Source organism: Haloquadratum walsbyi J07HQW2 (assembly GCF_000415985.1).
Taxonomy (GTDB): domain Archaea; phylum Halobacteriota; class Halobacteria; order Halobacteriales; family Haloferacaceae; genus Haloquadratum; species Haloquadratum walsbyi_B.
In genome coordinates this window covers 1,716,172-1,773,842 of sequence record NZ_KE356561.1, presented here as the reverse complement: position 1 = coordinate 1,773,842, position 57,671 = coordinate 1,716,172, and the positions used below count along the sequence as shown (strand labels likewise).

Annotated in this window: 56 protein-coding genes and 1 pseudogene (2 of these 57 only partly in view); 22 read left to right on the top strand and 35 right to left on the bottom strand. The window is 46.7% G+C overall.

Annotated features, from left to right (window positions below; genetic code table 11):
• From J07HQW2_RS18150 to J07HQW2_RS08240, 3 genes are all read right to left on the bottom strand, one after another.
• Positions 1 to 66: the start of a hypothetical protein gene (locus J07HQW2_RS18150; protein ID WP_303704028.1), read on the bottom strand. 135 nt of this gene lie to the left of the window's left edge; only the first 66 of its 201 coding nucleotides appear in the window; its start codon is at positions 64 to 66; the stop codon falls past the left edge of the window.
• 122 nt (positions 67 to 188) lie between these two features.
• Positions 189 to 518, bottom strand: coding sequence for a hypothetical protein (locus J07HQW2_RS18145; RefSeq protein ID WP_021054989.1), 330 nt, complete (start codon positions 516 to 518; stop codon positions 189 to 191).
• Positions 519 to 702: 184 nt separating this feature from the next.
• Entirely contained in the window at positions 703 to 1,062 is a 360-nt protein-coding gene (locus J07HQW2_RS08240) for a DUF7113 family protein (RefSeq protein ID WP_021054988.1), read from the bottom strand.
• Positions 1,063 to 1,159: 97 nt separating this feature from the next.
• Here J07HQW2_RS08240 and J07HQW2_RS08235 point away from each other — a divergent pair, with 97 nt between their 5' ends.
• The 6 genes from J07HQW2_RS08235 to J07HQW2_RS08215 all read left to right on the top strand — a co-directional run bounded on the left by J07HQW2_RS08235 (position 1,160) and on the right by J07HQW2_RS08215 (position 8,595).
• A complete protein-coding gene (locus J07HQW2_RS08235; protein WP_021054987.1) occupies positions 1,160 to 3,124 on the top strand; it encodes an ATP-binding protein in 1,965 nt (654 codons plus the stop codon).
• A gap of 384 nt (positions 3,125 to 3,508) precedes the next feature.
• Entirely contained in the window at positions 3,509 to 3,748 is a 240-nt protein-coding gene (locus J07HQW2_RS19580) for a hypothetical protein (protein ID WP_021054986.1), read from the top strand.
• A 17-nt stretch (positions 3,749 to 3,765) separates the two neighbouring features.
• Positions 3,766 to 4,110 (top strand): nitroreductase family protein, encoded by a 345-nt coding sequence (locus tag J07HQW2_RS19575; RefSeq protein WP_343122436.1) that lies wholly within the window; start codon positions 3,766 to 3,768, stop codon positions 4,108 to 4,110.
• A gap of 166 nt (positions 4,111 to 4,276) precedes the next feature.
• Positions 4,277 to 4,624, top strand: a complete 348-nt coding sequence (gene sepF / locus J07HQW2_RS08225) for a cell division protein SepF (RefSeq protein ID WP_048075203.1) — start codon at positions 4,277 to 4,279, stop codon at positions 4,622 to 4,624.
• A 240-nt stretch (positions 4,625 to 4,864) separates the two neighbouring features.
• Positions 4,865 to 7,894 (top strand): excinuclease ABC subunit UvrA, encoded by a 3,030-nt coding sequence (uvrA, locus tag J07HQW2_RS08220; protein WP_021054983.1) that lies wholly within the window; start codon positions 4,865 to 4,867, stop codon positions 7,892 to 7,894.
• Between the two features lie 320 nt (positions 7,895 to 8,214).
• Positions 8,215 to 8,595, top strand: a complete 381-nt coding sequence (locus J07HQW2_RS08215; RefSeq protein ID WP_021054982.1) for a DUF5811 family protein — start codon at positions 8,215 to 8,217, stop codon at positions 8,593 to 8,595.
• A gap of 417 nt (positions 8,596 to 9,012) precedes the next feature.
• On the opposite strand, the gene infB is transcribed toward J07HQW2_RS08215, so the two are convergent.
• On the bottom strand, positions 9,013 to 10,818 hold the full coding sequence (infB, locus tag J07HQW2_RS08210; RefSeq protein ID WP_048075561.1) for a translation initiation factor IF-2: 1,806 nt from the start codon (positions 10,816 to 10,818) through the stop codon (positions 9,013 to 9,015).
• A gap of 197 nt (positions 10,819 to 11,015) precedes the next feature.
• On the opposite strand from infB, the gene J07HQW2_RS08205 reads away from it, so the two are divergent.
• Positions 11,016 to 11,261: a PRC-barrel domain-containing protein gene (locus tag J07HQW2_RS08205; protein WP_021054980.1), complete on the top strand. Its 246-nt coding sequence runs from the start codon at positions 11,016 to 11,018 to the stop codon at positions 11,259 to 11,261.
• Positions 11,262 to 11,281: 20 nt separating this feature from the next.
• Entirely contained in the window at positions 11,282 to 11,740 is a 459-nt protein-coding gene (locus J07HQW2_RS08200; protein ID WP_021054979.1) for an NOB1 family endonuclease, read from the top strand.
• Between the two features lie 309 nt (positions 11,741 to 12,049).
• Here J07HQW2_RS08200 and J07HQW2_RS08195 read toward each other — a convergent pair whose 3' ends face one another.
• From J07HQW2_RS08195 to J07HQW2_RS08150, 9 genes are all read right to left on the bottom strand, one after another.
• Positions 12,050 to 12,799: a CPBP family intramembrane glutamic endopeptidase gene (locus J07HQW2_RS08195; RefSeq protein WP_021054978.1), complete on the bottom strand. Its 750-nt coding sequence runs from the start codon at positions 12,797 to 12,799 to the stop codon at positions 12,050 to 12,052.
• 109 nt (positions 12,800 to 12,908) lie between these two features.
• Positions 12,909 to 13,211, bottom strand: coding sequence for an AzlD domain-containing protein (locus J07HQW2_RS08190; RefSeq protein WP_394324637.1), 303 nt, complete (start codon positions 13,209 to 13,211; stop codon positions 12,909 to 12,911).
• Positions 13,212 to 13,243: 32 nt separating this feature from the next.
• The gene (locus J07HQW2_RS08185) at positions 13,244 to 13,978 is read right to left on the bottom strand and encodes an AzlC family ABC transporter permease (protein ID WP_048075560.1); all 735 of its coding nucleotides are present in this window, start codon (positions 13,976 to 13,978) and stop codon (positions 13,244 to 13,246) included.
• Between the two features lie 151 nt (positions 13,979 to 14,129).
• Positions 14,130 to 15,935, bottom strand: coding sequence for an archaeosine synthase subunit alpha (arcS, locus tag J07HQW2_RS08180; RefSeq protein WP_021054975.1), 1,806 nt, complete (start codon positions 15,933 to 15,935; stop codon positions 14,130 to 14,132).
• 204 nt (positions 15,936 to 16,139) lie between these two features.
• Positions 16,140 to 16,448 (bottom strand): hypothetical protein, encoded by a 309-nt coding sequence (locus J07HQW2_RS08175; protein ID WP_021054974.1) that lies wholly within the window; start codon positions 16,446 to 16,448, stop codon positions 16,140 to 16,142.
• A gap of 47 nt (positions 16,449 to 16,495) precedes the next feature.
• Positions 16,496 to 17,311, bottom strand: coding sequence for a CPBP family intramembrane glutamic endopeptidase (locus J07HQW2_RS08170; RefSeq protein WP_021054973.1), 816 nt, complete (start codon positions 17,309 to 17,311; stop codon positions 16,496 to 16,498).
• A 644-nt stretch (positions 17,312 to 17,955) separates the two neighbouring features.
• Positions 17,956 to 18,516 (bottom strand): NUDIX hydrolase, encoded by a 561-nt coding sequence (locus tag J07HQW2_RS08160; RefSeq protein ID WP_021054971.1) that lies wholly within the window; start codon positions 18,514 to 18,516, stop codon positions 17,956 to 17,958.
• A 114-nt stretch (positions 18,517 to 18,630) separates the two neighbouring features.
• The gene (locus J07HQW2_RS08155; RefSeq protein ID WP_021054970.1) at positions 18,631 to 19,947 is read right to left on the bottom strand and encodes an NHL repeat-containing protein; all 1,317 of its coding nucleotides are present in this window, start codon (positions 19,945 to 19,947) and stop codon (positions 18,631 to 18,633) included.
• Between the two features lie 97 nt (positions 19,948 to 20,044).
• Positions 20,045 to 20,446: a VOC family protein gene (locus J07HQW2_RS08150; RefSeq protein ID WP_021054969.1), complete on the bottom strand. Its 402-nt coding sequence runs from the start codon at positions 20,444 to 20,446 to the stop codon at positions 20,045 to 20,047.
• A 210-nt stretch (positions 20,447 to 20,656) separates the two neighbouring features.
• Between J07HQW2_RS08150 and J07HQW2_RS08145 the strand changes: the two genes are divergently transcribed.
• The gene (locus J07HQW2_RS08145; protein WP_021054968.1) at positions 20,657 to 21,781 is read left to right on the top strand and encodes a metal-dependent hydrolase; all 1,125 of its coding nucleotides are present in this window, start codon (positions 20,657 to 20,659) and stop codon (positions 21,779 to 21,781) included.
• Positions 21,782 to 21,871: 90 nt separating this feature from the next.
• Here the strand turns inward: J07HQW2_RS08145 and J07HQW2_RS18140 are convergent, their stop codons facing one another.
• From J07HQW2_RS18140 to J07HQW2_RS08115, 6 genes are all read right to left on the bottom strand, one after another.
• Positions 21,872 to 22,084 (bottom strand): CHY zinc finger protein, encoded by a 213-nt coding sequence (locus J07HQW2_RS18140; RefSeq protein ID WP_021054967.1) that lies wholly within the window; start codon positions 22,082 to 22,084, stop codon positions 21,872 to 21,874.
• Positions 22,085 to 22,325: 241 nt separating this feature from the next.
• The gene (gene trmY / locus J07HQW2_RS08135; RefSeq protein ID WP_021054966.1) at positions 22,326 to 22,922 is read right to left on the bottom strand and encodes a tRNA (pseudouridine(54)-N(1))-methyltransferase TrmY; all 597 of its coding nucleotides are present in this window, start codon (positions 22,920 to 22,922) and stop codon (positions 22,326 to 22,328) included.
• 174 nt (positions 22,923 to 23,096) lie between these two features.
• Complete coding sequence (locus J07HQW2_RS08130; RefSeq protein WP_021054965.1) at positions 23,097 to 24,179, bottom strand: ABC transporter; 1,083 nt, start codon at positions 24,177 to 24,179, stop codon at positions 23,097 to 23,099.
• Positions 24,166 to 25,083 carry a S49 family peptidase gene (locus J07HQW2_RS08125; protein ID WP_021054964.1) on the bottom strand — a complete coding sequence of 306 codons (918 nt, stop codon included), beginning with the start codon at positions 25,081 to 25,083 and terminating at the stop codon, positions 24,166 to 24,168. The genes J07HQW2_RS08130 and J07HQW2_RS08125 overlap by 14 nt, the downstream gene beginning before the upstream one ends.
• A gap of 220 nt (positions 25,084 to 25,303) precedes the next feature.
• Positions 25,304 to 26,083, bottom strand: a complete 780-nt coding sequence (locus J07HQW2_RS08120) for an ABC transporter permease (RefSeq protein WP_021054963.1) — start codon at positions 26,081 to 26,083, stop codon at positions 25,304 to 25,306.
• Complete coding sequence (locus J07HQW2_RS08115; protein ID WP_021054962.1) at positions 26,080 to 27,030, bottom strand: ABC transporter ATP-binding protein; 951 nt, start codon at positions 27,028 to 27,030, stop codon at positions 26,080 to 26,082. Before J07HQW2_RS08115 ends, J07HQW2_RS08120 begins: the two co-directional genes overlap by 4 nt.
• Positions 27,031 to 27,299: 269 nt before the next feature.
• Between J07HQW2_RS08115 and J07HQW2_RS08110 the strand changes: the two genes are divergently transcribed.
• Positions 27,300 to 28,637: a tRNA pseudouridine(54/55) synthase Pus10 gene (locus J07HQW2_RS08110; RefSeq protein WP_021054961.1), complete on the top strand. Its 1,338-nt coding sequence runs from the start codon at positions 27,300 to 27,302 to the stop codon at positions 28,635 to 28,637.
• Between the two features lie 179 nt (positions 28,638 to 28,816).
• Complete coding sequence (gene rnhB, locus J07HQW2_RS08105; RefSeq protein ID WP_048075559.1) at positions 28,817 to 29,503, top strand: ribonuclease HII; 687 nt, start codon at positions 28,817 to 28,819, stop codon at positions 29,501 to 29,503.
• A gap of 110 nt (positions 29,504 to 29,613) precedes the next feature.
• Here rnhB and J07HQW2_RS08100 read toward each other — a convergent pair whose 3' ends face one another.
• From J07HQW2_RS08100 to J07HQW2_RS08085, 4 genes are all read right to left on the bottom strand, one after another.
• Positions 29,614 to 31,176 carry a preprotein translocase subunit SecD gene (locus J07HQW2_RS08100; RefSeq protein ID WP_021054959.1) on the bottom strand — a complete coding sequence of 521 codons (1,563 nt, stop codon included), beginning with the start codon at positions 31,174 to 31,176 and terminating at the stop codon, positions 29,614 to 29,616.
• Positions 31,173 to 32,048: a protein translocase subunit SecF gene (gene secF / locus J07HQW2_RS08095; RefSeq protein WP_048075558.1), complete on the bottom strand. Its 876-nt coding sequence runs from the start codon at positions 32,046 to 32,048 to the stop codon at positions 31,173 to 31,175. Before secF ends, J07HQW2_RS08100 begins: the two co-directional genes overlap by 4 nt.
• Positions 32,049 to 32,285: 237 nt before the next feature.
• A complete protein-coding gene (locus J07HQW2_RS08090) occupies positions 32,286 to 32,777 on the bottom strand; it encodes a DUF5812 family protein (RefSeq protein WP_021054957.1) in 492 nt (163 codons plus the stop codon).
• Positions 32,778 to 33,048: 271 nt separating this feature from the next.
• Entirely contained in the window at positions 33,049 to 33,588 is a 540-nt protein-coding gene (locus J07HQW2_RS08085) for a DUF8056 family protein (protein ID WP_021054956.1), read from the bottom strand.
• 340 nt (positions 33,589 to 33,928) lie between these two features.
• On the opposite strand from J07HQW2_RS08085, the gene J07HQW2_RS08080 reads away from it, so the two are divergent.
• Complete coding sequence (locus J07HQW2_RS08080; protein WP_021054955.1) at positions 33,929 to 35,221, top strand: glucose-6-phosphate isomerase; 1,293 nt, start codon at positions 33,929 to 33,931, stop codon at positions 35,219 to 35,221.
• Between the two features lie 132 nt (positions 35,222 to 35,353).
• Positions 35,354 to 37,219, top strand: a complete 1,866-nt coding sequence (locus J07HQW2_RS08075) for a cation:proton antiporter domain-containing protein (protein WP_048075557.1) — start codon at positions 35,354 to 35,356, stop codon at positions 37,217 to 37,219.
• A 173-nt stretch (positions 37,220 to 37,392) separates the two neighbouring features.
• On the opposite strand, the gene J07HQW2_RS08070 is transcribed toward J07HQW2_RS08075, so the two are convergent.
• On the bottom strand, positions 37,393 to 37,776 hold the full coding sequence (locus tag J07HQW2_RS08070) for a hypothetical protein (protein WP_021054953.1): 384 nt from the start codon (positions 37,774 to 37,776) through the stop codon (positions 37,393 to 37,395).
• An 88-nt stretch (positions 37,777 to 37,864) separates the two neighbouring features.
• Here J07HQW2_RS08070 and J07HQW2_RS08065 point away from each other — a divergent pair.
• A pseudogene (locus tag J07HQW2_RS08065) lies at positions 37,865 to 39,348 on the top strand (ATP-binding protein).
• Between the two features lie 11 nt (positions 39,349 to 39,359).
• Entirely contained in the window at positions 39,360 to 40,184 is an 825-nt protein-coding gene (locus J07HQW2_RS08060) for an MBL fold metallo-hydrolase (protein ID WP_021054950.1), read from the top strand.
• 14 nt (positions 40,185 to 40,198) lie between these two features.
• On the opposite strand, the gene J07HQW2_RS08055 is transcribed toward J07HQW2_RS08060, so the two are convergent.
• From J07HQW2_RS08055 to J07HQW2_RS08035, 5 genes are all read right to left on the bottom strand, one after another.
• On the bottom strand, positions 40,199 to 41,185 hold the full coding sequence (locus J07HQW2_RS08055) for a DUF5787 family protein (RefSeq protein WP_048075202.1): 987 nt from the start codon (positions 41,183 to 41,185) through the stop codon (positions 40,199 to 40,201).
• Between the two features lie 392 nt (positions 41,186 to 41,577).
• Positions 41,578 to 41,928 carry a NifU family protein gene (locus J07HQW2_RS08050; protein ID WP_021054947.1) on the bottom strand — a complete coding sequence of 117 codons (351 nt, stop codon included), beginning with the start codon at positions 41,926 to 41,928 and terminating at the stop codon, positions 41,578 to 41,580.
• A gap of 305 nt (positions 41,929 to 42,233) precedes the next feature.
• The gene (locus J07HQW2_RS08045; protein ID WP_048075201.1) at positions 42,234 to 43,202 is read right to left on the bottom strand and encodes an ROK family protein; all 969 of its coding nucleotides are present in this window, start codon (positions 43,200 to 43,202) and stop codon (positions 42,234 to 42,236) included.
• Between the two features lie 271 nt (positions 43,203 to 43,473).
• Positions 43,474 to 43,854 carry a DUF5611 family protein gene (locus J07HQW2_RS08040; protein ID WP_021054945.1) on the bottom strand — a complete coding sequence of 127 codons (381 nt, stop codon included), beginning with the start codon at positions 43,852 to 43,854 and terminating at the stop codon, positions 43,474 to 43,476.
• A 44-nt stretch (positions 43,855 to 43,898) separates the two neighbouring features.
• The gene (locus J07HQW2_RS08035) at positions 43,899 to 44,885 is read right to left on the bottom strand and encodes a DUF7093 family protein (RefSeq protein ID WP_021054944.1); all 987 of its coding nucleotides are present in this window, start codon (positions 44,883 to 44,885) and stop codon (positions 43,899 to 43,901) included.
• Positions 44,886 to 45,041: 156 nt separating this feature from the next.
• On the opposite strand from J07HQW2_RS08035, the gene J07HQW2_RS08030 reads away from it, so the two are divergent.
• Together J07HQW2_RS08030 and J07HQW2_RS08025 are read left to right on the top strand one after the other, a co-directional pair.
• Positions 45,042 to 45,341, top strand: a complete 300-nt coding sequence (locus J07HQW2_RS08030; protein WP_021054943.1) for a DUF6432 family protein — start codon at positions 45,042 to 45,044, stop codon at positions 45,339 to 45,341.
• A 139-nt stretch (positions 45,342 to 45,480) separates the two neighbouring features.
• Positions 45,481 to 46,602, top strand: a complete 1,122-nt coding sequence (locus tag J07HQW2_RS08025) for a CAF17-like 4Fe-4S cluster assembly/insertion protein YgfZ (protein WP_021054942.1) — start codon at positions 45,481 to 45,483, stop codon at positions 46,600 to 46,602.
• Positions 46,603 to 46,737: 135 nt separating this feature from the next.
• Here the strand turns inward: J07HQW2_RS08025 and J07HQW2_RS08020 are convergent, their stop codons facing one another.
• From J07HQW2_RS08020 to J07HQW2_RS08005, 4 genes are all read right to left on the bottom strand, one after another.
• Positions 46,738 to 47,820, bottom strand: coding sequence for a geranylgeranyl reductase family protein (locus J07HQW2_RS08020; protein WP_021054941.1), 1,083 nt, complete (start codon positions 47,818 to 47,820; stop codon positions 46,738 to 46,740).
• 62 nt (positions 47,821 to 47,882) lie between these two features.
• Positions 47,883 to 48,359 (bottom strand): pyruvoyl-dependent arginine decarboxylase, encoded by a 477-nt coding sequence (locus J07HQW2_RS08015; protein ID WP_021054940.1) that lies wholly within the window; start codon positions 48,357 to 48,359, stop codon positions 47,883 to 47,885.
• A gap of 367 nt (positions 48,360 to 48,726) precedes the next feature.
• Positions 48,727 to 49,959, bottom strand: a complete 1,233-nt coding sequence (locus tag J07HQW2_RS08010; protein WP_021054939.1) for a proteasome-activating nucleotidase Pan2 — start codon at positions 49,957 to 49,959, stop codon at positions 48,727 to 48,729.
• Positions 49,960 to 50,033: 74 nt separating this feature from the next.
• On the bottom strand, positions 50,034 to 50,507 hold the full coding sequence (locus J07HQW2_RS08005) for a deoxyuridine 5'-triphosphate nucleotidohydrolase (protein ID WP_021054938.1): 474 nt from the start codon (positions 50,505 to 50,507) through the stop codon (positions 50,034 to 50,036).
• Positions 50,508 to 50,926: 419 nt separating this feature from the next.
• Here J07HQW2_RS08005 and J07HQW2_RS08000 point away from each other — a divergent pair, with 419 nt between their 5' ends.
• The 5 genes from J07HQW2_RS08000 (at position 50,927) to J07HQW2_RS07975 (ending at position 55,586) form a co-directional block, all read left to right on the top strand.
• Positions 50,927 to 52,903, top strand: a complete 1,977-nt coding sequence (locus tag J07HQW2_RS08000) for an aconitate hydratase (RefSeq protein ID WP_021054937.1) — start codon at positions 50,927 to 50,929, stop codon at positions 52,901 to 52,903.
• A gap of 69 nt (positions 52,904 to 52,972) precedes the next feature.
• Positions 52,973 to 53,464: a ribosomal protein S18-alanine N-acetyltransferase gene (gene rimI, locus J07HQW2_RS07995; protein ID WP_021054936.1), complete on the top strand. Its 492-nt coding sequence runs from the start codon at positions 52,973 to 52,975 to the stop codon at positions 53,462 to 53,464.
• Between the two features lie 263 nt (positions 53,465 to 53,727).
• Positions 53,728 to 54,204, top strand: coding sequence for a DUF5810 domain-containing protein (locus tag J07HQW2_RS07985; protein ID WP_021054934.1), 477 nt, complete (start codon positions 53,728 to 53,730; stop codon positions 54,202 to 54,204).
• 100 nt (positions 54,205 to 54,304) lie between these two features.
• Complete coding sequence (locus J07HQW2_RS07980; RefSeq protein ID WP_021054933.1) at positions 54,305 to 54,799, top strand: DUF5809 family protein; 495 nt, start codon at positions 54,305 to 54,307, stop codon at positions 54,797 to 54,799.
• Positions 54,800 to 55,022: 223 nt separating this feature from the next.
• Positions 55,023 to 55,586, top strand: a complete 564-nt coding sequence (locus J07HQW2_RS07975; protein ID WP_021054932.1) for an NUDIX hydrolase — start codon at positions 55,023 to 55,025, stop codon at positions 55,584 to 55,586.
• Between the two features lie 183 nt (positions 55,587 to 55,769).
• Here J07HQW2_RS07975 and J07HQW2_RS07970 read toward each other — a convergent pair whose 3' ends face one another.
• The gene (locus tag J07HQW2_RS07970) at positions 55,770 to 56,066 is read right to left on the bottom strand and encodes a translation initiation factor (RefSeq protein WP_021054931.1); all 297 of its coding nucleotides are present in this window, start codon (positions 56,064 to 56,066) and stop codon (positions 55,770 to 55,772) included.
• A 209-nt stretch (positions 56,067 to 56,275) separates the two neighbouring features.
• A protein-coding gene (locus tag J07HQW2_RS07965) for a transglutaminase TgpA family protein (RefSeq protein WP_021054930.1) crosses the window boundary here: on the bottom strand, positions 56,276 to 57,671 show its 3' portion. The gene runs 929 nt beyond the window's last position; the window shows 1,396 of its 2,325 coding nt (coding positions 930–2,325); its start codon lies beyond the right edge, outside the window; the stop codon is at positions 56,276 to 56,278.

The window sequence follows — 57,671 nt, the reverse complement described above, 5'->3', positions numbered from 1 at the left end:
CGGGTACCACTCGCCGTCTCGGTACTGAAGCGTGCTTTCGGTGTACTTCCAGTCCTCGTCGTTCAAGCACTAGTACTGGTAACCGTCTTCGTTGCTTGGAAGTGCGAGGTCTGCCCCCACTCGTGAGTGGTCCATGCACGGTGAGCGACACCTGTTCTTTCTCAGAAAACACCGAGAGTGTCCGTCTATCATAGGTTATAGAATATGATATAAAGTGTGGTTGCGTTGCCCTCTTGTTTTCTTTCGTTTTTCAATACAGGATTGGGTGCTGCGGCGACTTCGTGGCAGGCAAGAATCGAGTGCTGACTACCCAGATTTGTTTCTCCTTGGACTGTGTCTTTCGCTGTGTTTCTGACACCAGACCGAGTGTGTTCATTCTCCCACGCAAGACTGGACGCAGTATTGCATCTGTCGAGCCATCCCTGCGTGGTAGCACGGAGTAGCTCGTGGTCGTGTTGGGAGAGCCCGTCGAGTCGTGTGATAGCGGTTCGACGGTAGTACTCGGTATCTGATGCCATCGTATCTTCATAAAAACACTACTGATTATGAAAAGTTAGGCTGTTTTCGTATTATACAACTTCTGTTCTTATACTGATAAACGGTTTCGTCCCCTCCCTACTCGCTCAGTTCAGTTTCGTTCCGTTCACTCTTTGGGGAAGGGACTCCATCTTGAATACGTTGAATTTGTGCTCGTGACTATCTTTATTCCAATTCTGTTTCATGTCCCGTATCAGAATCAGATCTAGATACTTTAATTCGGACATTAGACTCTGGAACGCCGATTCGAGCCAGTTGTGTGCGGACGTGTGCTTTTGCGGCTTCGACCGCCTGCTCACGGGTTTCAAACCCGCGTGGCATCGGTGACTCAAACGCAATTCGGATTGGTTCATCATTAATGATCGTTTCAGTCCCACCACTTTCGACTTCATAGAATTCATCACACACCCACACATATGATGCGTCGCCATCAGGTGCGCCCTTGTATGATGGCGCATCTTCGCCGCGTTCAAAGACTGTACCAGTGAGCCCCGTTCCCCCGCCAAGTCCACGAACGAATATCATCTTTCTACCTGTTCTTAGAGGCTGAAGGCAAAAGAACCGCGGAGTAACTCGTAATGGCGAGATGCTTTAGTCGTCCGCCACATTGAGATACAATAGAATGGATCTCGGTGATTTTGACCCGTCGGACGCAGATGCGGACACGGACGCCGATGGAGAGAGCACAAACTCACATGCCGATGAACACATAATCAGTGAAACAACGGAGTCATCGGCATCAAAACCGGGGACCGAAACTGATAGACATGCCGAATCAAACGCTGATACTGGCACTGATGCCGAATCCGCAAACCGAAACACAGCCGACGATACGAATTCACCCACATTTGAGTCATATGGCATAACACCAACCGGACAGGACGCAGGTCTTGGAACAATCGCTGTTTCACAGGGACTTCGGATTGCGGAAGATGATGATGAAACACGACTTCGGGCGTATGTCACCGCTGACAATCGTGACCGCATTCGGATCGGGACGTATCTGTTAGTCCCATATCCTGATCAGGAAATGCTTTTTTGTCGGATTGCTGCGGTTGAATACGCACAGGAGTTTCATACAGATGATGCGACAGAGATTCATGCTCGACGAGCGATGCGTCGTGATGAGTTTACAGAGCGTGATTACAAATTTGTCGCCACACTTCGACCGCTGGCAATCTTATTCAATGATTCTACCACTGTCGCATACACTCACGACGATTCAACCGGTGAGGCAACTCTCACTCGACGCATGGTTGACCGTGTTCCAAAACCTGGTGCGATTGTGCGAGCAGCAACAGATCCTGAGCAGATAAAAACAGGATTGAATATTCCAAGTGATGGCGTCTTCCTTGGTCACCTATCAGTGGGTGGTGAACGTGTTGAAACGGCTGCAAGTCCTCCAACAATTGATTATCGTCTCAATGATAATTACACCAGTGGTGACCCACTAATATTTAGACATACACTTATTGCAGGTGGAACTGGGTCAGGGAAAACACATGCAAGTAAGAACGTATTGCGGCAACTTCTGTCTGAGGATCGCACATACGAGATGGATGATGGTCGATTATCCCGGCTTGCAGTGGTGCAGTTTGACCCACAAGACGAGTATGCTCAGATGCATGATAATAATCCAGTAATGGACTCTGAAACCGCCCGACGATATGAACGCGAGGGCATTACCCATGGTGGGCATGATGATACCATTGCGCTTGTACCGAAAGAAGAGGGAGTGACATATAGCGGTGATACCCATCGTGCTGAGCAGCTCCGATTTACAATTCCATTCTCTATGGTTCGGAGCCGTCCATGGCTTGTCGCCGGTAGTCAACTTAATGAAAACCAGTATCCTGCTCTCCGACATTTATTAACCCGCTTTTTTAATGAATACGGTAATTCTGGAACATACTCCGGATTCAAGACATTTCTCGAAAATCCGACACTTCGTGAAGAACTTGATGAATCAGGACGTGTTCATGAAGCAACGTTTGATGCAGTCAAACGGCGTGTCTGGGGTGTTCCTGATACTGTCTTTGACCAATCAGCACGACCGATCACTGAACTGGATCATCAACTCGTCCGTCCTGGCGGACTCTCTGTGATCCCCACGTACCATCTCTCAAGCACACGTGTGAAAGAGATGATTGTCCTTGCAGTATCTAGCCTTCTGGTCGATGACAAACTATCGAATGACCCATATTCTGACCGCATCAATAGAACGCCACTGCTGGTTGGGATGGATGAAGCACATAATTTCTTGACTGATGCAGATACCGTTCAAGCGCGGAAAGTAATCGGTAAGTTTACTGAAGCAGCAAAACAGGGTCGAAAAGAGCGTCTTGGACTATTCTTAATCACACAGGATCCACAGGATATTGCCGAGTCAGTATTCAAACAAGTAAACACAAAATTAATTCTCAATCTTGGCGATGAAGATGCAATTAAAAGCGTCAATATTCCCGCGGCACTGGAAAATAAGGTCCCATACATGAAGAAGGGTCAACAAGTTGTTTACTCCCCAGATAATTCTGAGCCGGTCGAAATCCAAGGGTTAAGACACTGTTTGACACGTCACGGTGAATGACACTGACCAATGTATACAATCCGTTATCAAAGTCTCCCGCTTCGAATATATACTGAAGCAAAGGGCACTGTTTCCGGATAATTGATATATAATCAGTCTAAATGTTAGTGTTCATTCCTGTCGTACAGTATAGATCATCTAGGTTGAGGGATCATAACTCTGGTTGACCCATATCTCAGTGCCTGAATATTACGTACTCAACTTATATGATTGATACGAACTGTACAGATGATCAAAAGGCGGAACGAGTTAGCGTGTTCGAACGAGCAATATCTCTGTAGGATAGCCATACATCGATGCAATTTGATGACGTAATCGCAGGTCGTCGGTCCGTTCACCAGTAGGCTTCAAGAAATCTTAGTCGCGAGATGATTGAGTCAATCTTTGAGCAAGTGCGACTTGCATCCTCGAGTTACAATCTTCAACCGTGGGGAGTTTGTCGTTCTCACCGATGATAATGAACGCGTTGCCCTCCGTAAGGCTGCACATGATAAAGAACATGTCACTGAGGCTCCGGTTGATATTGTTGTCCCTGAGAATAAAGATCCTAGCGTACATGCTGAGACTGTTCTTGATGACTGGGTCAATAAGGATTGCCGAGTCAGGATGCTCGCGATGCCGTAGTTGAGAACGTTATGAATATGTCTGAACTTCCTGAGACAGAGCGCCGTGTTTGGACTGTGACATCATCAACGATTGCTGCGACGATGTTGATGGCGACGGCTTGGAATAAACAAGTATCTTCGTGTCCGATAGGTGGCTACGACGATGAGGCTGTACTTGATTTAATCGACGCTGATAGTGACCAATACGAACCGATCATGCTCATAACACTTGGTTACCCTGCTGAAAATTCCGCTGATCAGACAAACGCGCGAAAGCACTGCCATCCAGTCGATGAGATTGTTCATTTCAACGAGTTTGACCCTGTTAGTTCGACAGCATTACGATCTGACAGTACGGCACCATCAGTCGCTGACGACTGAATAGCGTAATCAAAGCTTCAATCCGTTTTGACGACTGTTCATAATCCCTAGTTAAGCAGATTTCTTCTGAGTTATTCGATCATACTAAAATTGATAAGAATACTTGCAAGCCAGTTGAAATGTGTCTGACGCAAGAACTAACAGCATTGTTTTGTTTGTGTCATATATGGGAATTATGAACAAAATCATCGGTGGAGAGGCCGACACACCGAATGAATACGTTGAGCTTGATCTTGATGACTTCGAGACAGTCCGGGGCGACGCCGATGTCCGAGTTCGATTCGCAGAAATTGGTGGGCAACAGGATATTATAGATATCAAGGACGCTGTATACGATGGCGATCTCGTCGTTGCAGACATCATTCGACATACAACGACTGATAATACAATGGAACGTATTGTCGACGATTTAGGTCGCGTAATCGAAGAGGTCGACGGCGACATGGTTCAGAAAGGAGATGACCAACTAATTATTGCACCGACTGGTGTTGCTATCTCTCGAGAAAAAATATAATCTGTCTACATATCGATATATCAGAACATCTCCGACCTGTGAGTGGTAAGATCGCAAATATTATTTCTGGCATGATGATGCAATACTTAGATATTACTAATATTCTCATTCATCGATATGAACGGCTATCCATGTGTCACAAGACCTTATTTCAGAGTTTATATAACCGTGCTTTCACATCGTCTTTACCTCGACATCACCCGACACGCTTTCCCCTCCGCTCATCATATCGGCGCGTAGATGAGCACGGAATTTATCGAGGTCCGCGGGGCTGAGGAACATAATCTTGACGACCTCGACGTCCAGATTCCGCGGGAATCATTTACTGTCGTTACTGGTCTTTCCGGTTCAGGGAAGTCATCTCTTGCATTTGAGACAATATATGCAGAAGGTCAACGACGATATATTGAGTCATTATCCGCATATGCACGGAACTTCCTCGGACAAATGGACAAACCACAGGTCGAATCTGTCGAGGGATTATCACCAGCAATTTCGATTGATCAAAAAAACGCAGCAAATAATCCACGCTCGACTGTCGGGACAGTCACTGAACTCCATGACTATCTTCGATTACTGTACGCCCGCGTAGGGACACAATATGACCCTCTCACCGGTGAAGTAGTCGGTGAGCAATCTGCACAGGAAATGGTTGAACAACTCATGTCCTTGCCAGCCGACACGCGTGCAAAAGTTGCTGCACCAATTGCCCGTGATGACAAGGGGACATTTGCAGATCGATTTGATGAACTCGTTGCTGATGGATATGCCCGCGTCGAAGTCGACGGTGAAACATACGACCTCACGAGAGAAACACCATCACTTGATAAGAACTATGATCATACGATTGATGTTATCGTTGACCGAATAAAAATCGATCCGGAGGCGACAGCTCGAATCACGGATTCAGTCGAAACAGCACTTACGGAGGCTGATGGCGTCCTGAAAGTGATTATTCCTGATCCCCCTGCCGATGTGTCGTTTGCTTCGAATGCGCGCTCAACAGGAGCACTTGGTGGTAGCAGTGATGACCGGCTTATTATCGAGTTCTCTGAGGAATTAGGAAATCCGAACTCTGATGTCCAATTTTCCGAAATTGAAACACGGTCATTCTCATTTAATAGTCCATACGGGGCATGTCCGGAATGTGAGGGACTGGGTCAGACAAAAGAGGTTGATGAGGCCCTTGTTGTTCGTGATACCTCAAAACCGCTTACAGATGTTTTTGAAGCGTGGTCTTATGACCGCTCATACTATCGGACCCGAATTGACGCTGTTGCCGCTCACTTTGATGTCAGTGCTAAGACACCATTCGCTGAACTCGACTCAGATATACAACGCCAATTCCTCTACGGTACTGATGAAGAGGTAGTATTCGAAAGTCGGACACGGAATGGAACCCGTCGAAAAACAAAACGTTTCGAGGGTGTTATTCCGAATCTTGAACGCAGACACGTTGAGACGGACTCTGATTCAACACGAGAACATATTGAGGACTACATGGCAGTAACAACATGTCCCGCTTGCGATGGGACACGTCTCAAAAAACAGTCACGGCATGTTCTTGTTGGTGGGACAGCAATCACTGAGGTTAATCAAATGAGTATTGCCGACGCGCTTACTCATTTTGAGGGGCTTGAATCAGAACTCAATGCCCGCGAGGAAACAATCGCCTCAGAGATTCTCAAGGAAATCCGTGCGCGATTAGGATTTATGCAAGAGGTTGGACTGGAATATCTCACCCTTGATCGTGAGGCATCGACGCTCTCAGGTGGAGAGAGCCAGCGGATCCGTCTTGCGACACAGGTTGGATCTGGGCTCGTCGGTGTATTATATGTGCTTGATGAGCCATCGATTGGGCTTCATCAGCGCGATAACGATCGGCTTTTAGATACGCTTGAGGGACTTCGTGATCTCGGAAACACACTTCTTGTCGTTGAGCATGATGAAGAGACAATGCGACGTGCGGACTCAATTATTGATATGGGTCCTGGTCCTGGCAAACGCGGTGGTGAGGTTGTTGCCCACGGTGATTTTGACACGATATGTGAGGCTGAAGACTCAATCACTGGTAGTTATCTTTCTGGTCAACGCCAAATCCCTGTTCCGGAGCAACGGCGTGAGTCAGATACTGCATTGACAATCCGCGGTGCCCGTCAACATAATCTTAGCAATCTTGATGTGCGTCTTCCAATCGGGCAGTTCACAGCAATCACTGGTGTTTCAGGGTCAGGCAAATCAACACTTATGCATGATATCTTATACAAGGGTCTTGCCCGAGAAATGAATAATAATACCTCAGTTGACCCTGGAGAGCATGATGCAATTGAGGGGACAGAGCAAATCGAAACAGTGCGACTTATTGACCAATCACCAATTGGGCGGACACCACGGTCGAATCCAGCAACGTACACTGGAGTCTTTGATTATGTCCGTGAACTATTTGCGGAAACGAAATTATCAAAACAACGAGGATATGCGAAGGGTCGATTCTCATTCAATGTTAAGGGCGGTCGGTGTGAGACCTGTGGTGGACAAGGAACAGTGAAGATTGATATGAACTTCCTTTCAGACGTGTACGTTCCTTGTGAAACGTGTGATGGTGCACGATACAATGACAAAACGCTTGATATTACATATAAAGAGAAAACGATCGCTGATATTCTTGAGATGGAAGTTTCTGAAGCACTTGAGTTCTTTTCAGCAAATAATCAACTCCGTCGCCGACTCCAACTGCTTGAGGACGTCGGGCTCGGATATATGACACTTGGACAGCCATCGACGACGCTTTCAGGCGGTGAGGCACAGCGAGTCAAGCTTGCAGAAGAACTCGGAAAGAGACAAACAGGCGATACGCTATATTTACTTGACGAACCAACAACCGGGCTTCATAAAGAGGATGAACGAAAACTGATTTCAGTATTACAGCGATTGACAGATAACGGCAACACTGTTGTTGTGGTTGAACATGAACTTGATCTGATCAAAAATGCTGATACTATTGTTGATCTGGGTCCTGAAGGTGGCGAAAATGGCGGCGATATCGTCGCAGTTGGAACACCTGAATCCGTTGCACGGACTGATGCATCATACACTGGACAGTATCTTCGAGATCACCTTCCGGATGTAGATATTGCAGGTCCACGAGCAGACCGTGATAATGCTGCAGTCACTGATTCAGTTACTGAGATGGACACAGACCAGGATACCACTAGATCTAATGCTGATGCTAGTAAAAAAGAGCCGACTCCAACTACGAACGACGACTAGTGACCGCATATCAACACAAGTTCAATTTCGTTTCTCTCATTCGACTGAATGAGCTAAGACGTTAGTCCCCTTCCACAGTGAGCACCGATTGAGTAATAGCTGCATGTTCAATGGGAATATAATGGTGCACAATTCTCAGGCACAATATGATTAAAGACTCACACAATCACCACATTTTTTACTCAACTACCGAGTGGCTGTAGCTACGGATGAATAAAGTGGTTGATACGTAACTACACTACATTTATATTCTTGCTGACAATGATTAGCCATGGCGACGACTTTATGAATTGGCTCTCCATATATTGATCACTATATCGATGAATGGAAATAACCCGTATGCCGGTGCGCCAGGTGTTGTTGACGCGGGTCAACCCACAGATTTTGACGTTTCAATGTCACAGGTACGAACCCTTCGGCATGCTGTTGCGGGAATCGTTGCTCAAACCGAGATGTATCTTCCAGAAGGCTACGCTGTTGGGTCGGAGTTGTCATATGGAACAGACGGTCCACAGGCAACGGTTGCTGTCCAGCCACCTGCAGGTCGCCCAGTCAGCGCCGGTTTTACCCCTGATGAAGATGATCTTGAGTCCGGACTCACAGATGAAGATTGTGATGAAGTTGCTCGTGGACTAGCCGCTTCAGCTGCATTTCAGGTCATGAATACTGTTGGCGACGACATCACACCGACTGCTAGATAAAAGTCCCGAATTCCAACTTGTGTTGATGTAATGCATTGATAGAATTCCGCAGACTCAGTCTATCTATAAATTTCCCCGTAATATATTGAGAGTTATTTCTACTCAACTGGGTATTGTAATCATGATCACGGGGAAGTCCCAGTCCCGATCGTGTTATTATATTGTCTTCAGATAAATACCACATCGTATCGTAGCAGAGATTGATTAATAATATATGTCACTCACCAGTACTCCAGCAAAGTGAACCGGAGACAACTATTGAAGTAAATATACACTACACGCTTCAGAAATCTCTCATCTGATAACGAGCAACTAGTATCATAATAAAATGAATGAAGCGGTATCTACACTATCATGCGACATCCAATCTTCTCAGTGTCGTCTGAGATCAAATCAACACGATAGCATCAAGATAGTTCACTTCCCCCAGAAAGGATCGCGCTTGCGGTGAGAGTCAAGATAGCTAGTCAGTGCCTCAAGCTCATCCGCTGGAATCTCATCGGTCAGCTCTTGTTCAAGAATCTTAGCGTGCTTCTCGGGCAATTCAATCCACAGTTCATCACCTTCTTCAATCTGACGACCAACAGTTGGTCCATCCATAGCAACAGAAACACGCGTACCTACTCGCGCTGAGGAGACATCTTCGCCTTGCTCTTGAATCCCGGAAAGTTCACCAACACGTGTTGTCTCGTTCCCATTCCATTTAACAATATATTGATTGTTCTTCAACGTACCAGAGAGAACTTCAACCCCAACAACAGCAGGACTTGACTGTCTGAATACGTGGTCTTCGAGAATTCGAAATCGACACGGACGGACGATGTTATCTAAAACAGTCTCTTGTTGTGCACGCTCTCGTTCATCAATGTATGACTCATAATCTTCGACAAGCTGATATATGACATCATCAGCAAATAGACGAACATTGCTTTCTTCAAGTTCATCGCTCGCATTTGAGAGGATATCAACGCTGAATCCAAGAATTGCCTGATGTTCCTCCTCATTTGCTGTCGACGCAACAGCAATGTCTCGAGGAGCAACGTCACCGACCTCTGCACGAAGAATTGGAACATCAGCCTCTTTTAATGCATTTGCCATTGCTTCAAGACTTCCAAGCGTGTCGGCTTTCACAACCACACCTTCATCAGCAGTTTCTACCGCAATATCAGCAAGTTCAGCCTCAACCTCACTAACCACACTTGCCCGGTCTCGGTCACGGACAACACGGAGAGGAGCCCCCGCCATTGCATTATCAAGATCCGGAGCTGCAATTTTGACTCCTGCTGCAGCTTGTGCGATATCAACACGGTCAAATCGGTCTTCAGTGCGAATTTCAGCGTTTGGTCGTGGCTGTAATAACGCACGAACATCGGTTATAATCGGTCCCTCAGTCCCACCAACAGCAATGATGTCGTCTGGTCGAACACTCCCATCATATAGAACAACATCAACAGTCGCTCCAAATCCACGCTCATCTTTCACTTCAAGAATGGTCCCCGCACCAGGTCCAGTGATATCAATAGCCATCTGCTTGCGCATGTATCGCTGTGAAAGACCCATTAACACCGCAAGCAGATCTGGGACTCCTTCGCTTGTGATTGCTGATAATGGCACGACACCAACGTTTTTCGTAAAGTTTTGCACGCGCCAATAGAGATCGCCTGAGAACCCCTCATCAGAAAGATCACCAATAAGTTCATACAGTTGCTCATCAAGCCGGTCGCGGGCAGCACTCGGCTGTGATTCATATGTAGGCTGAATTGGTGATCCATCTGTCGGAGTCCATCCTGGGGTCGTATCAACCTTGTTCGCCGCGACAACGAATGGGGTGCCAGTTCGCTGAAGAATGTTTAGCGCCTCAACCGTCTGTGGCTGGAATCCATCATTCACATCAACAACAACGACTGCAATATCCGCAAGTGCGCCTCCACGTGATCGAAGCGTGGTAAATGAGTGATGTCCAGGCGTATCAATAAATAACAATCCAGGAAGATCAAAGTCAGTCGGATCGACGAGTTCACCAGCCATCTCTGAGACCGTTTCAAGTGGGACGGCTGTTGCTCCGATATGCTGCGTGATTGCCCCCGCTTCACCGTCACTTACTGCAGACCCACGGACCGTATCAAGAAGCGTTGTCTTACCGTGATCAACATGCCCAAGCACAGCGACGATTGGCGTCCGAAGCGTGTCTCCATTTGCACTAGTATTTGCATCCACATTCATATTTGTTTCAGCCGTTGAGACAGCATCCGTATCGGCGTCAGCGTCGGTATCAGACATAATCAATCATCCCGAAAAATGGTATATGAATCATACTGCTGGATTATAATTAAGTCCATCGTCATCGAATTCGGATTTAATTCATTCATTGCTATTATCAACCCCTGAGATTTATATAATGCGGTGCGATACGTGAGAGCATGAGCGAGCAATTAGCTAAAAATCTCTCAGGAAAGGCTGTGATGGGTTCCGATGGGACTCAGCTTGGATCGCTGTATAATGTCGAGATGGATGTAAAATCAGGCGAATTAAATGATCTATTAGTATCACCACACAGTGAAATCCTCACTGATCAGCTTCAATTCGACGAGGATGAACAAGGACGAATCCGAGTCCCGGTTAATCTTGTTCAATCCGTCGAAGATTACATCGTTGTCCAGCGGTAACTTATCATAGGCGCTTTCCGATGCAGGTTCTTGATTCTTCGGCGTTCATCCACGAGTATCATACGACAGACGACACCGCATCAATCCCGATGGTTCGCGAGGAGCTTGAAGGCGAAGCATCTTATAGGTTTGACGCTGACGAGGGATCCGGGATGCATATCCATATCCCTGCAGGTGGTACTGTCGACACTATCAAACGCGCAGCACGTGAAACAGGAGATGCTGAGACCCTTTCAGAGACCGATGTCCGACTCCTTGCGACCGCGTTCGAACTTGACGCTGTTCTTGTCACCGATGACTATGCGATGCAGAATGTTGCTGACCACGTTGATGTCACAGTGAATATTATTGCACGAGATGGCATCAAGGAAGCTCGTAACTGGACGTATCAGTGTCAGGGATGCGGGCGAGAGTTCGAAGAAAATCGTGAGCGTTGTCCAGTCTGCGGTTCTGAACTCGCACGAAAGAATCCAGCGTGATTGTGATCTTACAGTACAGAGATACATAGTACCGTTGTGTCATCACAAATAACCAGCAGCCAATACTAGCACAGTATAGTATATCGGACCTGAGATTATGACTACTCTTATGCGACAATTCTCATGTTTAACAAATCAGTTATTATTGTCAGAGTAGGCTAGCCCATCGAGTATAAATACGTGGTAGCGTCTACAACTGTATTTGATCTGTTGGTCTCGCTGAACAGATGCTTCCTGTCTTCCTATTAATCGTTGCTCGCTAAAACGACTACATAGCAGATATGCTATTATTATATCGTCTGTGAATTCTCAGAGACCACCATTAACGATCGAAACATAGGCTAATACGAATTGAACCGTATTGAATAACCCATGGACAACAGCGGGGACTAGAAGTGTCCGCGTTCGCTCATACAGCATTCCGAGCGTCGCACCAAGTACAAGAATGGTCATGAGCGTTGCGAGCAGTTCGAAAATGTCACCACCACTATATGAACTGAAATGAACCGCCGCAAAGACGCTGCTTGCCGCAACAACAGCAAATATCGATCCATATGCGTCGCGGAACTGAGTCTGAATAAGCCCTCGAAAAATAAGTTCCTCTGCAGGTCCCACTAAAAAAATGGTTACCGGGATCAAATAGAGGAAGTACACTGGATTGTTTTGACCCTGATCAATAATTGCACTGTCAGCACTTTCAATCCCAAGCAGACCAAAGAGTGCATTAATTCCAGCAAATAATCCAATTAGTACAACAAGCCCACCAACTATCCATACCAGATCCCGACTAGTTGGTCGCGTTAATCCAATTCGATTGAGTTGATCTGTAAGATATGCATATCCAACCCCGACGACACCAAAGCCAACGAACTGAAATGCACTCATCAGTGCAAGCCCAAGTGCAGTATCACGTCCAATACCCACGGCGCTGACCGCAACACCGCCAAGAGAAATGGCAACCGCAGCGGCGACAAAAATGAGTGCAATAATGACGAACGCGCCGCCAAATGCTTTGAGATGGACGTATGGGTTATCAAGCGACGACGAGACAGATGACATCTAATTATGAATGATTATGTATCGACTCGAATATCAGTTGCCATCTGGTGATGTTAACATAAGTATCACAGTGGTGTAATATCTTACTTATCAAAGCCATATCCTGAACTCAAATCATAAATCTGAGGACCCACAACGCCAGCATCCCCGCAATAATTGTCGCAAACACATCGTCAATATACCATGCAACAGCTGTTGCGATAATACCAGCAACAAGCTGCTCATTGCCGATGAATTCAACACCTCCGTTTGGTGCAATGAATGCAGGGACCGTCAACGCAGCGAATACAGCTGGTGGGACGAATTGCAATGCATGAGTGACTCGATCAGGAACATTCTCAACGAACCCAAACAATGAGATGAATGAAACACGGATTGTGAATGTCATTATACCTAATGTGACGATAACCATCCAAATCGCAATGGAGCCATACTCACTCGTCATTAATGATTTGACCCCGAAGTTGATTGCTCTGTTGTTTCCGTGTAGTTATCAACAACAACGCCAGCAACCACGCCTGCAGCACCACCACTGATAAGCCCTAAATTAAGTGGAAAGTTGTATACGGTTCCGACGGTTGCGACAGTCCCACCGACAGCCGCTGCTGCGATTGCTGGACGAGAGGTTACAGCAGGAACAAGTAATGAGAGAAACACGAGTGGGACAGCAAACCCAAGCCCCCATGCATCAGGGACTCGAGCACCAATGAGAACACCAGCAATGGTGCAAATTTGCCAGACAATCCACAACGTCAGCGCAACAGTGAGGTAATACCGACGTCGTTCTACTTTTGAAAGTCCTTCTTCAGCATATCGCGAGATTGAGAGCGCATATGCCTGATCAGTCAAGACATATGCAGTGATCGCTTTCCAACGGGGACGAAATGACTGAAATGACGGTGCAATTGATGCTGAATACATGAGGATTCGGAAATTGATCACAACTCCGGTGATAACAGCAATACTGAGAGCAGCATTCTGCCCAAGTAAATCAATCACAGCAAGTTGAGAGGCACCGGCAAAAACAACAACTGAGAGTCCAACCGCTTGTATCGGGCGCAACCCAGCTTCCACTGCGGCAGCCCCAGCAACAAGTCCAAACGGAATAATACCGATTAACAGTGGAGCAACATCTCGTAACCCATGAGTAATCTCAGCTGGGAGGCGACGAGTAAGCACGAACACATAATTCGTGTGGCGATGGTATACCGGTACCGATATGTACACACATGATCCGACGTTGTCACTCAAATTATATCTCTAATTTTAGTTAAATATGGTCTTCAAAAGATATTATTCATAAAGCAATCTAAAATTAGTTTGAAGACATTCACTTCTGTCTCATATGGCGGATCTTCACTCCCTCTCCACGCGTTGATTCGATCATTTCAGCGCCAAACATCTGCGCTCGACCAACACCATACGCCTGTGATCCCTCGACAATCACCTCATCACCAACTCGAATCTCTGTATCGGCGTCGACAATCCCCGGTGCAAGTACATTTCCATGTGGCACGAATTGATCAATTTCCACGCGCTTTGTTGCTACATCAGAATTATCCCACATTCGTGCGCCAGCAAGTGTGAATGCAAGTACGCCATACTGTGACACTATTGCTGCTAACTGTTGACCCTCTCCAGTTTCAACCGTAGCCGCATCACGAACCCGTAGTTTCGGGTATTGGCTCGTCGTTTGCAGATCAGCATCCGCAAACAGCGTTTCCCCAGCATTGTTACCGAACTGATAATCAGTCATCGCTTTGATGATATTGTGTTGTCGCTCGCGTTTACTATATCTTGATTCACCCTCAAGTGTCGACATCAGATTCGTAAGTGACTCTGTTGTTGTTGGATTATCAACAACAGTATATTCAAATGAGACCGTCGTGGCGCTATCAACACGTTCACAAATTTCACCATACCCCCTATCGGGCACATGTGCAATCACACGAGAGTATTCATTACGCATCAAATATCGTTCCAAGATTTGCGCAGCAAATGATATTTCATCCTTACTCCATCGCCCGGTGGGAACCGTACTGTACTGCTGGGCGGGATAAGTCAATTCTAATTCCATCGGCACGACACCGACCTGTGAGCTTATCGAAACAAGGTGTCCACGATACCGTATGGCATCCCGAAACTGTAAATAATTTTGTGATTCACTGTATGGTTTTACTGTAGAAGACGGCACTAACACCAATGGGCTTGAGAATCGATTCTGATACTGTGTCGTCACACGATTAGCGAATCGCTGGACTTCTGGGCGATATCGTGTGTCTTCACTCGCCGCCGTAAATTCAGTGTCACGAACGATTGGAGTCCGTTTTTCACTGTATTTATACTGCTGATCAAATGTTCTGAGTGTTGCTATCAGCCACTGGTCATGACGACTCTGCGCTTCAAGATAATCACGAAGGCGTCCATGACGAATGCGCTGTCGAACTGTCGTGAGTGCTGCTTGAAGCGCAGCGGCGTTGTGATCAGCGCAATCTTTACGATTGAAATTTGCTCGTCCTTCCTTGCATGCAGGGCACGAACATGAGAGCTCAGTGAGATCCTCAAGAAAATACTCATTATCAGTCGTGAGATAGAATCCTTGAAGTCCACGAGCGCGAGCACGTTTCGTATCAACAAGATCAACGCCGGCATATGCAAGCGTCGCAACATTCCGCGGTGTTGCAACCCCTGTGAGGTACAATGCTGTATCCGTCGGGATTGAGTTTCTTGTCTTGATGATGCTCTCACAGAACTCGGATGCATGTCCAATGAACCCCTGTGCATTTGAGAGCACGTAAGCGTCTGCATCATAACTGTCTGCAGTCTCTGGGGTGACAACAACAGCGACCGGCACATCCATGTCGAAATCATCAGCAACCTCATCCGATGCTTCGGTAAGGTCAAAGGAGTGTTGTATCCGCTCGCTTGCTCCCGCTGGAAATGCACGATGTGGGAGAATCGTGATTGAATTGGTATCGACATCAACATCAGAGATTGACCGCTCACGTGTCCAGAGACTCCCAGCGTCGAGCATAATATCATCCGCACAGGTCGGTGTTGAGATAGACTCGGTAAGACGAAGTTCACCATACCGAGCGGGTCCATCTCGGTTATGAATCTCAAAATATTCGGTCATGATGTATCCACATGATATGAGAGATGAAAACTTACTTCTTTTAGAGATAAGCAAAGCTGGCGGCAGGAGACCCATGATAAAATAAATTAAAATCGATATGGCATTATCGATCGGGCAGTCGAGCATATCGCGTGTTTTTATTGGATATCTCATCAGCTGACAGGCAACTTGTACGCCCGTTGATCACATTCAAACTAGATACGCTTAGTAATACTTCCACTCATCGTCATCATCATCGCTACGAGAGACTCCTTCCGTTGTATCTCCATTTTCCATGCTTTCCTCTGCGGTTATCTCAGTATCTTCTCGAGAGTATGCTTCAGTGTCTTGACTGGTAGGTACACTTCCGTCTGTGGTGTCACTTGGCCATTGTATCCCATCACCGCGAACGCTCTTATACACAAATCCAGCTACAGCAATGAATAATCCGAGCAGTATGATTGTGCTCACAGCACTTATCACATCAGCGAACGCCTCGAAGGGAAACTGCAGCGGAGTTAGATTAATATTCATTATGAATACGGTACTTCTTACTTCTATATCTATTCATTTTCCATTTGTTACAGTATTCCTGGTGTCTGTGCGAGGCGACTGCTGAATTTAATACTGACATAGAGAAGCGAAAATAGCGTTGCATTGTATGCGCCATGAATTAACACTGGGACAACAAGATTATCTGTTAACTCATACACCGTCCCGAAGACAAGCGTTGGAAGAACAAGAACTGAGATACTCACAAGCCGGGCTTGTGGTGCACCAGCTAGTGAGAAATAATGAATTGAGGCGAAAATAAGACTTGCAAGCACAATCGCAATTGATACTGGCAGCGTCTCACAAAGTCGGTTTTGCACAATCCCTCGGTACAGTAGTTCCTCACCAGGAGCGATAAGAAGAAACGAAGCTGGAATAAGTAACAAGAGAATCTCTGGATTTTCCATACCAGCTTGGGCGGCGGTATTTGGAGCCGTTTCGGCACCAATCGTTGAGATGATTGTGACCGCGATGATTAATAATATCAGCGAAGCAACATATCCACCAAATGAAAATGCAATATCTCGAAGCGATGGAATCCGGAATCCAATATATCGGATACCAGACCCTCGGTACCACAGATATGCAAGAGCCACACCACCAAAGCCAACGCCAGTTGCAAGTGCAAGTGAGAGAATAATCTGCAATAGTGGTGTGATTGTGATTGCAGCTGTCTGCAGACTGAAAACTGCAGCAGCAACAAGCACAGCGCCAGTGACAATACCGATAATAGCAACACTACCTGCAACGATGAGAGACCAGAGTATCCCGAATGCCACAGAAGCGCCGGATGGGTCGGTCAGCCTATCGGCATCGGCTGGGCTTGGATCAGACGATGAAGTCACAATATATATTATACTGCTGGCATCAAAACATTTCCCCGGTATTGCTCCTTAGCTGACATTCACTTGATAAAAAAGCAGTACCCAACTGCTTGATGTGAATCTGCCTCGGGGTCACATTCAAGCCCCAAGCCGAGGCTTCGTGTGTCTCTGACAGAACTTCCAAACCCAACCCAACCCAACCCACTCTCACCGAAATCGAAAGAGTCGGGTCACAGCGGGTCCGGTCCCCACAGGTCCAGGTCGAGGTCGGTCGACAATCGAAGATTTGCGTGATCACGAGAGACTTCGTCTCTCGGACGACGGTGATTTGGACCGTCCCATCCCTACCCTCTCTCTGTTGGACAGTGCAGTGCATGGTGCCTGACCGCCCGTGTGATTGGACTCTCAGCCAAAAACACTAACCAGACCATCCCAATTCGATATTTATCGACCTGCTCGGTTATCCATTGCGTTTGGATGAGGGGAGGCGGAGGGGTGTCGGCTTCACCCTCGGGGGCAGCCCCCGAGGCAGTCATCTTGTACCGCCTGGCACTAACCCAAGTATGGCAATATGCTGCACACTCAGAATCAAATGGAAAAACTCTAAAATATCTCTTCTCTATTAACAAATACTGTAGAACATCGTCATTCAGTGGCTACATGTATCAGGATTTAAGTTCATACTGAGCAACCGCTGTGACAGCACGACCGTCTTGAATCTCTCCCTGGCGAACAGCAGCCCGGAACGCTTCGTATGCAGTAACATTGACATAAATACTCTCATTATAATCAAGCTGTTGACTTGCTGTTTGCTCACAATCATATGCAACAAAATAATGATGAACAGTGTCAAGAAGTCCATTCGCTGGTTCGGTCTGAAATAACTTTTTCATCGACCCAGCTTCATATCCGGTCTCCTCGATCAGCTCACGTTTAGCGGCATCTAATAATGCTGTATCTCCGTCTTCAACTGTCCCTGCCGGAAGTCCTTGATTCACTCGTCCAACAGCCTGCCGCCATTCCTTAATGAACACAATATCATCAGTAGGAGTAAATGGGAGAATAATCACTGCTGGTGGTTCTTCAACAGAATGGAAATCTGTAGATGTTCCATCAGGAAGCACAACATCATCTCGACGAACATCAAATCCCGGGCAGCTATATTCAATATCGCTGTTATCTGTCTGCCATGCTAAATCATCTGATGGAGAATCCTCAGTTGCCATGGGAGTATTCAGTTATGAAGACTCAAGAATTTTGATTCGAGCTTGGAATTAGAATCAATACTTATTATCGGTGATATTTAGAATTCTCCTCAGATCTGTTTAAGATTGATATAATCATCGATTTTTTATTATCAAGCCACTACCGAATATGACACTTATGACCGCCATCACTCCTGTTGCAACATGAATCTCAGTAAACCAGAATGGGGTTTGGATACCAGTCTGAACGCCAGTAAGTAGTAATGATAAAATCGGGATATTCTGACCTGTTGTTGTATTTGCTGTGGTCTCAATAGTATCGATATCAGTGTATGCAACCCCACCGACGCGCTCACCACCTGGTAGCCGATCAGCCTCATATGGAACTTTTTGTGTTTGATAGCTCCAGACAGCAGCACCGCTGCTATTAATCTCCACAATCCGCTTGTTCAATGAATCAGTGATCAATGTATTGCCGTTCGATAGTCGGTCTGCATCTCGTGGCCAACTAAACGGAACGCCCTCAGCCGCAGTAATTGACCATGTTACCTCCCAGTGATTATCAGCTCCACGATGGAGTTCAACAATCCGATCATTATGACTGTCAGCGACAAGGACGGTTCCATTCCCTAGCCATTGTGGATTATGTTGTTGACGGAGTATCGATGGGTCGCCCTTTCCATTTCCGGATTGGTCTTTGTTGATTACCTCAACGACGCCTTGACCGCGCTCAATAATAACGAGTTGATGCGCGTTCCTGACAGAAACTAGAAACCGATCTGAATCGATGACATCAATATCGTTAATATGTAACCAATCTGTCTGCGTCGGATCTGATGGCTCATCATATGTTGTGTTTGCATACCATTCCCATGTTACTCTTCCATTGTCGACAATAGCGACTCGCTCAGCATCCATGTCTGTAAAGATATATTTCTTAGGTCCAAGTTGTTCGACATCGTGTACTTCACTGTTTACGCGAGTCCGGACCGGAAATGAATACTCATCAGTGACAGTCGGTGTCTCATCTACATTCATACCTGCTGAATTGATGACTCGAAAGCCTGTGCGTGCACATGGCTCATCATACGGTCCACACTGAGTTGTCTCGCCGTTCATATATCCTGCGAGAATGGTACCATCAGACAATTTTGTGACATCAAAGTAACTATCAGCATCAGCGAGTTGCCAGGCAATTGATTGTCCAGTAAGCTGATATACTGATCCACCATCGTGAAGTCCCGGACCACCTCCCTGTGACCCGACAATTGTCACGCGGCGATCATCCGCTGCAACGCCAACATTGGGAGCCACTGCAGCAGCAAGAACAACTGAGAGTATGAAAATACTGATCCCCGCTATTATGACTGCGATCCCACCACGACGTCCAGAAATAAGACGTATGTATGAAATCAATCCTGACAAAGGCGAGTGTGAGCGTTCGGAGGGCATTGGATAATTACAGGACGGATGAACGAAGTAAAAAATAGTTCGATGCGGACGCAGGTTTATGAGTATATATCAATGCATTTACAAAAGCAAGTATCATTTAATCCGATTGTTGCTCAGATTTAATCTCAACCCGATATCCGAACGGATCAGTTACATAGACTGCAGGTGCAATCCCAGTTGCTCCTCGTGGAGTCAACCGTCGATCAATTTCAATATCTCCGTCTATCAGCGTTGTTTCAATGACTTCCATCGACTCTGCAACACGAATTGCGATGTGGTCAGCAGCTGTCCGATCTGGTTTAATGAATTTTGGGTCAGGCTCAAGATGTAATACCGATCCGGAACTGATTCGAATTGAAAAAAACGGTTTCTCACCCGATTCATATGCAGTCATACCTTCGATGCTAAATCCAAGTGTATCGGAATAAAACTCGATTGCATCGGCTTGTCCGTCTATTGGAATGTAGTGTTTTATATGATCTATGCCAGTTCCATGCATACCCTTAGTTTGAGCCCGATATGCAAAAACATCAGCCGCTCATAATCAAATAATAGCTACACATACGTTCGAAAATGCAGCATATGAGCCCGGTGCATAACGCTTAGTCGCGACTCTGAGATCTATTCTGTGCTTTCGCGGTGTATATCATCTCTAGGAAAAATAAGAAGACATATTTTCACCGCAGGCACATCTCGCGCTAGTCGATCAATGTTTGTGGGTCATGAGTTCCTCGCATTTGTGCTTGCCGTCAGTCTCTCATCTCAAGTGGGAGCTACAAACGCGCAGATCCGATCAGTTGGATTTCTTGCGGCGACCGCGGCGTTTCTTCCTGATCTTGATATTGGATATGCTATCATAACATATTGTTTTGCTGTCGCTTCAGGCGTACCAGTCGGGTGGGATGCATTCTGGGAAGTCGCAAATGGTGTTCATCGGACCGTCACTCACTCATTACCGGTCGGTATTAGTGCAGCATTGATTGCATGGGGCGGGGCCAATTTCATCTGTTACATCACGCGCTCTCGCTCTGATACCCAAGCATGCATAAGTAATATCGATGACGTCAATATCACATTTATCCAATATATACTATTATTATACAGGGAACGATCGTTGCTGGTAGCTAGCGCAGTTGGAGGGAGCATAATTATTGGATTCTATATGACGACTGACATGAGTGCAGGCGCCGTTGCTGGTATATTTATGATCATTACTGGATTTCTCGGAATAATCGCTTTTCAACAAACGGCATTAACAACGAGCCAGATTGGAGTCGCAACCGCGATTGGGACAACAACACATCCATTTGGAGACATATTCATGGCTGCACCTCCACCACTGTTTGCTCCGATTACATCACTCATTGGATGGCAAATTGAATTCACGCGTTTCACGTTCGCATCTAACCCAACGCTCAATCTTCTCGGTGTACTTCTTATTGAAATTATGATTATTTGGCTTGGCGTTGGTGCGTTTGCCCGAGTGACACACCGGTCAGTCCGTACATATATTGATCGACGAGCGATAATTGCAGCAGGCTATGCACTTGCGGTATTCTCTTTTCCACCACCAACGATGGTTGATGCACATCGACTCGGCTTCACTATCGTCCCATTGGCTCTCAGTATCGGCGCATGGAGTGGATGGAGTGGATTGAATATTACAACAAGGCTGTCTAATAGGGGCATACATGCGTCGTTGAAAACCATTGACCACCAATATGTTCTGACTACCCTCACCAGCGATCGTTCTCTTAGGACCATCATAACAACGCTGAGTGCACTGACTGTTGCCGCAGTCACATACACTGCTGTGGTATCCTTTACACTGTGAGAGAGCATAGTAATCTACCGTATGACTCATGACACTGATATCCACTTCTCGATAAATACGGAGCAATCCTGAGTACTGAGAATTAAACACTCACTCATATGTATCAAGATATGTCCGTGCAGATAATGTTGTCCGATAAACACCACACAATACCGCCGGGTCGTTGAGTCGCTCTGCCGGCCAAGGGTCAACCTGTGATTGTATCTTCTGTTCACCTGTTGGCTGACACTCAGTGCTATATGTATGGACAGAGCTATCTTCAGTATCAGGTGAGTCTACTGGGCATGATTGCGCCGTCTGCACATAAGCAACGACTGCGAGATGACACCAATAGCATGGTGAAAAGACCTCATAACATCCAAATCGTAGTGCAATGATATCTTTTGAACCCCTCCAGTGCGCACATCGTGTTTTTATGTCAACACCAATACCATAGAGTGTAACCCCAACCCGACTATCTGGATGTTATAACCAGCCTGTCTGTTTATTTCCTGTTATCGTATGTACTGTAGGTAGATACTGTGACAACGATGCTGCATTCATCTCAGTATGTTTCATAGCCATTCGTATCTAAATAATTATGAGTAACTGTGATTGCATGATCAGCATGTAGTATCATCGGTCCGAGTCGGATCTGGTATTCGGTAACATCACTGAGTCGCTCAATCTCGTCATCAGTAAACGAGTGGTGATCCGAGAGCACAAACAAAGGGTCATCTGGTGGGTCAATATCAACAACTGGCGTGCCCGCTTCATCCAGTCGGATTGGTGTTGTCTCGGTTTTGAGTCGATCAACCGTCTCAGCAAAGCCCATCCGTCGGATTGAGACCCCAGGTGTGCTCTCAGCAGGCATATGCCCAATTGCGTTATCACGGTGCTCAAGCGCGGTGCGTATCAACGCTGCTGTGGTTCGTTCATCCGGATTAAGCCGTTTAAGCTCAGGGCCATCAAACTGAATGGTAAATTGATCATTGAGGACAAGATGGACTTGAACATCCTCACGAATACCGTGTGATCGAACAAATGCACTCGTAACGCATCGACAAAGGATATCCAGCCGTCCTGCGTCGCCAGCAAGGTCGTCCAAAGAAAATGATGGCGTCGTTGGTGCCTCGTGACCAATAATGAGGAACTGTCGCATATTGTACTCTCATCAGCACTAGATAATATTCTATTTGTTCATATCATATGCTCTCGAAAATAACCAAACGCCCAGCCGTTCATATGTGTTCAAAAATGCCGATACGATTTTAACACCGTTGGTAGTGAATACAGTGGTATTCAGATGCTCCGGATACGACGTATATATCTCATTTTACTCCACCGGAGTTGGTGTTGATTCTGGCTCTGGCTCCGGCTCCGGTTCCGGTGATGGACCCGGACTCCCACCAGGTGCAGTGGGTGTCGTTGGGATAGCACCACCAGGTATCGGTCCGGTGGCTTGAGTCTCCGTTGCATCCGGTGCTGCAGGAGCGCCGGGTCGTTTATTACCACTTACGAGAAATGTTGCAAGATTACCGAGTAATATCTCATTATCTGCGACGTAGACATTCTTCGGCTTCATAAAGTCAGTGTCACCAACGATAGCGACACTTCCTGTTGTTGCTGCAACCGTGTAGGTCGCCTCACGTCGTGTTGGTTCCCGAACTGTCTGGTCTACTGTATTGAGTGCAGGTTCTGCAGAAGCTGTTGAAATTGCCACTGCTTCCCGGAGAACGACACGGTCAATCCCTTCAGAGAGAGAACTCCTGGTTTCACTCGGGGTAGTAGCGTAAATACTTTTGAAATTATTCTGATAGTTATGCATATTATAAAGATATCCAGACTGTGCAGCGAATCCAAAGCTGGATGCAAGACCAGTGTACTGCGCAGATGACTCCTGAATAGAGAGTCCTAGCAACCCACCGCCAGCACTAATGGCTGCAGGATCTGCAAGTAACGTCACACGACCACCAGCGTTTGCGAACTTTTCAAGACCAGCTAGTTGTCCCGAGTTGTATGGCTGCGTCGGATTCGCAATAACGAGTGCATCTGCACTTCGGAGTGATTCATTCCATGCTGGTTCACGAGCCTGTTCACGAGACAATACGCGCACCATGTGACCATTCCTGACAAGAGCATTTGTTAACGTTGAGAGTTTTTCATCAGAAAGACGATTTGAGTGTGCCTTATCGATAAGAACTGTTTTTGACCCACCCGGTCCATCGACGGTGATATCCCCCTCTTCAGCAGTTGGTGTAATCTGAACAGTATCTGTATTCGTCTGCTCTGCAGCGAGATTCGTCACCTGTGGAGTTGTCCCACCACCAATAAATGGAATCACTAATGCGCCGATAAGAACCACTGTGATAATTACCGCAAAGACTGCGGCTGGGGCAGTGAGTTCACGCACTTGCATTGACACTCACCCCCACGTGTGGATCATGATATGGAATTTCATCGATCGCTAATGGCTGTGTAACTGGAACTGGTATTTCATCACCTGATGTCTGTTGTTTGTATATCATTTTTTGCCCATCAACGGTTGTAGTAAAGAAAATAACTTCACGACGTGGTGGTTCCTTTCGCGCGATATCATATTCTTCCATACCAGCCATCTCAGCAGCATGGTCAATCGCAACTGAAAGCTCCCCAAGTTGGTCTACAAACCCATTTTTGGCGGCACGAGGACCAAGGTATGTTTTCGCGTTTGCTACCTCTTCGCGTGATAGTGTGATATTTTCACCACGATGCTCAATCACACGACTGACGAACTGTCGTTTGAGTGATTCAATTTGCTGACGTCGTTGTTCGGTTGTTGGTTGTGCTTTGTCGGGACCCGTCCGGATAACTCGATCCGGCACAGGAATTGTCCCACCAACACCAATCACGCCCACGCTACCAACCTGCCCGGATGAAAGCATAAATGTTTCATTGGCGGGTAATACCCCATAGTACGCTCCAGAAGCGCCAATTCCTTGAATAGAAGCAACGACAGGCATCTGCTTTGCGGTGCGAAGTACCTCAAGATATAATCGTTCGCTCGGGGCAACTGCGCCACCACCGCTGTTGACTTTCAACACGACTGAGTTGACAGAGTCGTTCATCCGCGCCTCTCGGAGATCCCTAGAGAGACTATCGACTTTTGATCCAGTAATCACGCCGGATACTGTGATTACAGAAACGGTCCCCTCAGATTGGGCGGACTGCGAATAGTCATATGCGACGGGGGCAAGAACTGCACTTACCAAAACGGCTGCAACGACGGCAATAATGTAGAATGTATTTGCCGGCCCTGCAGACGAGTCATCATTACGGCTCATGCTACATCAATTCCTCACCAGTGATTGGTTTAAATTGTCCCAGGCAATGATAATGAGTCTGCAACAGTCGTTGAGATACAACGTGATGTTATCCAAACGAGAGTTGTGGTCAGTTGATATGAGTCATCTTGAAGTCGTGCACTGATTTTGCGGTACTTACCGCTGCTATCTATATATCGCTGTCAGATACTAACTACGAGTATTCGAAAAACTACAGTACTCACTCGGTGAGACCGTATCCACGACGGAATAAAACAATATCTCCAATGATAACTAAAGCGGTCAACCCGACAAGAACAACTAACGACTGCGTTGGGTCAACTTCACTTACACCGAGAAACCCAAACCGAACACCATTGACCATATAGATCATTGGATTCAGCAACGATACCTGTTGCAGTATCACTGGCAGTTCATTGAGTGAGTAAAAAACGCCACCAAAGAACACCAATGGGCGAAGAATAAACTGATTCATCATCGTGAGATCATCGAAATCATCAGCCCATAGTCCTCCAGCGACGCCTAACGCAGCGAATAACAGTGATATGACGATACCGAATGCAACGAGATATGCCGGCTGTGCAACGCCAACAGCAGTAAAGAATGCACCAATAAGTGCAACAAGTATGCCAACAATCACTCCACGGAAAGCAGAAGAGAGGACATACGCAACCACCATCGTTCGGTATGATAATGGAGATGTAACCGCCTCCTCGATATATCGATTCCATCGACCATGGAAAATAGAAAATGATGCATTCTCGAATGCATTCGAAATTGCACCGAGAACAACCAATCCAGGAAGAATAAATAGAATATAGGGAACACCAGCAATCAGATTAATTCGCTCACCAAGGACGACCCCAAAAACAGAGAAATACAACACATTTGTAATGAAGGGCGGAACGAATGTATTTCGTGGTCGACGAATGAATCGGAGTGTTTCTCGACGAAGTAATGTAATAAATCCAGTGAGATCAACCTCCGTGGATGTGCTCACGGAGCGGTCACCTCTGTTGATTCACGCTCATCACTGCGTGTCATCTCGACAAATACTTCCTCAAGTGAAGTGCGTTTGATTTCAAGATCGACAATCTCATGCCCACTTGCATCGAGTTTTCTGACAATCTCAGGAGCAACAAGACCTCCCTGGTGCGCTGTAATCACTATCTGACGTCCATCAAGTTCGACGGCAACGATGCGATCATCCTCATTGGTGAAATCTGGGATGGCTGTTGGTTTATTACGAAGTTTGACAATAATATTATCTGTCCCTCGATTCATCAGTGTCTCTGGGCTGGCGACATCGACGACACGTCCAGAATCAAGAATCGCGACCTCATTACAGAGACGCTCGGCTTCCTCAATATAGTGTGTTGTTAACAGAATCGTCGTTCCACCCTCATTCAGTTTGGTGATTGTTTCCCAGAGTTCGCGCCGGAGCTGCACATCGACACCAGCAGTTGGCTCATCGAGAATAAGCAGATCTGGGTCAGTAATAAGTGCGCGAGCGAGGACAAATCGTCGCTTCATACCACCTGAAAGCCAATCAAATCGTGTATCACGCTTTTCATAAATACCCACACGTTTGAGCACTTCTGCAGCTCGATTGCGAGCACGCTCTCTGGGTATTCCATGATATCCCGCTTTGTGCTCGAGTACCTCTCGAATTGGAAAGAATCGGTCGACATTGAACTCCTGTGGAGCGAGCCCAATGCAGTCACGAGCCGCTTGGTATTCAGACTGAACGTCATGTCCAAACACTTCTGCGGTGCCACCTGTAGCGCGGACAAGACCAACTAAGATATTAATAAACGTTGTTTTACCAGCCCCATTCGGACCAAGCAGCCCGAAAAACGACCCCTCTGGGACGGTTAGATCAACGCCAGACAGAGCTTTGACGTCTCCGTATGACTTCTCAAGGGCGTCAATCTCAATCGCAGACATATATATAATCCATCTCTGCGTTGATTAATGCCTGTTGAAACCGGTTTCAGTAGTAAATTGAGACATATAGTGTATGATATTTGATGCTCAAAATACTGCCTTCGTGACCGCTGAGATGTCATCTCGCCACAGTCGTATAGCTTAGCTGGTAGTAATATATTCACCACCGGCTAGTGTCAGAGATTTTCTCCATATTTCTGCATTACTCGTCAATCAGCATTAGACAACAGAATAGAAAAGCACCTCCAACTGGAGGGATATATACAGTCATGAGCATCCTCGAAAATGCCCGCGCACTTGCCGCACAGGAACCACTCTGTGATGCATGCCTTGGGCGAGTCTTCGCAGATCAGAGCTTTGGGCTAACAAATGCAGAGCGTGGGAAGAGCCTCCGCATTGCAGCTTCACTCGAAGATGACACACCATATGAACCAGTGGATACAACAGCTTGTTGGGTCTGTGAGGGTGCCTGTGCGGAAGAACAGTTCAATTCGTGGGGACAACGTTGTGCATCTGTGGTAACTGATACTGAATTCAATACATACCAAGTTGGTACAAAGACACCTCCGCTCATCGAAGAAAATGAGATACTTCTTCGAGAGAGTATCGGATTCCAAAGCGACGCTGGTGAATTATTTAAATCGGAGTATAATCGTGAAGTTGGCAAACGCGTTGGTCAGATCACGGATACGACGGTTGATTTCGGTCGTCCGGATATTCAATTTACAATCGATCTTGAGGCTGATACCCTCGATGTCGATATTCACTCTACGTTTGTTTATGGTCGGTATCGCAAACTTGAACGTGGCATCCCACAGACGGAATGGCCCTGCAGCGCCTGTAATGGCTCCGGATATCAAGGAAGTCTTACCTGTGAGACATGTGACGGATCCGGATATCTATATGAAGATAGCGTTGAAGAGCTGACCGCACCTGTTGCTTGTGATGTGATGGATGGGACCGATTCAACGTTTCATGGTGCTGGTCGTGAAGATGTTGATGCGTTAATGCTCGGAACTGGTCGTCCATTTGTCATTGAGGTATTTGAACCACGACGCCGGAATATTGATACTGACCGACTCGAGGGTGATATCAACGTATTTGCAGACGGTGCGGTCGAAGTTGAGGCACTTCGACTTGCAAATTATGAGATGGTCGAGCGAGTGAAAGGACTTGATGCATCAAAACGCTACCGTGCACACGTTGTCTTTGATTCACCAGTCGATGTCACTGATTTCGATGCAGCACTGACAACCCTCACGGACGCGACAATCGAACAGTATACTCCAACTCGTGTCGACCACCGTCGTGCGGAAATAACTCGGACACGAACAGTATACGACGCTGATGGAACAATCGAAGATCCAACACATGCAGTCGTTGAGATACACGGCGCTGGCGGACTTTATGTTAAAGAACTTATATCTGGGGACGATGGCCGGACCGAACCAAGTCTCGCAGGATTACTTGATACTAAGGCGGTGGTAGCTGATCTCGACGTGCTTGGTGTCTATGCTGAGTCTGAGTCAGAGTCATTTGAGGATGATGCATACTTCCGAACTATAGACGCATTATCAAATCCAGCATCTAATCCGACATCAGAGTAAGTGTCCACATGCCGCCTGCAGGTCCAATAAGTGATTATTTGCTCACGTTTCATCTGAAACATAAAGAAGCAGGGAGTGAGTAATGTGTGACGACGTCGGGAATATGTGTACTCATATATACATATACAATACCGTGTCTATATGTATGCATGACTGACCCGACAAATGTCACAGGTCAAATGCATTCCCGAATTGGATCTGATGAGGCGGGAAAAGGACCAGTGCTTGGACCAATGGTCTGTGCAGCGGTTCGTGCACCACCATCTGTTATTCCAGACGACATTGACGACTCAAAACGTCTTGATGTTTCAACCCGCAGACAACTTCAAGAAACACTTAGATCACACACTGCAGTCGATATTGGGACAGTAGTCATCCCCGTCACCCGGATCGATGATCCGCGGACAAATATGAACACAATAACGGTTAATGGACATATTGAAGCCATTATAGATATCGGTGAGGTTGCTGAATCTACTGACACAATCATCGCTGATGCGAGTGATGTCTCAGAATCACGTTTTGCGAGACGTATTAAGACGGGACTCACTGAAGCTACTGACGCTGCTCAGTACAGTCAATGTACCGTTGAAGCCCGACATGGTGCAGATGAGGATGACCCGCTCGTTGCTGCTGCTTCTGTTATTGCGAAAGTTCGCCGTGATGAGGAGATTACAACACTTGCAAAAGAATATGAAACATACGGACCCATTGGAAGCGGGTATCCAAGCGACCAGACAACACGAGAATTTCTTCAACGATACACTCGTGCGACTGGGGAACTACCAGATTGTGCAAGACGCTCGTGGGCAACAGCGGATCAGATCCTCGAAACAGTTGAGCAGTCGTCGCTATCTGATATCTAAGCAAAATAATGCGGATTAGATGCGTTTAATCGGGCCTCTACTCTGGTTTTAATAATCGTTGAGTTAATTATATTCTGTCTTGACCGTGTCTTAACAAATTCACGTGAGTATTATACATCACCCGTGGTGAGTGCTCGAAGAATATCACCATATGCAGGTCGAGTTATGAGCACTCCGACAAGTACCCCCAAGATGGTGAAGATAGCAAACCCTTGCAGATCACCAAGTGATAAGATTGCAAGCGGTGACATAGCAATTATTGTCGTTGCTGCAGCCGCACCGATCACCCAGAAAGCGCGTCGGAATCGCGATTGGAAAACACGACGAGAGGATACCCCACCCTCTGCGAGCACCTCATCAGCGATGATCACGAGGTCGTCAACACCCGTTCCGATGACTGTAATAAATCCAGCAATCACAGAAAGATCTAGTGGATACCCGATTCCAGCGGCAAATCCAAGCAGGATTAATACCTCAGAAAGGGCAGTCACGATCATTGGCAATGCCACACGAGCGTCACGATAACGAACAAAAATGACCCCACTTACAGCAAAGACAGCAACGAGACCAGCTAACAGCGAATCACTCCGAAAGTTCTCTCCCTGACTCGGTGAAATGAATGACGTCGTTCCGCCGTCATTCCCGGTAAAATCGAGCTTTGCTGGTAGTGCACCGGCGCGAAGATTAATCGCGACATCCTGTGCTTCTGATACATTTGCTGTTTGAAGCTGGAAAACTGGATCTTGCGCCCACGATCCACTTCGAAGACTATCAGCGAGCCTTGGAGCCATTCCAAAGGAGTTTGTGACATCACCATTCACAACGAGCAGTAAACATGGTTCAGTGCTATTTTGATCTCGGCTGTATGTACAGCGTGTCCCACCAGGTCGTGCAAGGCTCGTATCGACAGTTGCTTGCTGAAATTCACCAGCAGCCGATTCACGGACTGTGACAGGCACATATGCGCCTCCGGACTGTCCCTCCTGTGCGGACCCGATACTCTGGAAGTTGTCCTGTTGTAGCACAGTCTGTTGCGTGTACGTATTATCCTGCGGATAGTGTGCTTGAACAACGACAGTTCCTCGCTCACTGACAAGACTCCGGACAGATGCAGCATCTTCATTTGGAACTTCAATGAGTATGAAATGACCACCGCCAGCGGTTGTGACCTCCTGAACTGTACCGCCGGAAAGTCCTGCTTCGTTAATTTTGTTTTCAAGAATGCGAACTACTTCTTGTCGTGTCGTTTCCGTAACCCCTGTTCTGACCGTCTCTGTGGAGTATCCTGCCGACTCAACTGCAGATTGAACTTCTGTGGTGCTCACACCCTCGATAGTTACTTCAACGGTCCCTGTTGTCTCTGTGACTGGTCGAGCGATAACGTCTGCTGGTCCTGCGCCCTCAATTGCGGTGGCAACCCGTTGCTCGACTTCACGTGCGTTTGCTGGTTCAAACTCAACCTCCTCAGCGGTCACTCCGACGAGTGGCGCACGGACTCGTGTTCCGCCGGCAAGTTCAAGTCCATACTGCAGATTTGTTTGTGAGGATTGTTGCACGACGGCATTACTACTATCCGAACCGCTCGCAAGCGTTGGCGACACAAGGGTAAAAAGTGAGGCTATGACCACAATCATTAGCAGAATAATACGCCAGTTTTCTCGAAAGTCGATCATCGAACAACCCCCTTGAATTTATACCAGCGAAGCAGACTCAGATTCAATAGATATGTATTCATTAAGTCGGCGACTAGTCCAAAAACGAGAACAGTACCAATAGCAGCAAGAAGCTGAATACCGAACGCTGTTGCAACCGCTGCCATGACTGACATGGCAATAATCGAAGTAAGGGTCATCGTCACTCCAGTCCGCATCGCACGATATGTTGATTCATAAAAATCACCAGACCGTCGGAGAATATGATTATTTAATAGAATATCAGAATCGACAGAGTATCCAATTATCATCAACAGCGCGGCGACAGTTCCAAGCGAAAGCTCAATTCCGAGGACATTCATCAGTGCGACTGAAATAACAATATCTGAAAACGCAGAGACAACAATAGCAATTGATGGAACAAACACACGGAACATCAAAAAGACAAGTATACTCATTCCAAGGAAAGCAACGCCAACACCACCGAGTGCAAGCGTCTGTGTTGTTGTACCGAAACTCGGTGACACCTCATATGCAGACTGGATCTCAAATCCTGCTTGCTCTGCTTGCTGTGTTAATTCTGTAACTTCCACCTCATTGCTCCCGTCGGATTGGAATGTAACGATATATGTACCTGCTGCTGGGACTGCCTGCACAGATTCTGGCTTAACACTGAATGCTTCAACAATCTGCGTTGTCGTTGCTCCGTCTGTCGCGACTGTGATTTCTGTACCACCAGTGAACGCAATACCTTGTGCTACTGGTGATCCGGTCATCAAATACCAGCCAGCAATGATGAGCAGTGCCACCAGTAAGATTGCAAGTGGCACAGTTGCAAGCTGGTAGTTTGAGTACCGGGTATAATCAACCTCCGGTACAGTGAATTCAGCCATATCTGTCGTGGAGAGCCGCATCGAATAAACCTTTTTATAAAGACTAGAGAGACATCTATTATTTTGAGGTCGGGATTTAATCGAGCAGTATCAACTTGACGGCACGAATTGACATTCCATATCGACGACGTACTAAGAACCCCGAATTTATGTCAGGATACGATGCGAGTATGTGAACTAGGTCAATGTGTATGCACGATACTATTGGGCTCTAGCGTCTCAAAGTAGCAGAGAATATTATGGCATATATCGGACCGCAACAACACCAGGAGCCGAACGAATCTCAATACGTTCAATTCCCAGCCGTCCTGCTCGCTCGCACAGCGTTACTTTATCATCAAGAATATCAGCAACCATCTCAGTTGGATCTCCATCGGGAATCGTGATAATATGAATTTCCCCAGAGCCAGCGCGAGGCTTGCGTGTAATTTCTCCAATCGACTGATTCGCGGCAACCTGTTTTGCATTTGCTGTTGGAGGCTCTACGCTTCTCTCAATGCCAATAGTTCGCGTCGCTGTTGTTTCTGTAAGTTCATACACCACATGTAGCGGTGGCTCAGATTCAACAGTTCCCTCAATAATAGTCAATCGACTATGATCAATAGTATCTTTAAGCGAGTATACCTGTCCAGATTCGACGTCTCTAAGTACAGTTGATGATCCGTCTGCTGCTGTCACAACAAATGTTGAGCTATATCGTGTTGAATTTGAATCAGTTGATTCAGACATACTAACGTATACACTGGGAGGGGTTTTGTGGTTTTGTGAAGCTATCGAGATTGGTGAGCAGTAGATGATTAGATAAAATGAAGACTACATCTGTGTTTCAGCTCGTTTGATGATGATAGTGAGTCAGCGAAATCATGTCTAATAAATTTTGGTCCCGGATTGATTGATGTTACCGCCGTTTAGCATCTGAATCCACAGTATGTGAGTACTTCAGAGTATACACATAACATAGGAAATCACCTGACGACGCCGGGCACGTCCTCTAATAGAGTTAGCGAAATAGCCAATATGTGCCTGCAATACAGCTTGCGCCGACCAGTGGAACAGTCCAAGAGAGTCCAGCTGGGACTGCATACAATCCAGTGATAAGTGGTTCAAACACTCCGGTCCCGGACGCTGGCGGGCGGGTGACTGTCTCACCATCGATGTTGAATGTTGCCGGCATTGAGGCAACGACCCCTAGGTATAATGATAATAAGAATACAAATCCAGCTACAGCAACAGCAGCCTCAAGCCGTTTTGAAGCGGTGATTCCCTGTCGGTGCCGCCGGGCAATCGCAAGCGTGGGTGCGACAGCTGGAAGAACAATAAACAATCCAACAACGACATAGAATGCTCGCGAGAGGGTTAGTGACCCCCCCTGAATACTTGCTGTCTGCCCAATCAACACAACGAGTGCAATGACGATGAAGATTCCAATACCTGTCGTTGCGATTCCACTGACCAAGACATACAATTTAAATAATCGTGATGTACTCGTACGGAATGCATACGAAAACGCACCGATGATACCGTCATATTCAGCAGCCATTATTTATGATTGAATGTTATCAATAGTCTAATTTCCTTACTCAGTACAGATCAGGTTCCAATCCATTAATTATATGTTTGAAATATGCTCACCAATTGATAACTCATCGCTGATGATTTGTATTATGTGTGAGAATTATTTTAACTCTTCGAGATTTGCTCTTCTCGTCAGCTAAACTGATACTCACTCACCTTTCTTTTGCAATAAGATAGCAGCCGAAAAAATTGATCAATTATCCAATGTTCGCATTTGCCTGTGATTTGCATTGTCTGTACTTATTACTATCAACTGACTGAGCAATAATACTCACTTTTTTTCAGCGGGCACCACTCAATCCGGTATGCAAGTTGATATTGGTACAGTGTTTGATGCGACACCTGGTGTTACACAAGACGGTCTTGAACGACTTGATGAGCGAGTTGCCACAGCACACGAGCGGATCGAACAAGGACGTCGAAATAACGAACTTGGCTATACAGCATTGAATCTTCCCGAAACGGTGGATGTAACAGCAATTCATGATGCCGTTGCGTCATTTGAGAATCCAACCGCAATCCTTATTATTGGCATTGGCGGAAGTGCTCTAGGTGCGGCAACGCTTGTTAACGCACTCGGCGATGATACCGCACCATCGGTGCACGTACTTGATAATACTGATCCAGATTCCACTTCGCGTGTACTGGAGTCAATACCACTATCAGAAACTGTAGTTAATGTAGTCTCAAAATCGGGAACGACGGCAGAAACTCTCTCGAACTTCCTTGTCGTTCGTAAAGCGATGACGAACGCTGGTGTTGATTGGACAGAGCGGACTATTGTGACGACAGGCACGGATGGAAATCTTCGGCAGTTAGCTGACTCAGAATCTCTACCTTCGCTGGCAGTCCCAGAGGGAGTTCCTGGGCGGTTTTCTGTGCTATCAACTGTTGGACTCGTTGTCGCAGCGCTTCAGGGAATCCCGGTCAGTGAAGTGATTGCCGGTGCTGCAGACGCCGCAGCCGAGCTTAGTGGGTCATTATTTGAAACACCAGCATACGCCTACGGTGCAACCACATATGCGCTTGCAACGCGAGGGGCACAAACGAATGTAATGATGCCATATGCTGAGAAGCTTGAAACATTTGCTGAGTGGTTCGCACAGTTATGGGCTGAGAGTCTTGGCAAAGATAATCGTGGGCAAACACCCGTTCGAGCACTTGGTGCGACTGATCAACACTCTCAGTTGCAACTATATCGTGCGGGACCACATGATAAAGTTATTACACTTATCCGACCACGCAACCGGTCATCATGCCCAATCCCCTCAAGTGATCTCGATGGTCTCTCATATCTCGATGGTTCAGACCTCGGGGCGCTTCTTGACGCTGAATTCGAGGCAACAGAAGCGAGTCTTGTTGATGCTAATATCCCAACCATACGCGTTGAGATTGATGCTGTCGATGCACAGAGCCTTGGAGCGTTGCTCTACGAGTTTGAGGCGGCGTGTATATGCTATGGTGAGCTTGCGTCAGTGCCGACGTTTACACAGCCGGCTGTTGAGTGGGGAAAGCGAGCTGCTCGGGGATTGCTTGGAGAGGATGAATTTACAGAGACAGCGGCTATTGCCAACAAACCGACGCTTCGAATTGAATAATGCGATCATATGTATCTCAGTCAGTATCAGATGTAGTTAATGTCTACTGATTATCACTTTGAGAAGTTTGGAACAATACATGTGGGCTTATGAGCGTCTGGAAAATTCATGTATATATATGAGGGTGATATAATGGCGGGTGCCGATGGTAATCTTATTGCTGTTGTGGCTGCGATCATTGCAATTGGGGTTATCGCACAGATTCTCTCAGACCGATTTCAGGTTCCAAGCGTTGTCTTCCTGATTGCTGCGGGGATTTTACTAGGACCTGAAGTACTCGGTGTTGTTGGACCAGATTCATTTGGAAGTGCACTTAGCGCTATCGTCGGACTTTCAGTCGCGATTATTGTCTTTGAGGGCGCCTTCCATCTTCGGATACAAAAACTCCGAGAAGCTCCGACAGCGACACTCAAACTCGTCACAATCGGAGCTGGAATTGCACTTATTGGGACAGCTACAACCGTTCGTTTTCTACTTTCAACAAGCTGGGATGTTGCTTTTCTTGTAGGCGCACTGCTCGTTGCGACCGGACCAACGGTTGTTACACCAATCCTTGAGGTTGTTCCAGTTCGTGACCGTGTAGAGGCTGCGCTTGAAACAGAGGGAATTGTTAATGACGTTACGGCGGCGATCCTTGCTGTTGTAATTTTTGAAGCGATTACTGCTGGGATAACACAGCCAGGGGCATTACTACAATTATTCATCGAGCGGCTTGGAATTGGCTTACTTATCGGTGCAGTTGTGGCTGCGCTGTTAGTATATGGGCTTCAATATATCGACCTCTCGCCCGGGAATGCTCCCCGAAATGCTCGATTACTCGTATTAGCAGGCGCTCTCGTTGCATATGGAACAGCAGACTTCATCGCCACAGAGGCCGGGATTGCTGCTGTCGCAACTGCAGGTATTATCCTCGGGAATATCGATATCCCATATGAAGCTGACATTTCAGCATTTAAAGGAGACATCACGCTCATTGTCCTTTCATTTGTTTTTATTGCACTAGCTGCGCTCTTAGAGTTTGAAATTCTTCGAACAATTGGTCTTCCCGGTCTTGGAATTACTGTTATTGTCGCGCTCGTCTTGCGACCGCTGCTTGTGTTTATCTCAACACGTGGAAACCGATTCAATGCAGGTGAGCGATTATTCATGAGTCTTGTTGGTCCACGAGGGATCATTCCAGCATCGGTTGCGACTCTGTTCGCTATTGAACTTCGAGACGCTGGCATGAATCAGGCAGCGAATATACTTGTCGGGACGGTATTTTTAGTTATTCTCATAACCGTCGTTGCTGAGGGTGGTTTCGCCAGACAAATTGCAGAGTACCTTGATATCATACCAATGCGTGTCATTGTTGTTGGAGGCGGGACAGTTGGTCGTGCGCTCGCTGATCGTCTTGAAGACCGTGGAGAGAATGTAGTGCTTATTGAACAATCACAGGAAACCGTTGAAGTTGCTCGAAATGAGGGCTTTACTGTCCATCACGGCGATGGGACCGATACCGATGTGCTCGCGTCCGCTGGCGGTGATAGTGCTCGGATTGTCGTGGGTGCAACCGGTGACGATGATGTTAATTTGTTGGTGTCACAACTTACACGCTCAAAGTTTGATCCTGAAACAATCCTTGCTCGGGTCAATAACCCTGATAATGCTGAGGCATTCGAAGATCTAGGTGTTCGAAGCATTTCGACGGCGCTTGCTACCGCACAGGCATTGGACAACTACATTGAACGACCAGCAATGATGGACTGGATGGGTGAAATCGGATACTCCGGGGACATCCAAGAGATCGAAGTTACATCCGAAAACCTCATCGGACGACCAATCCGCGATGTCGGTCCGGAGCTACCCCCGGACTCACTCATTGCATTGGTTAAACGAAATGGTAATATCCGCGTTCCTGAGGCCGACTTTACCCTCGAACATGGTGATCAGGTTACCATCATTGGTGGTCGTGATGAGGTTAGGGATGCGATTAGATTCATTCACCCGGATAGATAATCTATACTTCGAGGATACACATATCATAAATTAATCAAAATCGGATAATCTGCTGCGGTCATGACAAGGACCCTCATCAGTGGGTAATACAAATGTATCAATCAAAAGATATCAGACATCCATGAGATTGATATCGCAGTATAATGCATGCAAGTAGAGATTGTGTGCAAAAATTAATCATCAGTCGTTATTCTGAAGTTTTGTGTGCGGATCCATCGAACGGTGACTGCCCAGTAAATAATGACAAACGCTAACAGAGCATACCACTGCACGGAATCGAATGCAGGCTGTGGAAATGATGAATCCGAAACAATCCACATCATCAATAAACCACCTGCAATGACACATACCGTTCCGAGTGTAAGTCCCTGTTTTTGTACTGACTCAGTATCCCGTGTCTGCCCTGCCGATGATTGAGGAGTCGTATCAACGCTCGTGGTAGTCTTATTCGTCGTATCCATATCAGCATCAGCGCTTGATTTTGACGCCATTGACGGAAGTGATGAATATGATGTGGACGAAGTCGAAACAGACGGCGGGTTGCGTCGTCTCGTCATCGTTGTTGCTATGAGTCCGTGAGGACAAGAGTGTGTTCAATCCAGACTTTCGACGCGCTTATACAAGTGTGACGGTTACTTCAGTGGGATGAGTGACCGGGCTCTCGAAATTATCGAGTTTCTCCTCACAGCGCATCTCTATACCGAGGACCGCGATCGAGATGAAAACGATCTCCCCCCACGGTACCGAAGAGTGTTCTGGACGGAGCGAGGTGACGATAGCGACAGCGACAGCGAAACCGCTGCCGATGCTACTACCGTGTTCGGGTTCGGGTTCAGAGGCCATCTGCGAACCTCTCTGATGATACGACAAATATGCCCGTTGGCATTGAGCGACCGCTTGTTGTGACGAACACTGTTGCGCGGAAAGCGACCGGCGTTGAGCATCCCTGGGATGCAGTCTCTGATCTCTTGTTTACTCAACGAGAGGACTTCTCTGGTCGTATTTCATTAACCCAACCTGATATGGCGATTGAGTGGTATCTGGATCGAGCAGACCACGAACGATTACAGACAAACGCAACAATTGCAGCCGCTATCGAGGATCACGACGAAGTTGATATCACACATACGGAGGCACGTGAACATACGCGTCCGATTCATGCCGACCGTGTCTGGATTGATAGTCTGCTTGAGCAGTACTTTGACGATGATGAGGATGAAGACGCGGAGATGCTTGATCTTGTCCAAGTCAGAGCCCCTGAAGAAATTGAGATGACACTCAACGATCTCGTGTTGACTGGAGATCAAGAAGGTGAAATCAAGAAATTGATGAAAGCGATTGAACATCGTGAGTATCTCGCAAACATTGGACTGCGTGAAATTGGAAAGATCTTATTCGTTGGTCCACCAGGAACAGGAAAAACAACCGTCTCACGAGCACTTGCACACGAGTTAGAGCTCCCATTTGTCGAGGTTAAACTATCGATGATCACCAGTCAGTATCTCGGTGAGACGGCGAAAAATGTTGAAAAAACTTTTGAGGTAGCAAAACGGCTGTCACCGTGTATTCTGTTTATCGATGAGTTTGACTCGGTAGCAAAAACACGTCGTTCAGATGAGCATGCAGCGCTCAAGCGAGCAGTCAACACGCTACTGAAAAGCATTGATGATATCTCTCTAATTCGTGATGAGGTCATCTTAATTGGTGCAACAAACCATCCGGACCAACTTGATGCAGCAGCGTGGCGACGATTCGATGAGATCGTCAATTTCCCGAAACCCGACCGAGATATGCGAGCTGATATCCTCAAGATTATTACTGACCGAATGGATATCGCCGAATTTGACCCAACATCAATCGCAGAACGAACTGATGGACTTACCGGATCGGACCTTCGGATGGTGCTTCGTGAGGCTGTACTTAATGCGCTGACTGAAGAGCGTACAACTCTCACACAGAATGATATCGTCAATGCAGTCGAAGACTTCGAAGAGCGTGATAACTTGAAGAATATGAATATGATGTCTGATGGTGATCAGCTAGTTGCAGGCGATGGAAGTGGCAAAACGGATTCAACTGAAACTGACCACGACCATGATCACGATCATGACCATGTCCAAGATCACTGATATAACTCATAATGCGGGTCACACTACTCGGAACGGGGGATACGACTGGAACACCAACCGTTGGATGCGATTGCGATACCTGCGAGCACGCGCGACAACGCGGTATCGAACGAACCCGATTTTCTGTCCATATTGAAAATACTCGCCGAAATAAATCGGTCCTTATCGATTTTAGCCCAGACTTTCGACAGCAATTTCTTCAGCGTGATGTTTCATTCCCCGACGCTGGTGTCATCACGCACATTCATTTCGATCATCTCGATGGACTTGGGAATGCCTACCGGCTCTGTGATGACCTACCGATCCATGCAGCAAACGAGACCGATCCAAAGACAGATGAAAGCGTTTCTGAGACTGTCGCGAGAAAATATAGATATCTTGATCAGGTCACAATCAATCCACATTCTCCATTTGAGGTGTTTGAAGTCTGTGGTCTAAATATCCAACTCGTTCCTGTTGATCATCCGCCACTATACTGCTATGGGGTCGTGATTGAGGATCCTGTAACTGAAACAAAACTATCACTCTCTGGCGATACAAGCTATGGAGTTCCTCCTGATTCACAGGACGCATTATCAAACCCGGACTTATTCCTCGCAGATGCTATTGTTCCTGCTTCGATGTGCAAACACCATCCACACGGTGGGAAACATCACACTGAGGATGGGATCCCCCGAACGTTTGGAACTAAACATATGACACGCGAGGGGGCACGCGATCTTGCAACAACGCTTGATGCAAATAAAACGAGACTTGTACACACTGGACATTACTATCCTGCTGAAGAAGCGTTTGAAGATCCACTTGCCGTCGATGGTGAGGTATACGAGTTATAGCGAGTCTAGTTGGCTCATCTGAACCGGTCAAGTCCAGATTGTCTGCGTCGAACGCCAGGTGGGTTATGTGTCCACGGTGAACGTGTATCACGCAATATATTTTTATCCCAGTCTGGTGGCTCTGCGTGTGTATATTCTGGACAGTCAGTATCACAACTCTGTGCAGGATTGATCACACAGTCGAATTTTGCACAGTATGGTCTTCCATCTGGTTGTGTTTCAGCGTGTGCACATGTTGGAAGGGTATAATTTCGCCACCCCTTACCATACGCTCGCTCAGCGATTCGACGACGTGCACGCAGTTTTTCTTTACTGCTCACGGGATGAACTTCTGTATGATCTGAATGATCAGAGCCAAGCTCAATTCCAGGTGTCTCTGTTTTGAGCTCTGCTGGTTGTCTGATGACCGTACGGTCGTCTGTGTCTGAATCGAATTGCCAGACACCAACTGCGTCAGGAATCCTATTCAAATGAGCACGTGTCACATGTGTTTCTGTCGCTAGGATTACTGTATTAAAGAGACCAAGTGAGATATCTACTCGCAATTGTCGGGTAAGATCTCCTGGTCGGGTAAGATCTGGTTTGTTCTCAATTCCAATGAGTCGGTCAAACCATTCTGTGGGATATCTTGTTGTTTGTCTAATGTGATCATGTCCAGAATGATTCTCAACAGTGAAGAAATCCGCAGCAATCGCTTGTTCAATGGCAGCTTCTGTTGTTTGCGGTGACCCATCAATAGCATTCGATCGCCGAACAGATGTACCTACACCAGCCGGACCTGCGACTGCTCGCTCAGGAATCCGGGTATCAGTAATGCTTGAACGAGTATCAAAGTCGGAACCTGGGACAACACCACAGATGTCGATAACTCGACGACCAGGGTGCGCAACAGCAGCGCCAAGCTGTCGGCTAATTACCCATTCCGTTGTTGCTTCGAGATGTGAACAGAGTGCAAGCTCAAATGTAAACTCCTCTTGATCTGATGTGTGTGGTAGCGAGATGCGTGAGTTACCTCAATTAATGTTAGTTACTACTTTGATACCTCATGAGTGCTCCGGGTGTGGCATCTCGTTCAGGAATAACAATATGATGCCTCAATATGCTTATATTTATATTTACGTTTTGAGATCTGCAGCAGTGTCACTGTGCCAGTGAAAATATATACCGATCGTATTCATCCATACGTTTATGATCATCTCAGTGCCTTTCTGTCCCTACCTGTGTCCGGAGGCTTACCATTAGCAGTAACAAGATGACATACACGCCATCATTGATGTCTCGAAACGTGCATCATAATTATATGATGAGAAATATTGTTCAGCATAAGCACTTACTTAGAGTGTTCGCTGCACACTGACTCGCTACATTGAGTGACGAAACCGTATTGATTGACTCAGAAATGTCCTGTATCGCCACCACCATACTGTATCTCTCCGCCACGACCACCTTCGACCGTACTATTACCATGATCACCGGAACTTGGGACTTTCACGCGGACATCTTCAACATCATCGAAGTCCATGATCAGATCCGATTTAATATTCTCAGCAGTGAGATTTGATATTCCACAACCCGCACATGCACCACCGAGTTCAACAACTACCTCGCCGGTCTCAGGGTCGGCTTTCCGGACAACGCTTTCACCACCATGCATCTGTATAATTGGCATCTGACCAACCATCCAATTTTCAACACGGTGACGAAGTGATTCAGTTTGTGTTTGAGTTTGATCGGATTCGCTCATCAATATCACTTTGAGGGCAAGGATATGGAAACTTGCGGTTGGACCCAACAAAAAGGACCCTGTAGAAAAGTATATCATGGTTGATTATTCGCTCAATATTAATTCATCATAGACTCTGAATAGCTGAGTTGCCAGATTGTCTTGAGTTTGTAGACATCAGATAATATTGAAATAGGAGCGAAGTCCCCTGGGGTCAAACTCCAAGGCACCCGCCTTGTTCATCTGTAGAAAACCACCGTCGATTATCATTTCTGATCAGACATGAGAATCCACCGGCACGCTCACGATTTTATACTGTCTAACATTCACATCTGTGATCGATCCCCAGTGCCAGCGGTCAGTGCACTTGCGAGTGCCCCACGGACGACCACCTCATCACCAAGTGTCGTCAGCTTTATTTCAGGAATATTCGACATAACCATCTCATCCATTCGTTCACGGATTGGTTGCAACACTGCGTCAGGATTATTCAATGCAACGGCGCCACCGACGTAGATGACCAGGGGTGCGTATGCATGAACAATATTGGCAACACCCATTGCATTCCAGTGTGCGAGTTGATCAAGCACATATGCCGCGAACTCATCATCAGGTGCGCACGCAAACACATCAGCTGCGGAGAGTGCTGGATCATCGATTGGGATTGCTGTCTCAATTGGGTTTCTTGCATGTAGTCGCTTCGCATACTGTGGAATGCTGTTTCCTGAACAGTATGCCTCCCAATGACCATCGTGTCCGCACCCACAAGTTAACCGACCCTGTGGGTCAACAGTCATGTGTCCAATTTCACCGGCGTTCCCGTCCCATCCGGTGAGGACGCTGCCGTCAACACATACCCCCGCTCCAATCCCTGATGATATCGTGAGATATACCATGTCGTCTGGATTTCGATCAGCAAAAAACCGTTCACCAATCACCCCTGCATTCGTATCATTATGAAGGAATATCTGCTCTGTATCAAGCAACACTGATACTGGACCAGTAAGTGGAATTTGATCAATTGTATCCGGAAGATTTGCGGGATTCTCAACGGCTCCGGCGGCAAGATCAAGCGGACCGATCGCACCAATTCCAGCCGCTGAGACGGAGTCAGGCGTAATATTTGCGTCGGTGCACGCCTCACGAACGACACCGAGAACTGCCTCTGTAACCGCAATACCTGTTGGACCACTCGGCGTCGTATCATCACCGCGACCACATGTCGATCCGTCCTCACTAGCGACGACCGCACGGACGTTGGTTGCGCCAAGGTCAACGCCCACGTAGTAGGCCATTAGTTCATGTGGAGGCATCCCACCACTTAGTTAAATGGATTCAGACTGAGTGAAATACTGTTCAGCTCTATTTGATAGTCTATATTTATCAACATGAGACCAGTTTGTTGTTATACAATTTTGTACTTATATGATAGCTATATTATATTTCAAATTCATATTATACTATTGCATCCCTAGCTATGAACCCTACTCGCGCCGAGATTCTACCTGCTGTGATGACCAATAGTAGACACACTCAGGTGTCAGCATCGTTCAAATCGCTATATCACTAATAATCAGGGGCATCATCCTCAACAGCACGCTTCATCGACTCACGACGTGACTTTGCGTCTCGTCCAGTTGCCTCCTTCAAAAAGGTATTTTTCGCATCAACTGCATCGCTTGCGGCAGCAAGGTCATCGGGATCAAGTTCGCTTGGGTCACGTTCGACAAAATCGACAGCAAGCGTATCTTTTTTACTATTATACGATACGTCACCAGCAATAATCCGTTGAAAAACTGGATTGTCTGGTTCATCCACAACGTACAGATCACTTCCGTTGTATGATTCTGTATCAGTGATTGAACCAAAATATGACTCGATTGTTGTCTTCATTTCTGGGATGCGATCAGCGAGTGTTTCCCCTCGACGCATCTTGTACTCCTTCATATACCGCGATTCGACAGGAGGCGGTTTACTTGTTTCGTCATTACTTACCGTTCTCTTTCGTTAATATATTCATTCTGACATTCTGGACAGATATCACCGGCGCGCATTGATGAAATATCCGCCGGATGAGAATGTTCACAATGTGGGCAGTATAATTCAACACGAGAATCTGGAACTGTTGACTCCGGTCTACTGGTTTCTGAGACATGGGTAAATGACCGTGGTTTTGTATCATCACGCGCACTCAGATCGGTTTCAATCTGTTTTGATTCACTCTCTGCTGATCGGCTCTCGACCTGTGGTGTCAGCCCCTCACCACCAAACTCAATCGACACACGGTCAGCATCTGGCTGTGCAGTATATCCTTCATCCTCACCTGGTAGGTCTGGCCACGGTTCTGGAGCTGTCTGACTCTCTGCATCCAAAGTATTGCGCTCGCTTGTGGACCATTCTTTCCGAGTGCGACCTGATGAAGTCGTCATATCTTCTTTTGTGCTTGTTTCTTGCATCGTATCGGTATTGGATGTTGTTGCGGTCTCCCCAGTTGTGTTAGGGTCAAGTATTTCTGCACCGGTGTCAGTATATTGCTCTGGTGAGGATTCGCCGTCCTGCTCAACTGTCGTTGATTCCTCTGCATCTGCGCGTGCAGATATCTCGGTATCTGCAGGCCACTGTGTCTCATCATGCTCTGTTTCCCCGTTATCGAGTATGACAGCATCATCGACCGGCGAGTCATCTTGTGATGTATCCATTGAATCATCAACACGTACATGCGCACGATCCGGGGCACTCTCCCACCCACTGGAGGATGTGTTGGTCTCACCACCATCCGATGTGTCGATTTCATCGGTCTCAGTCGGTCGAATAGCGGTTACTTCCTTGTTCTGGCTGATAATCTGTTCAATATTGCACCGATTACAGGTTTGTGTTTTTCTCACCGTGGCAACAACTTCGTTACCACGTTCCTCGCGGGTATGTTCAATCTCAGGGTCGCCGAAGGTATGACCAAGGAACCGACATGTAAGTCCCATCAATCGCCGTTCCGACGCTGAGCGCAAAAAATCTATGCCTCTGTCTGACGGGTGACAGACATTCTATAATAAACAAACTCGCGACAGTCATTATAATCGACATGATGAGCGGGAAGCCTCGAAACGTGTAAAACTGATGGGACTGAATAAATATTTATGAGAGCGCGGCGCGAATTTAGAGATCGTCCAGATGTCGAAGTAGCTGTTCTCGATGCGCTCGCTGACCGCGCTGATGAAGGGATGACTGTTTTTGAAATCCGTGCAGCTGCCGACGTTGATATTGATACAATTGAAGATGCGCTCGCAACGCTCAAATCAGATGATCTTATTTGCGTCGAGAATGGAGATGATCGCGTCGTCATACGTGCTGCCGATCGCGTTATTCCCAATCCTGATGCAGAGACTCAACCCGAGAAAACCCTTGTCGATACGCTCCGGGAAAAATTTGGATTATGATCTGTGTTCGTAACAGATCCGACAGCCAGACCAGTATCATGGCCTCCTCGCTGCCTGTGGGCACCTGATCCAGCAGACCGAATTTGATGACATAAATAGACAAGAGAGTGTTTTCTATGTTCAAAATAAACAACCAATTATGACAGTTGTGACAGAGATACATGACAACCACGGCGCGATGTTTGAACAGCGCGGCGGGCGTCAAGTCGTTCGTGATTATGGACGCCCTGACCGGACAGCACTTGCAGTTCGAAAGGGCGCTGGGATTATTGAACGAGGGTACGGTATCATCACAGTCGAAGGCGATGACCGAGTCGAGTTTGTCGATGATACACTCTCAAATCAGGTTCCAACGAGCGATGGACAGGGGGTATATGCACTCCTCCTTGATCCGAATGGGCGAATTGAAGCTGATATTTATGTGTATAATGCGGATGAGCGACTCCTTTGTTTCACACCACCGAATGTCGCAGCAGAGATTGTTGATCAGTGGTCTGATCGTGTCTTTATCAAAGATGTTCAGATAAACCTCGCTTCTGAGGAATTTGCTGTCTTCGGTGTGCACGGTCCACAGTCTACTGAAAAAGTTGCAAGTGTTCTCAATGGGGCTGGTGCCCCTGAGCCATCATTAACGTTTGTACGTGGGTCAATGGGCGATGAGGGCGTCACGGTCATCGCTGGTGACAATCCCCTCGGTGAGGAAAATTATCAAATTGTCTGTAGTGCTGATGTCGCTGATCGTATCTTTGAGACATTATTAACATATGGATTAAATGGGGTCCCATTCGGGTATCAAGTGTGGAATGCACTCGCCGTTGAAGCAGGGACACCGCGGTTTGAAACGGAACTTGCTGATCAAATTCCAAATGTTCTCGGTGTCCGGAATGCCCTTGACTTCGAGAAAGGCTGTTATATCGGACAGGAAGTTGTCTCAAAAGTCGAAAACCGTGGACAACCGAGTAAACGAATTATTGGTCTCCAATTAAATCAGATAGTTGAGACAGACTCAACAGTCACTGTTGATAAAAATAGTGTCGGAACGATAACAAGTGTCGTCGAAAGTCCATCAATTGAGACATCAATTGCACTCGCACTGATTAAATTCAATACGAAACTTACCGACGATAAGAAAATAACTGTTATCTCAGATGATGGTGCTTCGATTGAGGCTACAATAAAAACACTTCCATTTGTTGAGGGAAGTGCTGTTTCTGCTCGGATACCGACATATCCCGAACTAACCGCTAAAACAGATATGTAGTGTGTATATTGAGCATTAATTGTAAATCGTTGCTCATACAGTAGTTATCTCAGTGCTTAGAGTGATCGCATACTACCATTTCACGCGGTTTAGTAATAAATACCACAAGATGCGACTCTACAAACCTAAGAGAATTTACCTGCCGACAAGCGCCCGAAGCTGGTCTCGTGAAAATAGCGATGATGGTCGATCCATGTGCACAGCAATCTCACCGGAGAGTGCGCGAAGACCAGCTTGTTGAACCACTGGCGGAAGCGAATATGCTCGTCGGATCCACCGTCCAAGCGCAATCTCACTCGACAACTCTTCTCGCCAAGCTTGGTCATAATCACGGAGTGTCGCCGGATCATCCGGCTCAATCGTTGCAGCGGCTGCGTCTGCTGCTGTCATTCCATATAGAATTCCACCACCAGTGAACGGTTTCGTCTGTGCTGCAGCGTCACCAATTAAAAATACACGACGAGTGTGAATTCGATTGGGTGGTCCAATCGGGATTGCTCCTGAACAGAATTGCTCTGTTTTAACATTATATGTGTCTGTCAGCTGATCAAAAAGCTCCGGCACTGACTCACTTGGTGGTGCCGCAAGTCCATACTCAACCCCTGCTTTCCCTCGAGGAATCCGCCATGCAAAGAACTGTGGGGCAGTCAAGTGAACATCAACAAAGTCTGCATTATCAACCGTCGAATCAAACGCAAGGACACCATGTAATAGTTCATGTGGCTCAGGAAGCCCTGACTGCCGACGAACGCGAGAAATAGGTCCGTCGCATCCGGCAACCATCCGTGCGTGGAATTTCTCTTCACCCTCACCATGAGAAACGGTAAGAGTGACTCCACTATGCTTTTCATTAATATCTGTCACGGTATGTTCTTCTCGTACATCAGCTCCACACTCTTGTGCTGCTGTTGAAAGTGTTTTGTCAAGATCAACCCGATCGATGACATTTGACACCGCTTCGCGTTTATAGAATGGGTGTGAATCAGTCTGCGGACCACCAACATGAAATCGAGCCCCATGGATCTCATTTTGCCTGAGTTCCGCCTTTTTTTCATCTGGCACATACTCCCAAATATCTGTACTCACGTGTCCAGAGCAGGCAAGTGGTGTTCCGACTGTCCCTCGCTCGAAGGCGATAACATCGTAACCTGCAGTAGCGGCTTCACGGGCAAATCGAGCTCCTGCTGGACCAACCCCGACTACCGCAAAGTCATACATAATATATCGGTATCAGCTTTATTATAATATATTGTTTGTCATTGGATACAAATTAGTCAGTCTCAAAACAATGATCCACTTTCTCCGTATGCAGCAACGACAATAACACTCGTGTAACTGTCAGTGTCTGGACGCCCCTCTGCGGTTTCAACTATCACCTGACGATTATCGACTGACCAATCGCGAAGTGTCGCACCAGACGAAAGACCATCGCTAACTGTCTGACGGACAATTTCAGGATCTGTCCCGGTCGCTTCATAGAACAGCCCAGGACCAGATCCGGTTGTCCACCCAAGTCCTGCAGCGACCTGCTCAGATTCAGCAGTCGTTACACGTGCTTCAACGACAGTTAATTGATTTCCAATCGGACCAAGGTCTGGAGCAGACTCAACGACCTCAACAGTCGCTTCGGCTGGGATTACAGAAGAAATGGTCGTCAAATTATAGTTGTGAACATTTGCTGCAGCGAGTGCAGCGTCATATGATGCCATTGCTGTTGACGCATGTCCAACTCCACGAACAACAAAAATATTCTTCACGCACTAACAGCGATGATACAAGATATAATGGATTGCGATTTTATAGATTACTTTCGAGATATATACATCGATTTAAATCCAGAATTCTCATCTTATCCATCTGAGAACTCGCAGTGTAGAGAAGACTCATGTAATTCAGTGTCGATAATTCCGTGATGATGACATGTGTTATCATAGACACTTATTGATATATGTCATAACTGAACGATGGAATACTAATTACGGCAGAAAATGTCATTTTTTCAATAGACCTCCGACCGATTCGATAATTTGGCACCAAATCCAACTCCTCTGCAAGAGCGGACAGTTTGAATCAGTGCGCTTGATTTAATAATTGAATACCTATCAGTATCAGTTTCAGTTTTGATCAATACTGATACGTCGTTGGTCCTGGGATTGTTGTCTCTTCGGTTGAGTCCTCAAGCTTCTCATGAGCATCATCAAAATCACGCCGACGCACTTCAGTGCGGTCATCGCGAATGGCGAACATTCCCGCTTCCGTCGCCAGTGAGGCAAGGTCTGCACCGGAGTACTCATTAAGATCCGATACAAGCTCGCTGAAGTCAACATTATTAGCAACATTCATTTCGCGAGTGTGAATTTCAAGGATCTTTTCGCGACCTTCGTGAGCAGGCTTTGGCACTTCAATAAGTCTATCAAAACGCCCCGGACGAAGGATCGCCTCATCTAGCATATCAAATCGATTTGTTGCTGCAATAATCCGGATCTCTCCTCGCTCATCAAAGCCGTCCATCTCTGAAAGTAACTGCATCATCGTTCGTTGAACCTCAGCATCTCCGGACGTCTTTGAGTCTGTTCGCTTCGAAGCAACGGCGTCGATCTCATCAATAAAGATGACTGCGGGTTCACGCTCAGCAGCGAGATCAAATAGGTCACGAACGAGGCGTGATCCCTCTCCAATGAATTTTCGAACTAGCTCTGAACCCGCCATCTTGATGAATGTCGCATCTGTTTCATTGGCAACAGCTTTTGCAAGCATTGTCTTTCCGGTTCCTGGAGGTCCATGCAACAACACGCCCGATGGTGGCTCGACGCCGACCTCCTCGAATAGTTCGGGATTGGTAAGTGGATCTTCAACTGCCTCACGAACTTCACGGACCTGGTCGTCGATTCCACCAATATCCCCATAAGTAACCTGTGGTGAGGCATCAATCTCCATTGCTTGTGCTCGTGCGTCGGTCTCATCATCGAGCACTTGTTGAATTGCGAACGAATCATTAATTGCGACGCGGTCACCAGCCTCAAGATCTCCATCAAGACGCGATGAAAGTTCTGTAAGTACTTCCTGATTGTTTCCATGCTGTTTGATGACGACCTCACCATTGTCGGTGAGCTCCTCAACACTTGCAAGGTATAATGAAGAAGTCTTGAGTGTCTCATTTCGTCGGTTGAGCTTATCAACTTCTGATTGCAGTTCAGACTGTGTCTCAGTTGCATCAGTTAATCGCTCATCAAGCTCTTCATTGACCGTAAGTAGTCGCTCGTAATGCTTGCGGATTGCAGAAAGTCGTTCTGCGTCTGACATCTCGGGGTCAAGATCTAGACGCGGGCGCTCTGGGAGAGACGGACTCCGTGACATCGGTTGTTTTTATTTACGGTCACATATACATGTGCCTTTGGGTCATCACATTCGTCGATATAATACCTAAGCAGTCACTCAGTATTATTCATTCGTTCGCGCTGATAACTCCCATCGTACATCGAGCTATGCGCAGCCTCTGCGAGAACAAATTGTGCGACTCGTGCACCGTGTTCAAGCTCAACTGGGTGATGAACCTGAAGAAGCCCCTCACCACGACCTTCATATCCAGCATCCCAAACAGCAGTGTTAAGCATGCATGAATTCCGGAGTAATGACGAACGCGGATAAACAAAGCCAATATGTTCTTTAGGAACAGCAATTCGCTCGGCGTATGTTATGATATAGCCGCCTGGATCAAGACTGAATAGACCCTCTGGTCCAGTGAGTGATTCACGTGTTCCGATATCTTTACTCTCAGTCCCAATCCGACCAGGAGTTTGCTGTGTGAAAATATCCGAAATACGGAGGTCAACACCATTTGGCTGTACCTGTTCACCGTCTGTTGGAGTAACATGTGTTGCTGTGAACTCACCAGCACGAAACATACAGATACTACAAATAACTCATACATAAGATACTATCTTTGCATTCTTTCACGTGTATATTTAGTATCTTAGTAGTATGGATTCATATATCCCATCCGGAAAGCCATCTATATGTTCATAGACGTCAGAAAAATGTAAACCGAATACAGAGGATATTATATCTACACAAATAATGTATTGTTATTTACTTCACTCTGAGTTGTATGATTCACCTCCTGCGTTGAGATATGGTTAGAAACCTTGATTATTCAGTACATCCGAAGTAAAGATATCTGTATGTTCTTGCTGTTTGGCCATAGTCAGTATTATTCACATTTGGCGTAATACGGCTTCTTAATACCTAATATGTGTACAAGAGCCACACTTGTGTGGGTAAACACATTGGATTTATACTCATAGGTCGCCGATTAGTTACCGTTATGGGACAAACGCTTACTGAAAAAATTCTTGATGACCACCTCGTTGAAGGGACACTTGAGCCTGGCGAAGAAATCGGAATTGATATTGATCAGGTACTGACGCAAGATACGACTGGCACGATGGTCTGGCTCCAGTTTGAAGCACTTGATCTTGATGAAATTCAAACGGAACTGGCCGCACAGTATTGTGATCATCAAACATATCAGTTTGATTTTAAGAATACTGATGACCATCGTTTCCTGCGTTCGGCAGCGGGAACCTACGGTGCTTACTTCTCACAACCAGGGAATGGAATTTGTCACAACGTACATAAAGAAAACTTTGCAGCACCTGGAAAGACACTGCTTGGATCTGACTCGCACACGCCAACACCTGGTGGGCTTGGTCAGTTTGCAATCGGAGCAGGCGGACTTGATATCTCTGTCGCCATGGGTGGTGGAGCATACTACGTCGAGATGCCAGAAGTCGTGAATGTTCGTCTCGAAGGTGAACTTCCAGAATGGGCAACAGCTAAAGATGTCGTTCTTGAGATGCTTCGTCGGTTATCAGTGAAAGGTGGGGTCGGGAAGGTATTCGAATACACCGGTCCTGGTGTCGAGACACTCACTGTTCCCGAGCGAACGACAATCGCCAACATGGGAACCGAGCTTGGTGCAACCTCCTCGATTTTCCCAACGGATGATCAAACATATGATTATCTTGCTCGACAGGGGCGTGAAGATGAATACGTCGAGCTTGAACCTGATACAGACGCCGAGTACGCTGATGAACTCGTTCTTGACCTATCAGAGCTTGAGCCTCTTATTGCGAAACCATCGATGCCAGACAACGTCGTGCCAGTCCGTGAAGTTGCCGGTAAGTCCGTTGAGCAAGTTATTGTCGGATCATGTACAAATGGCGGGTATGGTGACATTCTTCCAGCGGCAAAGATGGTCGAAGATCGGGAAATAGATATGGGGACTGAGATGATCGTGGCGCCAGGTTCAAAACAAGCATCCGAACTGCTTGCCCGACAGGGCTGGACCGCTGAAATGATGGCTGCTGGTGTCAACTTCTCAGAAGCAACATGTGGTGCCTGTATCGGTATTGGTCATGTTCCAGCATCTGATTCCGTGTCGCTTCGAACATTCAATCGGAATTTCGAAGGGCGCTCTGGCATTGAAGATGACTCTGTATATCTGTGCTCACCAGAAGTAGCCGCAGCTGCTGCAGTCAAGGGTGAAATTGTTGACCCACGAGATCTCGCTGAGGAAGTTGATGATCTTGAGCCGCCAGGAATGGAACTTCCTGATTCCTACGATGGCTCAAAAAGCGATATTATCGAGCCAACCGAATCCATTGATGATGACTTGATCAAGGGTCCAAACATCGGTGATGCGCCAATCGGTGAACCACTTGGTCCAGATATCGCCGGTGAGACACTACTGAAAATGCAAGATAATATTACGACAGATCATATTATCCCGGCGACCTCTGATATTCTCAAGTTCCGGTCAAATATTCAAAAACTCTCTGAGTTCACCCTTTCGCGTGTTGATGATACGTTTGCACAGCGTGCGATTGAAGCCGACGGTGGTGTCCTTGTTGCTGGTGAGAACTACGGACAGGGCTCCTCACGCGAACACGCAGCAATGTGTCCACAGTATCTTGGCGTTGAGTCCGTTCTTGCACAATCGTTCGCACGTATTCACAAAGCGAATCTATTCAATTTCGGAATTCTTCCGCTACAAATTGATGAAAAAACGTACGAACGAATCAATCAGGGTGATGATATTGAAATTGTCACTGATGTTGCTGAGGCTGTTGACAACGGTGAGACTGAATTCACAGTCCGTGTCAACGATGAGTGGGAAACAACTGCTACACTCGGTGCCTCGGAACGTGAGCGCCGTATTCTGAGTGCAGGTGGAAAACTACGACTTACGAAACAGCAGTATGAAAGCGACACCGGTGGTGCTGCACCTGCAGACGACTGAAACGACACTCACGTACTCGTTTATTCGATAAGCCGGCGGTTTTTTGTTCTATAGAATCAATATAGTAGTGTGATTGATCCGGCTGACACTGCCTCTCAAGCTGATAATATGAATATCCGTGCAGTTGAGCGTGCAGATCTTCTTGATATCCTCCGGATCGAACGTGCTTCCTTTGAGAACCCGTGGCCATACCAGGCATTTCTGTCTGCGCTTGACGATCCTGTATTCTTAGCCGCAACAGCCGCCGAAACGGCAAATATACATGGGTATATTATTGCTGATATAATGCCAAATCATGGACGCGACCGTGGACATATCAAGGATCTTGCTGTTGCGCCATCTGCACGTCAAAAAGGCATCGGACGAACCCTTCTATGGACTGCGATTAGACAACTCGCTGCCACTGGTGCGGTGACAATAAAATTAGAAGTACGAGCAGAAAATATGTCTGCGCAGTCATTATACGAATCAGTTGGATTTGAGGTCTCACGTCGCGTGCCACGGTACTATGATGACGGTGAGGATGCACTTATCTTGATTCTTGACTTAGAATCTTCATGATTATATTCTCTATAGACGCATGTAGAGGAATCCTACCGGGGACTTCAGATATTGTATCATAACTATTGATATTCAGATACATTATTTGTGTCAGAATATTAAATATAATTTTGAAGCGTCGTAGCGATTCAACGATTATTGTCCAGAGCCAATCTAAGAAATCGGTGAAAGTCTTGAGCCACTCAGCTTGGTTCATGAAATTATTGTTAGATGAGGAGCATATGAGTCGTCGCAACCTTGTGTCGTGAGTTCATATCGTATCTATGGGCTATGCTTGTCCTGTATGTGAGACTCCACAGCAAGATGCAGCACATCTTGCAGATCATCTTGCATTCACAGCAATCGTTCATACTGACGATCACGAGTCTTGGCTTGAGGAACACGTTGGTGATTGGGGAGCGTATGGCACCGATGAACTAGCTGAGATTGTTGTTGAATTCGCTACCTCAGTCAAATACGATCAAGTGTTTGAGGACACAGTCCACAGACAACGTGGTCGACAGATGCATGATCATAGCCATCATACCGACTCAGCAGACTCCGAGGTCAGTATCGATGCAGTGAGTGATACTGTGGAAACTCAGATTGATGGAGAAACACACAGTATACTTAAGGAAGCACGTGAGTTGACGGCTCAGATGATCCATACCGATGATGAGGATCCTGACGGCGCTGAAGACACCGACACGCAAAAGCAATTAACGAATGAAGACGATGACTCAGCGAATACTGATGAATAACAATTCAATTACTCATATCATGAGTGCTATGATTGATATCAGTCAAAACGCTGATACTCATACTGATTGCTGATACAAACAGATATAATAAACTGAGAATATGACGAACGAAGACAATACGACAGAGGCGGCCACGAACGAGTTAGACACCCTCGGTGAACTTGCACCGACATCAACAACAACGGTTCATAATCAATTTGATTCACTCGGATCAACTGCACAGACCGTCGTCAGAGAGATCGCAACCGCAATGGGATTTGATCGCGAGGAGTATAATGACCGTATCACGAGTGAGGTACTTGAGGCGGCACGGGAGACCCTGTTCGCGGAACAATTAGCTGTAAGAGTTGGCTCACGGGATGAGTTTGAACAATGGGTTGATTCACACCCTGCTGTCAATGTTGAGCAGATGGGAAGTCCCAATGTTGCCCGCGTTGCATGGCACCATGCACCTTTCAGTGATGATGTTATTGCTGCTACGTTCCAGAATGAACAGACAGCTGCAGTCAGCACCCTTCGTCGACACAGTTTTGGTGAGATTTACCGACCAGTAATCGAGGATGAGCCATCAGCTGATACTGATATTCAAGAATAACTGAATCATTTTGTATCGATACTGTGTCTTTCTCCGATATGATTCAATCTTATTTTTTATTCTTGCTACAAGATATCAAGTATCTACAGGTTGAGTAGAGCGAGTGCCTCGGGGCTTGACCCCGAGGCAGTTTACCATCGACTTATTAACTAGATAATCATCTCACTCACAGCAGACAAAACGTCATCAAGTATTAATCGATCACCATTCAGATATATACGCGATGAGCAAAGATGGACGCCGTCATGAGTCACTTTCCGTACCAGAATGGTCTGTTCGTGAATCTGTAACTGAGTATGAGACTGGTTGGTATACCGGTGGATATGATCGTGTTGAACAGCCAGATGGGAGTACAAAAAAATATTATTGGGCTGAACTTGCAACAGCCGTGGTTATTGTTGCAATTGCAGATGATTCAATAATATTTGTTGAACAATATCGACCAACGGTCAGAGAAACGCATCTGGAACTTCCAGCAGGAGTCGTTGAAGCGAATGAGTCATTCACTAACGCTGGGAAGCGTGAACTTCGTGAAGAAACAGGATTCGACGCGAACAACCTACTTCTCTTACAAGACCTATGGTGCTCAACAGGGGTGCTCAGACATCGGCGCGGATTCGTACTTGCAACAGATCTCGAGCCCGTTGAACAGGCGCTTGATGATAATGAATTCCTTTCAGTCCACTCCGTGCCGGTTGCTGATGCGATTGAGATTGCGCGCACCGAACCAACAAATGATGCCACCCTGGAGGGCATATTGCTTGCAAGTGAAGAAGATCTCCTCTAGTATACTATTGAATCTTGCTTCAGAAATCAAGGGCTGGTATCTTCTCAGAAAGGTAAAAGTATGAATTTGTGATCCGAGAAACACCTTTCTCACAGTTCTTTGTGTGGTATAACTACTATATATAGCACCAAAATAAAGCTAACGACAACTATCAAACTGAGCGCAGATTGGATTAAGTTTCACTCACGCAACATTAAACCCCTTATCTCGGAGGAAATCCTCAACACGACCGGTATGATTGCCTTGCAGTTGAATTGAGCCGTCTTCAATTGTGCCACCACAGGCGAATTTTGATTTCAAATCTGAAGACAGACTGTCCATATCAACGTCTTTTGGATCGAATCCCTCAATTATCGTTACTTCCTTTCCATAGCGGCGCTCATCAACGCGGATATTAATCTCCTGAGAATCTTTTGCGACGTCTTCACAAACGCAAAGCTCGTTAGGGAGTCCGCACGTTGAGCAGACGTTCCCACTCATCTGTTCCACATTTGACTCGATTTAGTTATAATGCTGTCGTACACTCGAGTCCTCAAGGAACGCCAACTCTCGGTCGCGATGTCATGCTTTGCCATTCCGTGAGCGTAATATACAATCAAATAATAAGTACCTTATCGTTGCCAGTCGTTATTAACTGCATTGTATAGTATATGAACGTACATTAATCACTCAGGTCTCGACTCATATTCTTATTCCTTATTATCATCTAGTAGCTTGGTTGATCGAAATCGAGCTATATGGCGGCGAAATGGAGTTCCAGTGCGGATAAGAAAGTCTGCAGCGGTGACCGCTGTTGCTGCTGTCGATGCTGAAACACCATCACCATACTTACTACGCTCATACGCCTGTTCTATCTGCTGAAGCGCTGTTTCATGATCAGCCGAGAGTGACAGTGCATCCCGGTATGTGCGAGATGTCTCACCTGGACGGCGTGGTCGATGCGTGTATGCAAGTACCGCCATTGCACGTTTATGTGCATATGCTACTGCACTATCGGGATCGGGCTTCGATTCACGTCCGTTCTCAGAACTGGAGAGGAGACCAGAAAATACACCCGTGCGTTGTTGGGTCGATGTCAACCACTGAGACTGTGCAATCAAAAGAGCTCTGAGATGTCGGATGGAATCTGACTGTCGCATCGCTGCCCCCACGCCAATAAGTCCAATAGCTATGGCAGCGAGAAGTCGGCGAATTCGAACTGCTGGAAGGATCTGTTCAATAAATGATACCGATGATGATGATGATGCCCCGAGAGAGTCAGGGGCTCGACCACCAATCCCCGGAGTTTGAATTGTTGATCCGGTCGAGCCGTTATCCGCTGCACCTCCCTCTGGCGTCGTTTGCGACTGCCCGGTTGACGCTGGGGTCGCCGCAGTATTGGCACCTGAAGCACCGTTTTCTGATGCCGTGTCGCCAGGACTTGGTGTTGGCGTTGGAGTTGACTCATTGAGATCAACACCATCTGTGTCTTGTTGACGTGCTTCTGAGAGCCGCAACCCCTCAACTGACTGTCTCTCAGTCGCAGGCGTCGGATCAAACCGAACCCACCCGGCATCAGGGAAGTATACCTCTACCCATGCATGTGAGTTGAGCCCTCGAACGACATGTGTGTTTGAATCGATGCGTTCTCCTGGAGTATACCCAGTGACAAACCGCGTCGGAATCCCCTGTGTTCGAAGCATTACAGCCATTGTGCTTGCATAATAAACGCAGTATCCTGCGTCCATTTCAAACAGGAACGATTCAGCAGTATTACCGTCTGGCTTTGATACTGAAAGCGAATATTGTTTATTTTCTTCAAGATACCGTTCAATCGCAATCGAAGCATCATAAACCGTATCAGCGCTAGCATTGGCGATAATTTGATTCGTGCGCTGGGTTACTCGGTCGCTTGTGTCAGCGGGCACTTCGCGGTAGGTCTCATCAATTTCTGCTGGATATGCTGTTCCCGCTCGACGCAATTGTGCAGGCGTCCACAGCGGCAGACGACTCGTAACGGTGTATTCTGTGTTGGCGTTGAGTGATGTTCGTGGAACCAATCCACCCTGTGTAGTGACGGTCGCCTGTGAGGCTGCTGAACCCTCA

Excerpts from the sequence above, each read along its gene's own strand:
- J07HQW2_RS18145 (WP_021054989.1), bottom strand. The coding sequence starts at position 518 with ATGGCATCAGATACCGAGTACTACCGTCGAACCGCTATCACACGACTC.
- J07HQW2_RS08240 (WP_021054988.1), bottom strand. The coding sequence starts at position 1,062 with ATGATATTCGTTCGTGGACTTGGCGGGGGAACGGGGCTCACTGGTACA.
- J07HQW2_RS08235 (WP_021054987.1), top strand. The coding sequence starts at position 1,160 with ATGGATCTCGGTGATTTTGACCCGTCGGACGCAGATGCGGACACGGAC.
- J07HQW2_RS19575 (WP_343122436.1), top strand. The coding sequence starts at position 3,766 with ATGTCTGAACTTCCTGAGACAGAGCGCCGTGTTTGGACTGTGACATCA.
- sepF (WP_048075203.1), top strand. The coding sequence starts at position 4,277 with ATGGGAATTATGAACAAAATCATCGGTGGAGAGGCCGACACACCGAAT.
- uvrA (WP_021054983.1), top strand. The coding sequence starts at position 4,865 with ATGAGCACGGAATTTATCGAGGTCCGCGGGGCTGAGGAACATAATCTT.
- J07HQW2_RS08215 (WP_021054982.1), top strand. The coding sequence starts at position 8,215 with ATGAATGGAAATAACCCGTATGCCGGTGCGCCAGGTGTTGTTGACGCG.
- infB (WP_048075561.1), bottom strand. The coding sequence starts at position 10,818 with ATGAATGTGGATGCAAATACTAGTGCAAATGGAGACACGCTTCGGACG.
- J07HQW2_RS08205 (WP_021054980.1), top strand. The coding sequence starts at position 11,016 with ATGAGCGAGCAATTAGCTAAAAATCTCTCAGGAAAGGCTGTGATGGGT.
- J07HQW2_RS08200 (WP_021054979.1), top strand. The coding sequence starts at position 11,282 with ATGCAGGTTCTTGATTCTTCGGCGTTCATCCACGAGTATCATACGACA.
- J07HQW2_RS08195 (WP_021054978.1), bottom strand. The coding sequence starts at position 12,799 with ATGTCATCTGTCTCGTCGTCGCTTGATAACCCATACGTCCATCTCAAA.
- J07HQW2_RS08190 (WP_394324637.1), bottom strand. The coding sequence starts at position 13,211 with ATGGTTATCGTCACATTAGGTATAATGACATTCACAATCCGTGTTTCA.
- arcS (WP_021054975.1), bottom strand. The coding sequence starts at position 15,935 with ATGACCGAATATTTTGAGATTCATAACCGAGATGGACCCGCTCGGTAT.
- J07HQW2_RS08175 (WP_021054974.1), bottom strand. The coding sequence starts at position 16,448 with ATGAATATTAATCTAACTCCGCTGCAGTTTCCCTTCGAGGCGTTCGCT.
- J07HQW2_RS08160 (WP_021054971.1), bottom strand. The coding sequence starts at position 18,516 with ATGGCAACTGAGGATTCTCCATCAGATGATTTAGCATGGCAGACAGAT.
- J07HQW2_RS08155 (WP_021054970.1), bottom strand. The coding sequence starts at position 19,947 with ATGCCCTCCGAACGCTCACACTCGCCTTTGTCAGGATTGATTTCATAC.
- J07HQW2_RS08150 (WP_021054969.1), bottom strand. The coding sequence starts at position 20,446 with ATGCATGGAACTGGCATAGATCATATAAAACACTACATTCCAATAGAC.
- J07HQW2_RS08145 (WP_021054968.1), top strand. The coding sequence starts at position 20,657 with ATGTTTGTGGGTCATGAGTTCCTCGCATTTGTGCTTGCCGTCAGTCTC.
- trmY (WP_021054966.1), bottom strand. The coding sequence starts at position 22,922 with ATGCGACAGTTCCTCATTATTGGTCACGAGGCACCAACGACGCCATCA.
- J07HQW2_RS08130 (WP_021054965.1), bottom strand. The coding sequence starts at position 24,179 with ATGCAAGTGCGTGAACTCACTGCCCCAGCCGCAGTCTTTGCGGTAATT.
- J07HQW2_RS08125 (WP_021054964.1), bottom strand. The coding sequence starts at position 25,083 with ATGAGCCGTAATGATGACTCGTCTGCAGGGCCGGCAAATACATTCTAC.
- J07HQW2_RS08115 (WP_021054962.1), bottom strand. The coding sequence starts at position 27,030 with ATGTCTGCGATTGAGATTGACGCCCTTGAGAAGTCATACGGAGACGTC.
- J07HQW2_RS08110 (WP_021054961.1), top strand. The coding sequence starts at position 27,300 with ATGAGCATCCTCGAAAATGCCCGCGCACTTGCCGCACAGGAACCACTC.
- rnhB (WP_048075559.1), top strand. The coding sequence starts at position 28,817 with ATGCATTCCCGAATTGGATCTGATGAGGCGGGAAAAGGACCAGTGCTT.
- J07HQW2_RS08100 (WP_021054959.1), bottom strand. The coding sequence starts at position 31,176 with ATGATCGACTTTCGAGAAAACTGGCGTATTATTCTGCTAATGATTGTG.
- secF (WP_048075558.1), bottom strand. The coding sequence starts at position 32,048 with ATGGCTGAATTCACTGTACCGGAGGTTGATTATACCCGGTACTCAAAC.
- J07HQW2_RS08090 (WP_021054957.1), bottom strand. The coding sequence starts at position 32,777 with ATGTCTGAATCAACTGATTCAAATTCAACACGATATAGCTCAACATTT.
- J07HQW2_RS08085 (WP_021054956.1), bottom strand. The coding sequence starts at position 33,588 with ATGGCTGCTGAATATGACGGTATCATCGGTGCGTTTTCGTATGCATTC.
- J07HQW2_RS08080 (WP_021054955.1), top strand. The coding sequence starts at position 33,929 with ATGCAAGTTGATATTGGTACAGTGTTTGATGCGACACCTGGTGTTACA.
- J07HQW2_RS08075 (WP_048075557.1), top strand. The coding sequence starts at position 35,354 with ATGGCGGGTGCCGATGGTAATCTTATTGCTGTTGTGGCTGCGATCATT.
- J07HQW2_RS08070 (WP_021054953.1), bottom strand. The coding sequence starts at position 37,776 with ATGACGAGACGACGCAACCCGCCGTCTGTTTCGACTTCGTCCACATCA.
- J07HQW2_RS08060 (WP_021054950.1), top strand. The coding sequence starts at position 39,360 with ATGCGGGTCACACTACTCGGAACGGGGGATACGACTGGAACACCAACC.
- J07HQW2_RS08050 (WP_021054947.1), bottom strand. The coding sequence starts at position 41,928 with ATGAGCGAATCCGATCAAACTCAAACACAAACTGAATCACTTCGTCAC.
- J07HQW2_RS08045 (WP_048075201.1), bottom strand. The coding sequence starts at position 43,202 with ATGGCCTACTACGTGGGCGTTGACCTTGGCGCAACCAACGTCCGTGCG.
- J07HQW2_RS08040 (WP_021054945.1), bottom strand. The coding sequence starts at position 43,854 with ATGAAGGAGTACAAGATGCGTCGAGGGGAAACACTCGCTGATCGCATC.
- J07HQW2_RS08035 (WP_021054944.1), bottom strand. The coding sequence starts at position 44,885 with ATGGGACTTACATGTCGGTTCCTTGGTCATACCTTCGGCGACCCTGAG.
- J07HQW2_RS08030 (WP_021054943.1), top strand. The coding sequence starts at position 45,042 with ATGAGAGCGCGGCGCGAATTTAGAGATCGTCCAGATGTCGAAGTAGCT.
- J07HQW2_RS08025 (WP_021054942.1), top strand. The coding sequence starts at position 45,481 with ATGACAGTTGTGACAGAGATACATGACAACCACGGCGCGATGTTTGAA.
- J07HQW2_RS08020 (WP_021054941.1), bottom strand. The coding sequence starts at position 47,820 with ATGTATGACTTTGCGGTAGTCGGGGTTGGTCCAGCAGGAGCTCGATTT.
- J07HQW2_RS08010 (WP_021054939.1), bottom strand. The coding sequence starts at position 49,959 with ATGTCACGGAGTCCGTCTCTCCCAGAGCGCCCGCGTCTAGATCTTGAC.
- J07HQW2_RS08005 (WP_021054938.1), bottom strand. The coding sequence starts at position 50,507 with ATGTTTCGTGCTGGTGAGTTCACAGCAACACATGTTACTCCAACAGAC.
- J07HQW2_RS08000 (WP_021054937.1), top strand. The coding sequence starts at position 50,927 with ATGGGACAAACGCTTACTGAAAAAATTCTTGATGACCACCTCGTTGAA.
- J07HQW2_RS07985 (WP_021054934.1), top strand. The coding sequence starts at position 53,728 with ATGGGCTATGCTTGTCCTGTATGTGAGACTCCACAGCAAGATGCAGCA.
- J07HQW2_RS07980 (WP_021054933.1), top strand. The coding sequence starts at position 54,305 with ATGACGAACGAAGACAATACGACAGAGGCGGCCACGAACGAGTTAGAC.
- J07HQW2_RS07975 (WP_021054932.1), top strand. The coding sequence starts at position 55,023 with ATGAGCAAAGATGGACGCCGTCATGAGTCACTTTCCGTACCAGAATGG.
- J07HQW2_RS07970 (WP_021054931.1), bottom strand. The coding sequence starts at position 56,066 with ATGAGTGGGAACGTCTGCTCAACGTGCGGACTCCCTAACGAGCTTTGC.